Below are 57,671 nucleotides of genomic sequence, written 5' to 3'. Positions count from 1 at the left end.
GCAATTTTTCGAAGTATGTGCAAGAGAAGCGATGTCATCGCAATTCCGACGTGAGAGCACTGAAAAACAAGAACGTAAATTGGGCGGGTCATGTATGTGCGACCCAACTGTGAGTAATCAACTGTTGAATATTGAGTGTGCGGGCGAAAAGGCCCAGGAAGAGCCCCAAATGGCTAATAATGAAATGAATGGCAGCGTCGAGGAAAACCGCGAGGATCAGCGCGAAAACCGCGAGGACGCAATTGTGAAGGCCGAGGATGTAGTGGCCGAGGAAGCACCGGTGGTCGAAGAGAAGGCCGCTGAGGAAAAGACCGAAAAGGCCGAGGTCAAGGAAAAGTCCGAAAAGGCTGAGAAGAAGGCCGAAAAGAACAAAGACGACAACGACGACACCGTCGGCTTCGATGAGCTTGAGCTGCCGGATGACATTGTCAATGCAGTTCGCAAGGTTGGGTTTGAGACTCCGTCCCCAATTCAGGCTGCTACTATCCCGACTCTGATGAGCGGCCGCGACGTCGTCGGCCTGGCTCAGACTGGTACCGGTAAGACCGCGGCGTTTGCGCTGCCGATTCTGGCTCGCATTGATCGCTCCGTCCGCGCACCTCAGGCTCTGGTGCTTGCTCCGACCCGTGAGCTGGCGCTGCAGGTTGCGGACTCCTTCCAGTCGTTTGCTGATCACCTGGGCAAGATTCAGGTCCTGCCAATCTACGGTGGTCAGTCCTATGGAGTGCAGCTGTCGGGTCTGCGCCGAGGTGCGCAGATTATCGTCGGCACGCCTGGTCGTGTCATCGACCACCTGGAGAAGGGCTCGCTGGACATTTCCGACCTGCGTTTCCTGGTGCTGGACGAGGCCGATGAGATGCTGCAGATGGGCTTCCAGGAGGATGTCGAGCGCATTCTTGCCGACACCCCGGATGACAAGCAGGTCGCGCTGTTCTCGGCTACCATGCCGGCTGCGATTCGTCGCCTGTCCAAGCAGTACCTGACGGAGCCGGAAGAGATTACCGTCAAGTCCCAGACTCGCACTGCGGACAACATTCGCCAGCGCTTCCTGATGGTCAGCCACCGCAACAAGCTGGACGCGCTGACCCGCATCCTCGAAGTCGAGGAATTCGAAGCGATGATCATGTTCGTGCGCACCAAGCACGAGACCGAGGAGCTCGCCGAGAAGCTGCGTGCCCGCGGATTCTCCGCTGCTGCCATCAACGGCGACATCCCGCAGACTCTCCGTGAGCGCACGATTGATCAGCTCAAGGACGGCCGCCTGGACATCCTGGTGGCAACCGATGTGGCTGCTCGTGGCCTGGACGTTGACCGCATTTCCCACGTGGTCAACTACGACATTCCGCACGACACCGAGTCCTACGTCCACCGCATCGGTCGTACCGGCCGCGCTGGCCGCTCCGGCGAGGCGCTGCTCTTTGTCACCCCGCGTGAGGGACGCCTGCTGCGCTCGATCGAGCGTGCAACCAAGTCGCAGCTGCACGAGATGAAGCTGCCGACCGTCGATGAGGTCAACGACTCTCGCAAGCAGAAGTTCGCTGATGACTTGACCGAGGCGCTTGCTGATTCGCAGGTTCCGGTCTTCCGTGAGCTCATCGAGGAGTACGCAGAAGAGCACGACACCCCACTGGTTGATATCGCCGCCGCTATCGCTGCGCAGGCACAGTCGGGCGACTTCCTAATGAAGGAGCCGCCGCGTGGCCGTCGTAACGACCGTGACCGTGATCGTTTCGACCGCGACCGCAACCGTGGCCGCGATGGTCGCTCCCGCGGTGAGCGCGGTCAGGGCAAGCGCGCTGACCTGGTCGAATTCGACCGCGAAGGCACCGCAACCTACCGCATCAGCGTCGGTCGTCGCCAGCACGTCCGCCCGGGTGCCATCGTCGGTGCCATCGCCAACGAGGGTGGCCTGTCCTCCAAGGACTTCGGGCACATCGACATCCGTGGCGATCACACTCTGGTTGAACTGCCGGCCAACCTGCCGCAAGAAGTCATCAACAACCTCTCCGATACTCGCATCTCCGGCCAGCTCATTGGGCTGAAGCTTGACGACGGCACCTCGGTCGACGACAGCGATGACTACCGCGGTGGCCGTGGTGGCTACCGTGGCGATCGTCGTGATGGCGGCCGTGGTCGCGGAGGATACCGTGGTGGTCGCGGTCGCGACGACCGTCGTGGTGGTGGCCGTGGCCGTGGCGGCTACCGTGGAAACTTCGATGACGGTGACGATTTCGGTGGCCGTGGTCGCGGTCGCGATGACCGTCGTGGTGGCGGTCGCGGTCGCGGTGGCTACCGTGGTGGCCGTGATGACCGTCGCGGTGGTTACCGAGGCGGACGCCGCTAAACCTGCTAGGTGAGGTGAGCTGGGTGGTCGTCGTCAGGCGACAACCGACGACCGCCCTTGGCGCTGACCTAGAAAATAAAAAACTGCCGGTACGCATGTACTTTCAAACCCGATTAGTCGGGCCGAAACGTACAGACGCACCGGCAGTTTTATTGTGTCTGAGCGTGAGCTCTAGATGAAGAACATCAGGATGCCGGCGACAACCCACAGCAGGGAGAAGATGCCGGAGAACATAGCCAGCTGGCCCTTCTGCTTGTCCCAGTCGAGCTCTTCAGCCTTCTTGCGACGCTCGATGAACTCCGGATCGTCAGCATCCTCGTCTTCGTCAGCGATGCCGAGGCCGGCCATCATCAGACGCTGACGCGGAATGACCAGGAAGAACAACAGTGCCCAGGCGATGATAGCCAGCAGAATTGCGGCGTGCATTGCCCCGGACTTCATGTAGGTCGACACATCGGTGAACATGACACCGAAGCCGAGCAGCGGCACGAGCAGCGACCACATGCCGTAGGTGCGCGAAATGGCGTGCATGGTGCGCGCGGCGCCGACCGTTCCAGCCTCTCCGCCGCGGGCTGCAAGCGCGAGCTTCGGGAACATCGAAATTGCGACAGTCACCGGTCCAAGCAGCAGAATTGCCGCCAGGACGTGAACCATAAGAACTACGTTTTGCACGTATTACCTTTCCACGACTGAATGTAGGCCTCGCGTTCAAGCGAGGAGTGGCCTGGATATTTCTTTATTAAGACCAGTCCTTAACTTAACGTGCTCGCACTATTTTCTCTATTTCGTGCCTTTCCTCGCGCGGATTCCACACGCAGTGGCCATCGCCTTCCAGTCTGCCGACGATACGGGCAGGTCCCATTTAATGGCCACCGCTAAGTAACGATGCGAATAGTCACACGCCTTCGTATCCTCAGGAAGCCATTCGGCCGGGCTGGCATCTCCTTTATCCCGGTTGACCGCGCTTCGCGTGGGTACGAGGTTGGTCTCGATATCGTTGCCAAATTGCCGACGCCGCTCGGCATCCCATGCGTAGGCTCCGAAATCCCACGCCGCTGCCAACGGATAAATGTGGTCGATATCGACCTCATGCGCACCAACCGGGTCACCCGTGTAAGGGTCGGGGATTTCGCGCGGGGAGCCGTCGTCAAGCGAACACGCAGAGCCCCCGAACCACGCCGCCAACACTTTATGGCGTGTATTGCAATCGGCAGAGCCTGCCCAGACGTCGAAGCGCTCGCGTTCGTACCCAGTGACGGTGGGGCGGTCGGCGACGACGCGCACGGTGCGCAGTTGCTTGACGACGGCTTCCGTCTCCGACCCCGCGGGGGAGGAGGTGACGAGAACTCGCGTAAGCGCAAAGGATGAGACAAAGGCGGCAGTCAGGGCGGCGGCCAGGATGGCAAATAAAAAAGGGCGCATACCTAGTTGGGCGCGAAAAATACTTTTTCGGTTCCCTTGTAGGTATGCGCCGGGGCTAGCCTGCGGGGCTAGCGGAGGCCAAGCCTAGATCAAGGCGTTAGACCAGAGCCTGCTTTGCTGCGTGGTCGAACTCTTCCTTGATCTTCTCGTTCGGCTCCTTGGTAAGCAGCGTGACAATAATCATCACGACAGTTGCAGCGGCGAAGCCCGGGACGATCTCGTAGAGAGTGTCGCTGAGCGAGCTCATGCCCCATGCGAAGGAGACAACCGCACCGGTGATCATGCCGGCAGCAGCACCAGGGGTGTTCAGACGCGACCAGTAGAGGGCGGCCAGCAGCACCGGGCCGAATGCTGAGCCGAAGCCAGCCCATGCGAAGCCAACCAGATCCAGAATGGAGCTGTTCGGGTTAGCAGCGATGATTGCGGCGATGATGGCGATCAGCGCAACGGCGACGCGGGAGAGCGTCATGTAGGTCTTCGGACGCAGGGACTTGTTGACCGTTGCCTTAAACAGGTCCTCAATCAGCGCGGAGGAAGATACCAGCAGCTGCGAAGAAATGGTGGACATGATTGCTGCCAGCACTGCAGTCAGAATCAGGCCTGCAATCAGCGGGTGGAACAGGATGCGGGTCATGTCCAGGAAGATGGTTTCGTAGGAAGACGCATCAGTGACCGAAGCATCTGGGTTCGTAGCGAAGAAAACAGTTGCGGTCAGGGCCACGAGGACCGAGCCGAACATGCACAGTGCCTGCCAGCCAACGCCCCAGCGGCGACCCTCAGTTGCGTCCTTTGCACTGCGCAGAGCCATGAAGCGAACGATAATATGCGGCTGGCCAAAGTAGCCCAGACCCCAGCCGAGCAGACCGATAATCGTAATTAGCGGAATACCAGCGAACGGATCGAAGAAGGTCTCAACCGGCTGTCCCTCGCTGCCCGGGTACGGGTTGTTAGCAGCAAAGCTGAAGATGTCCGAGAAGGAGTTGCCGTTGTTAATCAGGTAGATGATGCCGACAGTCGGAACCGTCAGCAGCGCAATGAACATGATGATGCCCTGCACCGCGTCCGTGTAGGAGACAGCAAGGAAGCCGCCGAACAGGGTATATGCGACAGTGATCCCCGCAACCAGCAGCATGCCGACGAGGTAGCTGCCACCGAACGTCGACTCCCAGTAGCGGCCACCTGCGACCATGCCCGAGGAGACGTAGAAGGTGAAGAACAGCAGAATAATCAGGCCTGCGGAAACGCGCAGCACCTTCGACGTATCGTGCAGACGGTTCTCCAGGAACGACGGCACGGTAATCGAGTTACGAGCAATCTTGGTGTAGCTACGCAGGCGCGGTGCGGTGAACTTCCAGTTCAACCATGCGCCTGCGACCAGGCCGATTGCAATCCAGGTCTGATTCAGGCCTGAAAGATAAATCGCGCCGGGCAGACCCATCAGCAGCCAGCCGGACATGTCCGATGCGCCCGCTGACAGTGCTGCGACGAACGGATGCAGACCGCGACCGCCAATCATGTATTCGTCATACTCTGCGGTCTTTTTCCATCCGGTCCAACCGATGTAGACCATCAACAGCAGATAAATGACTAGTGCGATGATGAACCATGTTTGTTGGTCCACAGGGCAACTCCTCATTATTTATTAGGCGTACAGTCGGACTCACGCACTGCCCAGCACGCCGGAAACCGTTTCCTGGCGCATCACTCAATTTCAATTGAGTCCGTCCGCTTGACGACGTTCACAGCGTCGCAGCAACATCGAACCAGAAAGTGGCCGACAGAAACAGCGGAACCTGCGATTCGCAATGAAACACAACTTCAGCTTCCAGGCTGTCTACGTCAGTCAGCGGAGCCTACTGGCACATGCGAACCATGGCAGAACTATTGCACGAGTCACACATTTTTAATTCTTGTAGCTCATACGACGTTTGCATGTGATGCGCTGCATTGCAAGATAAGAAGCGTTGAAAAAGGCTTTAAAAATCGGTTAAGTGCGACAAATTACCTGGGAAAAGGGGTATTTGGGTGGAGGTGAAGTAATTTTTGCAAGATACATAATTCGAACACGCGTGCTAATTTTGTGGTGTGATGGAAAAGCTGCTCCGGGGTGCGTGGCAGAATCTTCATTGAAGAAATATCTGGTGGCGAAGTCGCCGGGTGATTAGACGGTGATGGCTGAGCAAGCAGTGGGGAGGAAGTAATGGGCCAAGTTGCTAAGTCAGCGGTGCCGTTGCTGCTGCACGCGGTCTGGAAGGATGATTCGGGTCTTCACCTATGGGTGGAGCGGCCAGAGGGGCACCGGATTATTGCGGACGTGGATTTGCTGGAAGTCCCGGCGCATCAGCGTCGGCTTTTTGCAGTCCTGGACCGGGGGAGTCGAGCGCAGCTGACGCTAAAACTGCGCACACCGAAGGGGCGGGCAGTAGAGAAAACGGTACCCACATGGGTGTTCCCGCCATGGGCTGCTGTGACAGCACTGGTGCAATTGCAGGAGGAAGTTTCCTCGGCGGCGATGGCGCCGGATCTTAGGTTCTTTGTAGATGTTGTACAGGGATTGGATGCTTTCGCACGCTCTGGGCGGGCATTGGTGGCGCTGACGTGGGAAGACAATGAGTGGTGGCCGACGTGGCGGATGTCGGAGGGGTTGAGTGAGATTGCCTGGCAGAGTCAGGTCATTTCCCGTACACCACCGGTGTTGATTGATAACGGAGGTGCCACGGTGGCTGAGGATTTCATCAATCGCATGTTTCATTGGGTCACCAACGCGCTCCTGGCCGATTTGGATGAACCGGCAGAACAGCGCCAGAGCTTCGTGCGGTCGTTGTTGCAGTCGGATTCCCTGGGGCGCGCGACACCGGGGGTGGCGCAGTCGCTGGCAAAGTGGAGGCTGTCGGCCGATGGTGAGGATGTTCGCCTCCAGCTAATGGTGCAGGAACCCGTTGGTTTTGAAGGCCAGCTGGAAGACTTGCCGGATGTGGATCTTCCGCAGCTGTTGGAGTTGCGGGATCGAGCGGATGACGAAGGCGGCTCAGTAACTCGCCTCAATCCTCGTTCAGCTGCGGTGGAACATGAGACTCTGTGGCCATTGCGGATGTACTACCGCATCGGTGTCGCAGCTCCGGAGCGCCTGAACCCAGAAATGTGTCGCCGGTCCGTGCTGTCGCTACTTCGCCCGCAGCTATTGGCTGCACAAGAGGCATTCCCGACGCTCAAATATGCGAAAGCAGCGGGCCACCCGGGCTTAGATCTGCTGCTGACCTCAGAGCAGCTGATAGAGCTTATGACTGATGGCATCTCGCAGCTGGCAAAGGTCGATATCGATGTGATGCTGCCGCCGAACTGGAAGTCGGTGGAGACCACCCTGCAGTTGCACACTGAAGTCGTCCAGTTAGATCCGACGGGGCCTGCTGGGCGCCGTTCGGAACCGAAACTCGGATTTGACCAACTGGTTGATTACGAGTGGAAGCTGGCCGTGGGGGATGCCGTACTGACGGAAGCGGAAATGCGTGAGCTCGCTGCATCGAGTACGGGGCTAGTGCATCTGCGCGACCACTGGGTGCACGCGAACCCAGAGGTAGCTAGGGAAGCCCTGAAGTTTTTGGTGGAGCAGACCAAGGCCGGGGAGGAAACCGGTAAGGGGCAAGCCACCCTGAAAGAGCTGGTCTTCGACGGTGGCGTGGAGTCGCAAGCTCCAGCAGCAGTGCCAGTCGCCCCCAGGGATCCCTCTTGGCTCAAGGCGTTAGTGTCGAAGTACTCAGACGGTTCCACGGCCCTCGCAGAGTCGGTCGAGGTGCCACCGAGTTTTGTCGGTGAGCTGCGGGAGTATCAACAGCGCGGTGTGGAGTGGCTGGCGGATATGTCCAACCGCGGCTTTGGTGTCATTCTCGCTGACGACATGGGGCTTGGTAAGACTGTGCAAATTCTGGCGCTGTTGGAGTATGAGCGCTGCCGTCGTCAAGCGGATGCGAAGGATCAAGAGCACAAGGCTTCGCTTCTGGTCGTTCCGACAGGTGTGCTGCGCAATTGGGCAGCAGAAGCGGCAAAGTTCACTCCAGAGCTCAAGGTTGGGCTACTGCATGGTTCACACCGCCCTCATGGTGAAGAACTACAGGAATTTATCGGGAAACACGATGTTGTTGTGACGACCTATGGTGTTGCTACCCGCGATGTGAACGAACTGTCCCAAGTGCAGTGGGATCATGTGATTGCTGACGAAGCGCAGGCAATTAAGAACCCCAACGCCCAGGTATCCAGAGCGCTGCGGAGCCTGGGCTCGCGACACAACATCGCCATGACTGGTACTCCGGTGGAAAACGACTTGGGCGAGCTGCGCACCATCATGGATTTCTGTAATCCAGGCATGCTGGGGTCGGCGAATGCATTTCGCAACAAGTTTGCGATTCCCATCGAGCGTGATGGGAATGCGGAAATGCTACTGCAATTGCAGTCGATTACAGCACCTTTTATCCTGCGCCGACTCAAGTCGGATCCAGCTATCGCGCCGGACCTGCCCAAGAAGAATGAGCAGGTGGAGATGGTTCCTCTCACGACGGAGCAGGCTTTCTTGTATCAGGAAGCTGTGAAGGACATCGAGGACAAGCTCAAGCGCTCGAAGCGGAACCGCTCTGGCAACTTCGGGCGAAAGAGCATCATCCTCGGCGGCATCATGAAGTTGAAGCAGATTTGCAATCACCCAGCGCACTACCAGCACGACGGCTCGGGGCTGCTTAATCATGGGCAGCATCGCTCGGGCAAGGTTGCACGGCTGGAAGAGCTCGTCGATGAGATTGTCCAAAACGGTGAACGCGCGCTTGTGTTCACGCAGTTCGTGGAGTTCGGCAAGATGCTCGTCCCTCATTTCAGCAAGCGCCTGGGCGTGGACATTCCGTTTATCCAAGGGGCAATGACTCCGGCGCAGCGCGAGAAAGTAGTGGCAGAGTTTAATGCCCCGGACGGCCCACCAATCATTTTGCTGTCGACTCTCGCGGCAGGTGTTGGCATCAACCTGGTTGCCGCCAACCACGTCATTCACATTGACAGGTGGTGGAATCCAGCAGTTGAAAACCAGGCCACGGACCGCTCTTACCGCATCGGTCAGCGTAAAGACGTACACGTGCACAAGCTGGTCAGTGTGGGAACGCTGGAAGAGCGTATCGACGAGCTGATTTTCGAGAAGGCAGAATTGGCGGATGCGGTTGTGCGCGCTGGTGAAACCAAGCTGACGGAGATGGACTTTCACCGTTTGCGGTCTCTGTGGCAATTGGACAAGGACAAGATTCAGTCACTGCGTGAATCGATGGACGCAGCGGAGTCAAAGTCCGGTGGGACGGTGACCGATGGGGTGAACTCGGAGGCCACGGCATCGGATTCCGCATCCTCGGATGACGATTCGATTCCCAACAATGTGACCCCGTTTAGAGTCCAGAAGAGGTGGTACTGATGGCCGGTGACGGAGACGTGACATGGGGCGACAATGTCATCTTTGCCGAGTTTGGCAAGGGCCCCTCTGGAAAGCGTGGTCGCAAAAGGACGACAGCGCGAAGCGCACCAGCAACCAGCTCGACGATTGAAAAGCTCCTGGCCACCCAGGACTGGGCCGGTGCATTTACCGGACAGCCGCGACGTGGAACCGCAGCGCGAGTGGCGGTCGAGCCACGTACTACTTTTGCCCGGTGGGTGTGGGAGTTCATCATCCGTGGCGCTGATTCGGGTCGTGTTCACAGAGGTGAGAAGTACAGGTTCGACGGCAATGTGCTGGGGCTTCGAATCGCGGATGGTTACATCATCGGTGAAGTGCAGGGCAGCCAGCCGGAACCATTTTCAGTCTTTATTCGGTTCCCACGGCGGGAGCAGAAACAAACTGACGACGTACTGCGGTGGTTGGTGAACAATCCGTCGGCCTTCACAGAGTTTGAGCACGGTGAATTGCCGTATGAGCAGATGGAAATGCTGTTGTGCGATGGTGAAGAGCACATTTACAGCGAATGCACCTGCCCGGACCCGGCACCTGTGTGTAAGCACACCGTTGCAGTTGCCGCTCAACTCGTTGCCGATATCGACCGCGATCCGCTGTCGCTACTGCAGCTGCGCGATTATCCGCAGCGCGAATTGCAACGCCGGCTTCAGGAACTAACACAGCTACGAAACCGGACTGCGCCGAAGCGCCTCGGGCTTGGCGGCGCGGTTCGGGAGGATCCCAATAAAACCGCCCAGAAGTCGGATGAAGCTGGTGGAAATGATGGCGGTGACAACGAGCAGAAAAAGGTTGCCGAGCTTTTCGCTGTCGAAGCCGATTACTGGGGCAATGACTTGGAACGAGTCAGCGTTCCTTCGCTCGAGGTTGTTGACCCACTAACAGTTACCGACCGCAGTTTGCTGCATGAAGCATTGCAGCCAACCTGCGTAATTTCGAGAGAGACCATTCGTGCAGTCGCCGATTTGGAAGATTGTTGGCAACAACTGCAGGAATCGCTGAGCCTGGGACAAAAGGAGCGCTAGTCATGAAATTCATTCACACCTCAGATTGGCAACTGGGAATGACTCGGTGGTTCCTAGAGCTCGACGGCGGTGAAGCCCAAGCTAGGTTCCACGAAAGTCGCCTCAACGCCATCGATCGCATCGGCGAGTTGGCGACCAGCGAAGGCGCTGAGTTCATTGTCGTCGCTGGCGACGTGTTCGATTCCAACACATTGCCGGACAAGGTGTTCTTGCGGGCTCTTGAGCGAATCGCCAAGCTACCCGTGCCGGTGTATCTCCTACCCGGCAACCATGATGCGCTTGATGCTTCTTCCATTTATCGACGTAGTGCTTTCGAATCTTTGGAAGACCGAGGAGTTTACGTAATTCGCGACAGTGCGCCCATTGCCATCCGTGACGGGGTGGAACTCATCGGCGTGCCAGTGCGCGGCAAGTATTCGGCAGACGACATCGTGGCGGAAATAGCCACGGAGCTTGAGCCCGCCGATGGAATCCGAGTGATGGTCGCACACGGCCAAGTAGAAGGCTTTGGTGCTGATGCAGGAGCCACCATTGATCTGACCAGCTTGGAACAAGCTATTGAGCGCGGGGCGTTGCACTATGTTGCGCTGGGGGATTCCCACTCCACGAGCCAACTCGATCATGCTGGCAGAGTTTATTTCTCCGGCGCACACGAAACCACAGCGTACGACGACAAAGAACGGGATTCCGGCAATGCACTCGTCGTCGACATTGTAGAGAGCGGCCCCGAAAAGGGCTCAGTTACCGTGGCCTCCCACCGAGTGGGGCAGTGGGCTTTTCATGCCATTGACATGGATATCACTGGCGCGGAAGACCTCGATGAGTTCTTTGCTGAACTGGACGGTATCGAGGCGAAGACAGACACAGCGGTGAAGTATTCATTGCGAGGAACCGTGACACTGTCGGAGTCGACTACCTTTGAAAATCGACTTGAGCAGTATCAACAGCTTTTCGCTGCACTTTATCGCCGAGAAAGTGGTTCCGATTTGACGGTGGTTCCGTCCGAGGGGGATATCTCTAATCTCAATCTCACCGGTTATCCGCTCATAGCTGCAGAAAAACTAACGGTCTTGAGCAAAGGGCGAACCGAGAGCGGCAGCCCGCTATCAGAATCTGAAACCACCGCAGCAGCCGATGCGCTTCGCTTGCTGGCGCGCCTGGCCGGAGAGAAGGAATAAATCATGCGTTTTCACGACATCGAATTACACAATGTACGTGCGATTGATTCACTCTCAATCACAGGGCTCGCCGAGCGTGGCGTGGTAGTGATTTCCGGTGAAAACGAGTCAGGTAAGACGACAATTGCCAAAGCTATTCACGTTGCGCTGACGACAAAATGGAAGTCCAGGTCAAGCGAAGCGCTTAGTCTGAACAGTCACTCCAGCCAGGAAAAGCCGCAGGTTAAGCTCCGGCTGGAGCTTGACGGCTACGAATTTACGCTGGACAAGGTCTTTGGTAGCACCAAGGACACCGGCACAATCGTCACCGTCCACTCTCCGACAGCCGAGGTTCTTAAAGATGACCAGGCGGAAGAGTGGCTGGCCGCCCGAATGCACAATGCGGACACCAAGAACCTGTGGCAGGTTTTCGTTGCTGAACAGGGACAAGCGCAAAAGACACTCTCCTTGGGCGGGTATGCGCAGGTCACAAGCGCACTGCAGTCGGCATCGGGGCAGCGCGCGGAAACCGCAGAAGAGGTAGGTCTGTTTGAAGCCGTTGAAGCTGAATACGGCAACTATTTCCAAAAAAATGGCAAAGAGCGCAAGCAGCTTACCGACGTAGACAAGGAGCTGGCGGAAGCCCAGCGGGTGCGCGACGAAGCGGCGAAAAAGGTCCGGGAATTCGAAGCGCTCAATGAGGAAGCTGCTCGTAATGAAGAAAGCCAACACACGCAGCGGGCATCGTTGCCAGAAGCCAAAAACGAAGTCGAGCATTGGGCGCAGGCGCTCGAAGAACTCGAAAAGTTCAGGGTTGCCGTGTCCCAGGCACAGGAGGTCTCTGCAGCGGCGAAGCAGCAGCTCGACTTAGCTAAACAGGCTCAGCAAGAGCGCGAAACCTTCATTCAGCAGGCACAAGATGCCAGGGATCAGCATTCCGTCGCAGAGAAGAAAGTTGCTGAACTTAAGGAAGCGTTCGATAAGGAGGTCGCAGCTTTAAAGAAGGCGCAGGAGGATCGCGATGCAGTTGTGACCGCGTACCGCGAAGCTCGAAAAGCAGAAGAGCTGGCTGCAGCTGAAGTCGCATTGGGGGAGAAGCGCGGCTTGGTTGAAGCCTTGTCGAAGCGAGTGAAGAAGCTCGATGCGCTCCGCGCGCAATTGGCAGAGCAAAAGGAGGTAATTGCTCGGAATTCCGTTACCGAGGAGGTAATGGAAAAACTGTTGACCTGCGAACGCGAAGTTGCAACAGCCACCGCTGTGCTGGAGGCGTCGAGCCCGAGTGTGCAGCTCTCGGCTAGTAGTGCGCAGGAGGTCACAGTCGACGGCGAGAAAGTGGGGCTAGCTCCGGAGGCTGAGACAGTTCAACGTGCGGTTACTAAGCCGTTGGCCATCGAAGTTGGCGACGTCACGGTTGCTATCCAGCCCGGAGACGGCTCAGATTCGCAGCAGCGCAAGCTAGAAAAAGCAGAGATATCGCTCAAGGAACAGCTTGAGGCGGCAGGCGCTGATTCCGTCGCGGAAGCACAAGAGGCACACACACGACGTCGTGAAGCGGAAAAAGCAAGATTCCAGGTGGAGACATCCATAACTGCGGTGTCCGACGGTGTGGAGTATCACCAGCTCACCGCAGAGCTGGACGATGCGAAGGAAGAAGCACGAGTACAGGGCGAGCGGTATCGGGCACTTGCGGGCGAGGATGCGCCGACGGAGATTGACTTGGTAGCGGCGAAGGCGCGGTTGGAAGAAGCTGCAGCGGGGCGTAGGGATGCCGAGTCGAAGCGTGACAATGCCGATATGCGCTTGTCGAAGCTGGAAAAGCGTCCTGCACACGCCAACTATACGAAGGCCAGCAGCGAGCTTGAAGGGGCTCGGTCCGTCCTGAAGGTCCGCGAAGATTCGCTCACGACGGCGCGAGAAAAAGCCTCGGATGCCGAGATCTTTGCTGCGGTGGAAAACCGAGGCAAGGACTATGAGGCGGCAGAAGAGCAGCTGGCTACGGCTCTGAAAGAGCTGGCGCAGCGGGATGCCGACGACGTGGAAGCATCGCTCGCGGGCGCTAAGCAGCGACGGGATGCAGTTGAGAATCGCCTGGCTGAGCTGGAAAAGCGCCGGCAAGAGATTCGGGTGCACTTGGACTATTTCGACAGCGCGAATGAGAAGCTGGCAGCTGCTGAGGGGGTAGTGGAGCGAACACAGCGAGATCGGGACTCGATGCGTCGCCGTGCAGCCGCCGCCAAGACTCTTATGAAGGTAATGACACAGGCACGTGCGGCATCGCGGAATGCGCTGGCTGACCCCTTGCTCCGCAAGCTCGAAGAGTACGGCGGCGGTGTGTTCGGTGCGGGAACCCAGTTCACGATGAATGAGGACTTGCAGATTGAGTCACGGTCTAATGCCGATGGCAAGTTCGATGTCGATGAACTATCTGGTGGAGCGCAAGAGCAGCTGGACATTCTGCTGCGCTTGGCCGTTGCCGGTGTCATGGAGGGCGGCCAAGGCGCTCCGGTGATTATTGATGATGCGTTAGGTTATTCAGACGAACACCGTTTGCGGCGGATGAATAATGCTCTTGCCAAAGCGGGGCGCGATATGCAGGTATTAGTCCTGACGTGCGATGAAGCTCGGTTTGATCGTGTGACAGGAGCGGAGTTTATGAAAATTCAGGATTTGGTTTCAAGATAGTAGGCTCTGTACATATGCAAGATGTTCCGTGGTTAAGTGATGAAGAGCAGCGGTTATGGCGCTCAATTCTGAACGCTAAACGGGCCGTTGACAGGTCAATCGACCTTCAGCTGCAAGATTCTCTCGATATTTCCACTGCAGATTTTTCGGTTCTGGTTGCTCTCTCCGAGGCTGAAGACAATGTTGTCCGCATGCGCACCCTGTGTGAGTCCCTGGAATGGGACCGCAGCCGAATGTCGCACCAAATTACTCGCATGGAGCGACGCGGACTAGTAACTAAGGAACGCTGCGCCTGCGATAACCGTGGTATCGATGTCACGCTTACTGAACACGGTCGAACCGTGATTGAGAAGGCGGCGCCGAACCATGTGAAGCTTGTACGTCATGTCGTGTTTGACGTGCTCGGTGAAAATATCGACTATCAGGGGATTTCCGCTGTGCTCGATAAGATTGCAGCGACCGCCAATGCTGCGGTCACCGATTCCGTCGACGGAAAAGCAGAGTAGTCAAAAGTTTTTCTGTGAGTGTTTTCTCATTTGTCTCCGCTTCGAGGCTCTCACCATTAGCCTAGAGCAGTATGAACTCATTTGAATGGCTGAGTGATGATGAACAGCTCTTTTGGCAGTCGATGGTAGCTGCTTTTCGCGAGGTAGAGCGCAATATTGAGCGGAGCCTACGCACTCGCACCGGGCTGACGTTCGCTGACTTTACCCTGCTCATCGCTTTGCATGAGGTGGAGGATGGGATTCTGCATGTTGACAAGATTTGTGATCGACTGAAGTGGAACCACCCCCGCGCGCTGCTGCATACCAACAGATTGGAAAAGCGCGGATTTATTCACACCGAAGATCACGGCGAAGACCCGGACTCGGATTATGTCGTCGTCCTAACAGGTGTTGGTCGACATGTGTTTGCCGAAGCGGCGCCGGACTACGTAGACACCGTTCGCGAGGAAGTTATTTCGCCACTTGCGAATGAAGACCGCGAAGTGATGCTGAGGTGCTTCCAGGCGGTTCTCGAAAGGAAATAAGACTTCCAAGTCCTGCTAGTAAAACAATCACTAGCAGGGCGCTTTTTTCTCTACGTTTCAAGTTGTAAAGTAAGGCGTGCCTAAAGCAAAGGGGTGAGTGCTCACTTCTCTTTGTGCACCCTAAGTACCAAAAACTACGCAGAAATAAACAAGGCAGAAACTGAAACGCATGAGAGTCAATATTTTCGCCAAGGCTAAAACCGCGCCAAAGACCAAAACTCTGGCCGCAATCGGGTGTGCAGCGCTGAGCTTCGTCGCTACAGCATGCGGTGCGGACGCAGAGTCGAACGAGGCTGCCGACAACAAAGGAGAACTCACTGTCACTGATGTCGCAGGTCGCACTGTGACCTTCGACAAGCAGCCAGAACGAGTCGTGCTCGGTGAAGGCCGCGCCATGTTTGTCACCGCGATGCTTGACCACGAAAACCCGGGTGACCACGTTGTCGCCATGGGCAGCGATTTGCATTCGGGCGCGCCGTCGTTTGAAACCAAGCTTTTCGAGACGAACCCCGAGCTGAAAGACATGCCGACCATCGGCAATATCGCCAAGGGCGATGTCACAGTTGAAAACCTCATCTCCCACGACCCAGACGTGGTCGTCATGACCCTTGACCACAAGAAGGCCGCGGAGCAGTCCGGTTTCCTCACCAAGCTCGATCAGGCAGGTCTGAAGTACGTATTCACCGACTTCCGGCAAAAGCCCCTGGAGAATACCGCCAAGTCCGTCGAGCTCCTCGGCCAGATCGTCGATGAGCAGGACAATGCCAAGAAGTTCACCGACTTCTACACAAAGCGCGTCAACGAGATCACCGAACGTGCCGCCAAGCTCGAAGACAAGCCAAAGACCTTCGTCTGGCGAGCAGCCGGCCTCAAGGATTGCTGCTCGACCGTCAACAAGTCCAACCTCGGTGACCTTGTCACAGCAGCCGGCGGTGAGAACCTCGGAGACAGCCTCCTCGACACCGAATCGGGCGACGTGACCGCAGAGAAGGTCCTGTCCGTCCAGCCGGAGAAGATCATCGCCACCGGTGGTTCTTGGGCGCTCGATCCGAAGAAGCCGGAAGTGCTGCCACACGTCGAACTCGGCTACACCGCCACCCCAGAGACCGCACAGCGCACTCTGGAAGGCCTGCTGAAGACTCCGGGTTTTGACACCCTGACCGCGCCGAAGAAGGGGGACCTGTACGCCGCCTTCCACCAGTTCTACGACTCGCCGTACAACGTCTTCGCCCTCGAGCAATTCGCCAAGTGGATTCACCCCGAAGAGTTCGCTGACCTCGACCCAGTCGCTGACTTCGCCAAGTTCCACAAGGACTACCTACCCTTCGAACTCAGCGGCACCTTCTTCGCCGCGCTGGAGCCGACCAAGTAACCCATCTTCCACCATCGAAGAAGGAATCCGATGACTTACACCAATCTGCACGCTCCCGCGTCAGGGCTTGACGACGAACCCCGCGAGCCCACCTCCACCAACGACAGTGGCGGTCAAGAGTCGCAGCCCGCCACCGAACAGCACGAGTGTCCGTCGTCAAGCACGACCTACGACTCTGCGCGACAGTACCGACGACGCTCCGCCCGGAAGATTGCCGTTATTGCGGTGCTGGTGGGGCTGGCCGTGTGCGCGTTTGTAGTAGCGACGATCGTGGGGCCGATGTCACTGAGTGTGGGGGATGTCGTGCGGGGTATCGTGAGCCCGAATGACGTTGATGAAACCACTCGTACGGTGCTGTGGAAGCTGCGCCTTCCTGCATCAGTGATGGCAGTGCTGATTGGTGCAGCGCTGTCGCTTGCCGGTGCACAGATGCAGACAATCCTCGACAACCCACTGGCGGAGCCGTTTACCCTCGGTATTTCGGCTGCAGCGGCGTTCGGTGGGGCGGCATCGATTGTGCTGGGCTGGGTGATTATTCCGCATGCGCAGTTCAACCTGGCGGCCGTGGCCTGGGTATCATCCGTCATCGCGGTGGCGATTGTGGCGGCGGCGTCGGTATGGCGCGGCTCGGGTAAGGAATCGATGATTCTGCTGGGTATTGGTCTGGTGTTTCTATTCCAAGCGCTGTTGGCGCTGTTGCAATACCGCGCGACTACCGAGGCGCTCCAGCAGATTGTGTTCTGGACGATGGGCTCGCTACAGCGCGCGAACTGGGTGGCCAACGGCATTATTGCGGCGGCGCTGCTGATCGCCATTCCGTTCACCATTCGCTATGCGTGGGCGCTGACGGTGTTGCGGCTTGGCGATGCCCGCGCAAAAGCCGTGGGCATCAATGTGGATAGGCTGCGCATTGCGACGCTGATTGTAGCCTCGCTGCTGGCGGCAACCGCAGTGGCCTTTGCCGGCATCATCGGCTTCATCGGACTGGTCGGTCCACACATTGCGCGCATGCTGGTCGGTGAAGAACAGCGCTTCTTTGCCCCGGCATCGATGGCGGCAGGCGCGGCGCTGCTGGCGGCAGCTCATGCGGTATCCATCACGGTGGTGCCGGGTGTGGCAGTGCCGATTGGCATCATTACCGCAATCGTCGGTGTCCCATTTTTTGTTGGCTTGGTTTTCCTGCGTAAGAGGACGGTGTGGAACTAATGGGCGTATTTCTCGATGTCAACGAAGTAGCTGCAGGCTATGGTAAGCGGAAGGTGCTGCGCGGGGCCTCAGTACGCACGCTGAAGCCCGGTACGGTGACGGGTTTGCTCGGGCCAAACGCTGCGGGTAAGTCCACACTGATGACCACTCTGGCGGGGATTCGAAAGCCCATGTCCGGGGAGATTGCACTGACCCGTGACAATGAGCGGGTCATCGGCTCCGAACTGCGCGATGTGGTGGGCTACGTGCCGCAGGATCTGCCGGCTAGCGCCTCGCTGACCGCATTCGAATCGGTACTGGTCTCTGGTCGGCGCGCCGGGCGTCTGCGCGTGCGCGGCTCCGAGATTGAGCACACGGCGGAGGTTCTCCGGAAGGTTGGTATTGAGCACCTTGCCGACCGCTTCGTCGGCGAGCTCTCCGGCGGTCAGCGTCAGCTCGTCGCCGTCGCGCAGATGTTTGTCCGCGATCCCGAGGTCATGCTTCTCGACGAACCCACCTCCGCCCTCGACCTGCGCCACCAGGTGGAACTCCTACAGCTCGTCCGCGCGGAGGTCGCCTCACGGAGCTCCTTGGCGCTCGTCGCAATCCACGATCTCAATCTCGCAGCCCGCTACTGCGATGAGCTTGTCATGCTTCACGACGGCCACGTGGTTGCCCAGGGGAGTCCGGCTGACGTTCTCACACCGGATCTTTTGGCCCGCGTCTATGGAATTCGAGCCCGCGTGCTTAATGATGGAGGCGTTCCTGTGGTGTGTCCTATTGAGGAAGACCAGGTTTCTGAGGCCGCATAGTGCGGATTTGGCTGGGATGCGGGGCATTTCGCTAATCGCCCCAGCCAAGTGGTAACATCTTTTCTCGTTGCACTTGTTGTGCTTGTGCCACACGCCCCCGTAGCTCAGTGGATAGAGCGCCGGTTTCCGGTACCGAAGGTCGGAGGTTCGACTCCTCTCGGGGGCACGTCTTATCCCTTAAGCGGTTAGGTTCGATTAGATTCGCCTGGTTGCTTGAGGGATTTTTGTTTCGGGTGTACCTGGCGGAAGCGGACCAATCCGAGTTACTGACTGCGTTTATGACAAAAATGACCCAAAAAATGGCCTGAAAGTGTCATAAACTCACACAGTTTCACATGTGCAGCCCGTCGGGGGATCCCGGTTAATTGACCGGGCGACGAACCGTACCGTCCGGATAGCGGGCAAAGCGCCCCTCTTCAAAGGGTGCAACCGGATCGTTGGAATCAAACCGCCATGCGCCGAACTCGCCACGCTGGTAGGCATCGAATGCCTCAACGAGCTCTTCGCGGCTATTCGCGACAAACGGGCCATGCTGATACACGGGAGCGCCAATTGGTCGGCCTTGGAGGATGAGCGCGAAGGCCCCCTCGTCACCTGCAGAAATGTCCAGTGCCTCGGTTGAGCGTAGCACTGCGCCCTCTTGCACCAGCGTTTCGCCCTCGATAGTGAGGCTGCCGCGTAGAGAGTAGAGAGTCCGAATTGTCTCGGCATAATTGGTTGGTGGCAACGTTAGCTGTGCGCCCGGCTGCAGGCGCAGCACCCACACGGCTACATCGGAATCTGGTGCAGCGGCCCAGGATTCCGGTGGCGGAGCAAGCGGCTGAGTATCGCCGAATGCGCCCGCGATGACCTTTACGTCGTAGCCGTGGCCATTGTCATCAGTGCCGGTGACATGCGGAGTGTCTTCTGCCCAGAACATCTGGAAGTGCGGCTTTGCCTCCTTGCCTTCGGGCGGCAGGTTCAGCCAAATCTGAAACATGTGGTGAGGATTGGGGCCGTCGTTATGCAGAAGCGGGAACATTTCAGCATGCGCAGTGCCTGCGCCGGTGGTCAGCCACTGCGTGTCGCCGTCGCCGTAACGAGCCTGTGCACCTTCGGAGTCGGTGTGGTCGACGTAACCTTCCTCGACAATCGAGATAGTTTCAAAGCCGCGGTGTGGGTGGGAGGGGAAGCCGGGGACGGTTGTGCCGTGGTACATGGACCAGCCGTCCTTGCCGGAAAAGTCCATGCCGATATTACGGCCGAGTAGAGAGGCATCGGGAGCCATAGTTTGGCCCTTGGCCTGTGGATATAGGTCATAGTGGTGGACGGCAAACAGGAATGGGTCCATACCTGGAAGCTGCGGATTATCGGCTACGGAGAATTTTTGAATGATTGCGCTCATGACAGGCTCCTTTGGCTAGGTTGTTTCATTTTCCATAACGCATTGTTGTCATGTCAATATTCCGAGGTTTGGTTGAAACCGCTGTGGAGCTTCGATTTGAGGTTTAGCCTGGAATCTATGACGGAAACCGAAGTTGCGCTGAAAAGACCCAAAAGCCCTAGTGCAGTATGGGGACAAGCAGTTATCTATGCTGCCATTTTCGGGTTCTTAATCGGAGTCATTGCATGGGCGGGATTGACAACTAAGTGGATTTTTCCCGGTGTGTTGCTACTAATCGCGGTTCAGTTCGTTTTTGATTACCGCAATAGGGAAGGGGTCTTTGACCCGGACTGGGAGGACAATGCCTTCAAATGGGATAAAAGGGCGCGACAAGGTTGGGCTGCAGTCCTTGCGCTGGTTATTGTGCTGGTAGTTGCATCAAATGTGCCGCGGCACCATGTTGGCGCTACCGCTGCGGTGACAATCGTGGCGGTAGCGGTGATGCTATTCGTGTCAGTCAAAAGGTACTGGCCAGGGCGATAACAGGGAGTATTCGCCCCTACCCAGCAATAATCACAATCAAGGTGCGCGGGCCGTGGACACCTTCGACGCGGGAAAGCTCGATATCCGAGGTCGCAGAAGGCCCGGAAATCATAGTGATTGGAGCCGTGGGGTCAACCTCTCGCAGGCGGGAAATGGCCTCCGGAATGCCAGAGACAATCGTTTCTGCTGGGACGACACAAATATGCTTATCCGGCACCAAGGTCAGGGCTCGGCGCCCGGAGGTAGCGGAGCCGTCCAGGAAAATGGTGCCGGTCTCCGCGCAGGTAACCGCAGAGCTGGTGACAATGGCATCGAGTTCGTCCAGTTCGCGGGCGTTGAAACCGGTATCGACGCGGATTTCGGTCGCCCCTTCAGCAGTCTCGCCAGAGCCAAGCCCCGCAACCCAGTCGCGGTCCAAGCCCTCGGGGATACCAATCAGCGAGGCCCCAACATCCGCAATTGCCTTCTTCACAGCCTCATTGATGTCGGTTGCCGAGCTGCCACAGCGGCGCACGTCGGCTTTGTAATCGGCGATGCGCTCGTCGGCAAGCGAAATGATCTCTTTGGCCGTCAGGTCGGAGGAGCGCTCGTAGTCGCGGGGGATGTCGAAATGCGCGCCGGGCTCGCCAGGGATGATGCCCACGTCAGAGGCCAAGTCACGGCCTTCGAAGGCGATTTTCTGAGCATTGCGGATACGCTCGAGGATTTCGCTCTTGGCAATGTTTGCGGATGCTGAGGAGTGGGACATCGCTAGGCCTCCTTGTTGGTCGCGTCAGGCTTGCCGGATGTGTCGGACGAGTCAGATTGATCAGAACTCGACAGCCCATTAATCTTCGTCGGAACCTGATTGGTCGATTCGCGGGTCAGCTGCGCCGAGAAATCCTTCGAACCCCACAGTGAGCGGAACGGCTTCTTCGGCGGAACCGGCGTATCTCGCACATCCGACCACCCGCTGAGGAAGAGCGGCAGGGCGTGAATCTCGCCGTCCTTCAAACCGAGTACGCGGGCGAGGGAGGCCATCTTTGCGCTCATGTTCCAGAGCTTCTGATTGCCCATGATGAACCCGAGCGTGGCAAACAGCTTGCCCTCCACCGGCGGGCGGTGCTCCGTGACCTTACGGTGACGCAGCTCCAGCAGTGCCGCAGGGATGTCAATTCGCACCGGGCAGACCTCAAAGCAAGCCCCGCACAGCGAGGACGCATAGGGCAGCGAAGCATTCGGATCATCGTAGGAATCCATCCCAGTGAGCTGCGGGGACAAAATCGCACCAATCGGGCCCGGGTAGACCGAACCGTAAGCGTGACCGCCCACGTGCTCATAAACAGGGCAGATATTCAGGCATGCCGAGCAGCGAATGCACTTCAGCGCTTCACGCCCAATCGGATCTGCAAGAGTGGCCGAGCGCCCATTGTCCAGCAAAACAATGTGGAAATTCTTCGGGCCGTCGCCGTCGGTCGTTCCCGTCCACAGAGAGGTGTAGGGATTCATACGCTCGCCTGTCGACGACCGTGGCAGTAGCTGCAAGAAGACTTCCAGATCCTGGAAGGTGGGAAGCAGCTTCTCAATACCCATCACCGAAATCAGTGTTTCCGGCAGTGTGAGGCACATACGGCCGTTGCCCTCTGACTCGACGACGGCTACCGTGCCGGTTTCGGCCACACCGAAGTTGGCGCCGGAAATCGCAACCTTGGCCTCCATAAACTGCTCGCGCAGGAACTTGCGGGATGCCTCGGCGAGATCGGCCGGATTGGCTTTCAGGTCCGGGGCGACTCCGGGGATTCCATTGAGGAAGATCTCGCGGATGTCTTCGCGATTGCGGTGGATAGCAGGAACCAGGATGTGGCTCGGCATGTCGTCGGCAAGCTGAACGATGAGTTCCGCCAAGTCGGTTTCGCGGGCGGTGATGCCGGCGTCGGCAAGCGCTTCGTTCAAGCCGATTTCCTGTGTGGCCATCGACTTAATCTTGACGACCTTTTCTTCGCCGGTCTCTTTCACCAAGTCCGTGATGATGCGGTTTGCCTCGGCGGCATCGCGCGCCCAGTGGACGTGACCACCGGCGTTCGTAACCGACTCTTCGAACTGCTCCAACAGCTCCGGCAGACGCGCCATAACATCGCGCTTGATGTGGCTGCCCGCGAGCCGCAGCTGCTCCCAGTCATTCTTCTCGGCTACGACATGCGCGCGCTTCTGACGAATCGAACGCGTGGCATGACCGACATTTTCGCGCATGCGAGTGTTCTTGAGCTCCTCGTGCGCTGCGGCCGTGAACCCGCGCGTACCGCGCAGATGCCCGACGTTGTGCGGCGCGCGGGGAGGAAGGGCTGGCATGCCGACGTTAATTGCGACCATTACTGTTCACCTCGCAGGGAAGCTTCTTGGCGGTTGTGCACATCAAACGGGGTCTCCTTGGTGGAGGCCAGAATCTCGGCCATATGGATGGCGTGCACGCCAGAGTCCTGGCGACGCAGCGCGCCACCGATATTGAGCAAGCAGGAAGCATCGCCAGCGGTGACGAACTCCGCTTCCGTAGTGCGGATATTGGCTGTCTTGTCGGCAACCATTGCAGCGGAAGTCTCCGCATTTTTCACCGCGAAGGTGCCGCCGAAACCGCAGCACTCCGCCGCGCCGGGCAGCTCGCGCAGATCGATTCCATCGACTGCGCTGAGCAGTCGCCACGGACGGTCACCCACCTTGAGCACCCGCAAGCTGTGGCAGGTGGAGTGGTAGGTCACTGAGTGGGGGAAGTAAGCACCGACGTCAGTCACACCAGCGACATCGGTGATGAACTCGGAGAGATCCAGCGTCTTGTTCGCGCAGGCCTGTGCCGCGTGGACTTGGGCACGGGTACCGTAGCGGCCCGCAATCATCGGATGCTGGTGGCGAACGGCGCCGGCGCAGGAACCGGACGGGGCGACAACGTAATCAATCGAGGAATCTGCAAAAGCATCAGCGTAGGTGTCCAGCTGAGGAAGGACTTCCTTCTGGTACCCGGTGTTGACGTGCATTTGGCCGCAGCAGGTTTGTTGTGGTGGAAAGACCACATCGCATCCTAGGCGCGTGAGAACTCTGGCGGTCGCACTCACTGCATCTGGAAACATCATGTCCCCGATGCAGGTCGCGAAAAGTGCTACTTTCACGGTCGCTCCAAAATGGGTTGAGGGGTAAGGCAATAATTTCCTACCTGAATGCTACGCCTAGACCCGGATTAAATCTGTTCTCAACCTGAATTCGGCTGGATCGTGAAAGCGGTGTAGGACAGCCGGAGGCGGTGGCCTGCAGATACCCCTCAAATCAATCTTTTGGTGGCTGATGTTTCCACGACCGCGATTGACCTAATAGGATAGGCAATCGTGAATCCTGCTGATCTTGCTGTACTAGTCCGAAAAGTCACCGTCGAGGTTTTGACTGCCCACGATGCCGATGTCTCTATCGTGCCGGAAAACCCGACCGTCGAGCGTCCGCGTAACCCTGAGCACGGCGACTACGCAACCAATATCGCCATGCAGCTGGGCAAGCGCGTCGGCATGGTGCCGCGTGACTTGGCAACTGAAATTGCCACAGCGCTCGGCGCTTCTGAGGGCATCGATGAAGCAACCATCGCAGGCCCGGGCTTTATTAACATCCGCCTGGCCTCCGATGCCCAGGGCAAGATCGTCGAGGACGTCCTGGCAGCGGGGGAGAAGTGGGGTCATGCCGACTTCAACTCCAACCTCGACGTGAACCTGGAGTTCGTCTCCGCAAATCCGACCGGGCCGATCCACCTGGGCGGTACTCGCTGGGCAGCAGTCGGTGACGCTCTCGGTCGTGTCCTGTCCGCCACCGGTGCCAAGGTCACCCGCGAGTACTACTTCAATGACCACGGTCGCCAGATTGACCGCTTCTCCGACTCCTTGGTTGCCGCCGCTCGCAACGAGCCGACTCCGGAAGATGGCTACGGCGGAGAGTACATCCGGGACATCGCCGCTGCTGTGCTGGAGAAGATCCCGCAGGCACTCGAGGGCTCTGAGGAAGAGGTCCAGGAGCACTTCCGCGCCATCGGCGTGGACATGATGTTCGAGCACATCAAGAAGTCTCTGCACGAGTTCGGCACCGATTTCGACGTTTACTTCCACGAAAACTCGCTGTTCGAGTCCGGTCAGGTGGAAGCAGCTGTCAATTCCCTGAAGGAAAACGGCAAGCTCTACGAAGCTGACGGCGCATGGTGGCTGAAGTCCACCGATTACGGTGACGACAAGGACCGCGTGGTCATCAAGTCCGACGGCGACGCAGCCTACATCGCAGGTGACATCGCCTACGTTAAGAACAAGTTCGACCGCGGCCACAACCTGTGCATTTACATGCTGGGTGCCGATCACCACGGCTACATCGCACGTCTGCGTGCCGCCGCTGCAGCGCTCGGCTACAACGCCGATGGCGTCGAGGTGCTCATCGGTCAGATGGTCAACTTGCTTCGCGACGGCAAGGCTGTCCGGATGTCCAAGCGTGCGGGCACAGTGGTCACCTTGGACGACCTGGTTGAGGCAATCGGCGTCGATGCTGCTCGCTACTCGCTAATCCGTTCCTCCGTGGACTCCAGCCTGGATATTGACCTGGGGCTGTGGGCTTCGCAGTCCAGCGACAACCCGGTCTACTACGTCCAGTACGGTCACGCTCGTCTGTGCTCAATCGGTCGCCGTGCCGAAGAGGCCGGTGTGACCAGCGAAGGCGCTGACTTCTCCCTGCTGGTAGAGGACCGCGAAGGTGAGCTCATCCGCACTATCGGTGAGTTCCCGGCCATCATCAAGTCTGCTGCTGACCTGCGGGAACCACACCGCATTGCCCGTTACGCTGAGCAGCTTGCCGGTGTCTTCCACCGCTTCTACGACACCTGCCAGATCCTGCCAAAGGCAGACGAAGAGGTATCCGAGCTACACCGTGCTCGTCTCGGCCTGGCTGAGGCTACCCGCCAGACGCTGGCCAATGCTCTGCAGCTGCTCGGTGTTACTGCACCTGAGCGCATGTAGTCGAACGCGCCCGTAAAACTACACCCCGTTGCTCCGCCCGGGTAACGGAGAAAGAGAGCTGTTTCGTGCCTATCGACGGCAATGGTTTCGAACTGGGTGGCTACACCCGACCCGACTCCACCCAATTTAATGAACTACCAGCGCATGTCTGGCCAACTACCGCCCGTCGTCGGGGCGCTGACGAAGAGAATCCCGGCTCGGTGGAAATTGGTGGCGTGAGCCTGGTCGACATTGCCAAGGAGTTTGGCACTCCGGTTTTTGTCGTCGATGAGCAGGACTTCCGCTCTCGCTGCCGCTCGATGGCCAAGGCCTTCCGCGGCGCGGAGAATGTCCACTACGCATCCAAGGCTTTCCTGTCGAAGACCATTGCCCGCTGGGTAATGGAGGAGGGGCTGCATCTCGATGTCGCCTCGGGCAACGAGATGGCTATCGCTCTGGCGGCGGGTTTCCCAGCCAAGGACATGACCTTCCACGGCAACAACAAGTCCACCGCTGAGCTGCGTGATGCTATCTCCGCTGGCGTGGGCAAGATTGTGCTTGACTCCCGTTCGGAGCTGCGTCGCCTGTCCCAGGTGGCGGCTGAAGCAGGCGTGGTGCAGGACGTGCTCGTTCGCGTGAAGCCCGGTGTGGAAGCGCACACCCACGAGTTCATTGCTACTGCGCATGAAGATCAGAAGTTCGGCTTTTCCCTCGCGTCCGGTTCGGCGCTGGAAGCTGCCAACCTCGTAGAAGAGGACGACAATCTGCGCCTGGTTGGTCTGCACTGCCACATCGGCTCCCAGATTGTCGATTCCGACGGTTTCATTCTCGCCGCCGAGCGCGTGTTCTCACTGGTGGAAAAGCTGGTCGAACGCCACGGCACTGAAATCTCGGAACACTTCAACACCCTCGACCTCGGTGGCGGTTTCGGAATCGCCTACACCGCAGGCGAGCAGCCCCTCGACGTTGCTCCGCTTGCCGACGAGATCCTCACTGCCGTAGACAAGCTTGCGCAGCGTATCGGCATTGCGACTCCGACAGTGGCTGTTGAACCAGGTCGTGCCATCGTTGGCCCGTCCATGGTCACGGTGTACGAAGTGGGCACTTTGAAGGATGTGACCATCGATGACGGCATGACCCGTCGTTACGTATCGGTCGATGGCGGCATGAGCGACAATATTCGTCCGGCGCTTTACGGCTCGAACTATGATGGTCGCGTTGTTAATCGCGAGGTGTCCGGTTCCAGGATTCCCACCCGCGTCGTCGGAAAGCACTGTGAATCGGGAGACATTCTGATTAACGATGCGAACTACCCGAACGACATTGTCGAGGGTGATCTGTTCGCGCTCGCTGCTACTGGGGCATACTGTTACGCAATGGCCAGCCGCTACAACATGCTGACGCGACCACCAGTAGTGTCGGTATGCGATGGTCAAGTGACCCAAATATTAAGACGAGAAACCGTACAAGACTTACTAAGCCTGGAGTGTGAAACGCCACGATGACTGCCGCAACGAATAATCCTGGAAAGGGCGAGGGCCACAAAGTTGGTGTCGCTATTTTAGGTCTTGGCACAGTCGGTACTGAGGTTTACCGCCTGCTCAACGAGAAGGCTGAGGACTTCGAGCGCCGCATCGGCGGACCGGTCGAGGTCGTTGGTATTGCTGTGAGCGACAAGACCAAGCCGCGTCCGAATGTGGATCAGGATCTTCTTACCGACGATGCTTTTTCGCTGGTTCAGCGCGATGACGTTGACCTGGTAGTCGAGGTCATCGGCGGCATTGATTACCCACGTCGCGTTGTGCTGGAGGCACTGCGTGCCGGCAAGTCGGTCGTGACCGCCAACAAGGCACTCGTCGCCGCTCACGGCGAGGAGCTCTCTGAGGCTGCCGATTCCTCGGGTGTCGACCTTTTCTTCGAGGCAGCTGTGGCTGCAGCTATCCCGGTCGTCGGGCCGCTGCGCCGTTCGCTGGCCGGTGACACTGTCAATAAGGTCATGGGTATTGTCAACGGCACTACCAACTTCATCCTTGATGCGATGGACTCCACTGGTGCGGACTACGACGAGATGCTGGCAGAGGCCACCCGCCTGGGTTACGCCGAGGCCGACCCGACTGCAGACGTCGAGGGCCACGATGCCGCTTCCAAGGCAGCTATTCTGGCCAGCCTGGCATTCCACACCCGCGTGACTGCTGATGATGTTCACTGCGAGGGTATTACCGAGATCACCGCTGACGACATCGCAGCCGCCAAGAGCGCAGACTGCACCATTAAGCTGCTGGCTACCTGTGAGCGGGTTACGGACGAAAATGGCAAGGAGTCCATTTCCGCCCGCGTGTACCCAGCGCTGATTCCACGTCGTCACCCGCTGGCAACTGTGCGTGAGTCTTTCAACGCTGTCTTCATTGAGGCCGAGGCCGCTGGTCGCCTGATGTTCTACGGCAACGGCGCTGGTGGTAATCCGACCGCCTCCGCAGTGCTCGGTGACCTCGTTGCAGCTGCTCGCAACATTGTCCACGGTGGTCGCGCACCGGGAGATTCCACCTACGCTAACCTGCCGATTCTCGACTTCGGTGACGTTCGCACCCGCTACCACATCGACCTGCACGTCGACGATCGCGTCGGAGTGCTTGCCGATGTCGCTCGTACCTTCTCTGATCACAACATCTCCCTGCGCACCGTCCGCCAGGAAGAGGGCGCCAACGGCGCTCGCCTGGTCATCGTGACCCACAAGGCACTGGAGAAGGATTTGGAAGCAACGGTCGATGAATTGCGCGCCAACGACGCGGTTTTGGCCGTCAACAACGTCATTCGTATCGAAGGAATGGATATCTAAATGGCACAGGAGCTTTTCCCGGGTCAGAAGGTCACCGTCACGGTTGCAGGTTCGTCAGCGAACTTGGGCCCGGGCTTCGACACCCTGGGGTTGGCAGTTGCGCTCTACGACATCGTCGAGGTCGAGGTCATCGAGTCCGGTGTCGTCGTTGAAATTCACGGCGAGGGCGAAGTCGACCTGCCGCGCAACGAATCTAATCTGGTTTTGCGCGCGATTCGCGCGGGCCTTCGCGCCGCAGGAGTCGAGGCACCGGGGCTGAAGGTTATTTGCCACAACACCATTCCGCAGTCGCGCGGTCTAGGCTCTTCCGCAGCCGCCGCCGTTGCTGGTGTCGCTGCCGCTAACGGTCTGGCGGGCTTCCCGCTTACCGATGACCAGGTAATCCAAGAATCCTCGGTATTCGAAGGCCACCCGGATAACGCTGGCGCATCCGTTCTCGGCGGGGCAGTGGTCAGCTGGACTGACAAGCCTGTCGATGGTCGCACCGCACCTCAGTACCGAGCAGTGAGCATTCCGGTGCATGAGTCCATTCAGGCGACCGCACTCGTACCGGCATTCCACGCCTCCACGAATGCAGTCCGTCAGGTGCTGCCGAGCGATGTTTCGCATGTCGACGCTCGTTTCAATGTCTCCCGTACTGCGGTTATGACCGCAGCGCTGCAGTCCCACCCGGAACTGCTGTGGGAGGGAACGCGAGATCGCCTGCACCAGCCGTACCGCTCCGACGTGCTGCCGGTGACCGCAGAGTGGGTCAACCGCCTGCGCAACCGTGGCTACGCGGCATTCCTCTCGGGTGCTGGTCCGACCTGTATGGTTCTGGGAACTACTGCAGTAGATGAGAAGATCTTGGACGATGCCCGCGAGGCTGGCATCAAGGTCATGGAGCTGGGAATCGGTGAGCCGGTTAAGGTCGTGGTCGACGGCTAAGCCGCAGCTGCGGCCAGGTGCCGGGCCAGTGGCTTAGCCTGCTACCTACTTTTCGCCCGGCCCCTTCAGTTTCACGATGCTGTACTGACCTGCGCTCAAGTGCGAGCGCAGGTCTTTCTTGTCGAACTTGCCCACTGAGGTCTTATCGATTGAGTCCACGAAGGCCCAGTACTCCGGCAGCATCCACTTTGGCAGCTTTGGCCGCAGTTCATCGCGGAGCATTTCAGCGGTCTCCTTGCTCTGTTCAACTTCCGGCATCAGCACCGTAATGGCCAGTGGGCGCTCACCCCACTTTTTATCTGGCATGCCGATAATCGCGCACTCGAGTACCTGTGGGCTTTCCATTACGAAGTTTTCCAGCTGAGCGGAGTAGATCCACTCACCACCGGAACGAATGACATCGCGAGCACGGTCATGAATAGTCAGGTAGCCGTCGTGAGTAATCGAGCCGACATCGCCAGTGCGGAGCCACCCGTCCTCGGTGAACTGTTCGCTAGCCTCGTCGACCTCCGCACCGCGGAAGAAGTGCGCGGTGCCTCCATCTTGAGCCTCCGGAGAGCTGTAGTAGCCTCCGGTGACCGTGTTGCCGCGCACCTGCAGCTCACCCTGGTTGCGGTCATGCAGGTCGAGCACGCGGTCGTTGTCATCAACAATGCGGAACTGCATGATGTCCGGGAAACGTCCTTGGCTGACACGGTAGCGTTCGCGGGCCTCACCGGAGGCGCCGTACGGAGGTCGTGCCACGGTACCGATAGGCGAAGTCTCGGTCATGCCCCAGAAGTGGATGACGTCGACACCGTAGCGCTCTTCCCAGAGCCGAATCAGTGCAGGCGGGACAGGGGAACCGCCCGAGAAAATCTCCTGCAGGCTCATGCGCTTCGGAGGATTGCTGAGGTAGTGCGCCATGAGGTTAATCCACAGCGTCGGCACGCCCTGAGCTACGCGCGGCATTGAGGTTTCGATGATTTCTGCCAGACGTGGTGCGGACAGGTCCGCGCCGGGGAAGATTAGCGACGCCCCGCACATGAAGGAGGCCAGCGGCACGCCCCAGGACAGGACGTGATAAATGGGCACACAGCAAAGCCACGGGTTTCCATGCGAAATGGCAAAGGAGTCAGTGGTGCGCATATTCAGGCTGTGCAAGTACAGCGAACGGTGGCTGTAGACGACACCTTTAGGTGCGCCCTCGGTGCCCGTCGAATAGCACATGGCTGCACCGGAGTTTTCGTCGAGCTCAGGCCAGTCGAAGCGGCTGGGGCGTCCGTCGATGAGTGATTCGTAGGAGTACCACGGGATGCCAGCCGGCAGTTGCTCAGCCACATCCGACAAATCACCGATACCGATAATGATGACAGCGCGGACGCGCGGGCAGTGCGGAAGAACCTCGGCGAGCAGTTCGATCTCGGTCGGGTCCGCGATGATGACCTGGTCATCGGCGTGATTGATAATGTGCACAATCTGATCCGGCATGAGCTGCTTGTTCAGCGGCTGGAATACCGCGCCCATGGAGGCGACGCCGAGGAAGACCTCGAAGTGTTCGGCGCAGTTGTACATCAGGGTAGCGATGCGCTGATCCCCGTCGATGCCGAGCTCATCGCGAAGTGCATGTGCCAGCGCACTAGCGCGTGCGGCGATGGCGGCAAAAGTGGTGGTCTCGGGGCCGTCACTGTTCCAGGAGGTCACCGGAGTCCGACCGTGAATGGTGCGACCGTATTCCACAATCTGAGCGATATTGAGAGGAATATGAGGCATCGTACTGCGCATGAGCTCTACAGTACCGACTCACAGCCCCGCGACCTAGCGAAACGCAGGTGAGAACTAGTGTTGCTACCTGACTATTTGGTGACTATCCTTGGGCAATAGGTCGTTTTCAATACGCGGCTAGATACGTACTTCTTCATGTACTCCGCATGCCGTTGACCTTCGCAGTTGTTCACACAACGCGATGGCGCAACGTGACATTGAAAACACATAAATCAGTAGTGCGACTACATAGTCTTGCGGTGCTGTGGACCTAAAATTTCCTAACCATCTTCAGCCCGGACGCTCGGGTTTGAGATGCGGAAATAATGTAGGCAAGATGCCTCGGTTTAGTTTCAACGTCGAGGTCTTTTGCCTGGCTTTTTCGATAGTTTCCCGTCAGCTGCGGCTACTTTTCCGCACGTGGTAAAGGTTCGACGACGGAGCACACGCGGTGGCGGGCAGTAAGAGCGAAAAAGTGTCAATGACATAGCCCCCTGTAGAGAGTGACTGCAGGGAAGGTCGATGAAAGGACATCCGTGACCGATACGGACACCACTGCCACGGCAGGCGGCCCAGAGAATCTTGCGGCCCTCCGAATGGCAGAACTGCGTGAAATCGCTTCCAGCAAGGGCATTCGCGGCATCTCCGCCATGCGCAAGCATGAGCTGATTGAGGCCATTAAGAATGGTGCCCCGGCTGCTGGTTCCGCTCCAGCTCGGAAATCTCGCGCGAAGAAGGCTGCGGCTGGGGCTGCGGATACCGGCTCCAAGGCGAAGGATGCCAAGGAATCGCCGTCGGAAAGCGCGGATAAGGGTTCCAGTAAGAGCGCCGACAAGAGCGACAAGGGCAACGACAAGCGAGACGACGCCAACGCGGATGGTCGCGAGGAGATGTCCCGTTCTCAGCAGCGTCGAAATCGTCGTAACCGTGCTCGTCAGCGCGAGCAGGAGAATCAGGACGATCGCAGCAACGATAGCCGCGACGATTCCGATAACGGCAACGACCGCGGTGATCGCAACGACAATCGCAACGATCGTAATGATCGTAATGACCGCGGTGATCGCAACGACCGTAATAACCGCAACGATCGCAACAACCACGATCGAGACAACGACGATGAAGGCCGCGGCAACCGCAACAACCGCCGCGGTCGCAACAACAATCGCAATAACGACCGCAATAACCATGACGATGACGGTCGTGGCAACCGTAACCGCCGCAACCGTCGCAATCGCCGCGACCGTCGCGGACGCGATAACAACGGTGGGGGACACGGCGGTCAGGACGAGATCCGCGAGGATGACGTTCTCCAGCCGGTGGCTGGCATCGTCGATGTGCTAGATAACAAGACCGCATTCGTGCGCACGTCCGGATACCTGCCGGGCTCTAACGATGTGCTGGTGTCCGCGCAAATGGTTCGTAAATACGGTCTGCGCAAGGGCGACGCCGTCACTGGTCAGGTCCGCATGCCGCGTGAGAATGGCTCGGGCCAGGTCACTCATGGCAACGGCCGTAATCGCCGCAAGTACAACCCGCTGGTCAAGGTCGAAACTGTAAACGGCATCGATCCGGAGCAGGCAAAGCAGCGGCCGAACTTCGCTAAGCTCACCCCGCTGTACCCGAACCGTCGCCTGCGTCTGGAGACCGAGCAGAAGATCCTCACCACTCGCGTCATCGACCTGATTATGCCGATTGGTAAGGGTCAGCGTGCGCTCATCGTTTCGCCGCCGAAGGCCGGTAAGACCACGATCCTGCAGAACATCGCGAACGCTATCGCGACGAACAACCCCGAGTGCTACATGATGGTCGTGCTTGTCGACGAGCGCCCGGAGGAAGTCACCGACATGCAGCGCAGTGTCCGTGGCGAGGTTATTGCTTCTACCTTCGACCGCCCGCCGTCAGATCACACGGCAGTGGCCGAGTTGGCTATTGAGCGTGCAAAGCGTCTGGTGGAACAGGGGCAGGACGTCGTCGTACTGCTGGACTCCATTACCCGCCTTGGCCGTGCGTACAACAACTCTTCGCCGGCATCGGGACGAATCCTCTCCGGTGGTGTGGACTCCAACGCTCTGTACCCACCGAAGCGCTTCTTGGGTGCTGCCCGAAACATCGAGGAAGGCGGCAGCCTCACCATCATCGCCACCGCGATGGTGGAGACCGGCTCCGCAGGCGATACCGTCATCTTCGAGGAGTTCAAGGGCACCGGTAACGCCGAGCTGAAGCTCGACCGTAAAATCTCCGAGCGCCGCGTGTTCCCGGCAGTGGATGTCAACCCGTCGGGTACTCGTAAGGATGAGCTGCTGCTCAGCACGGAGGAGGCTCGCATTATGCACAAGCTGCGCCGCATCCTCTCCGCGCTGGAGTCGCAGGCTGCTATTGACCTGTTGATTAAGCAGCTGAAGAAGACCCGGAACAATAAGGAATTCCTGATGCAGGTGGCTTCTTCTGCACCAATGGCCGCCGACGTTGATGTGGACGACATGCTTTAGCTGGGGTTAGCCACGCGGAGTGGTGCCACAGTGCCAGCGGTGCGACAGCGCCACTCCGACCGAAACCACAGCACCTACTAGCATTTCACCCATCACAATCTGAAGGAATATTCAATGGCTAATCAGGTTTCCGCAGTTGACGACATCCTCTCCGAATACCACGGCCTTGAGGCGCAGCTGGCAGACCCCGAGCTGCACAACGACCCGAAGGCTGCCCGTAAGGTCGGCAAGCGCTTCAATGAGTTGCAGCCGGTCATTCAGACTCACAAGAAGTTGACTGAGGTCCAGGATGACCTGGAGGCAGCTCGCGAGATGGCATACGAGGACTCCGAATTCGCAGCTGAGGCTGAGCGTCTCGCTGTCGAGGCAGAGGAGCTCGAGGAAAAGCTCGCCGACCTGCTGGCTCCGCGCGATCCGCACGACAGCGATGACATCGTTATGGAGCTCAAGTCCGGTGCCGGCGGTGAGGAGGCAGCGCTCTTCGCAGGTGAGCTCGCTCGTATGTACCAGCGCTATGCAGAAAAGCACGGCTTTACCACCGAGATTCTCGGGCTGTCCGAGTCTGATCTCGGCGGCGTGAAGGACATGACTATGTCCATCCGAGCTAAGACTCCGTCCCGTGACGGTGCGTGGAGCGTGTTCAAGTTTGAAGGTGGCGTTCACCGCGTGCAGCGCGTGCCGGTTACCGAATCTCAGGGCCGTATTCAGACGTCCGCCGCTGGTGTGCTGGTCTACCCGGAGCCCGACGAGGTCGAAGACATTCAGATTGATGAAAAGGATCTGCGTGTCGACGTCTACCGTTCCTCCGGTAAGGGCGGTCAGGGTGTTAACACGACTGACTCCGCCGTTCGCCTGACGCACCTGCCGACTGGTCTCGTTGTTACCTGTCAGAAGGAACGTTCTCAGATTCAGAACAAGGCCCGCGCTATGCAGGTCCTTGCTGCTCGACTGCAGCAGATGAAGGAAGAGGAGATCGCCGAGGCTGCCTCTGACCAGCGTAAGTCTCAGGTGCGCAACATGGATCGCTCCGAGCGCATCCGCACTTACAACTTCCCGGAGAACCGCGTTTCCGATCACCGCATCGGTTACAAGGCTCACAACCTGGACTCGGTGCTGGGCGGCGACATGGATGACCTGCTCAAGGCCCTCCACGACGCGGAGCGCGCTGAGCGTCTTGAAGCCGAGTAGCCCCACGCCCGCAGAAAATAGCTCGCCGACGTTACCGGATTCCGTCCGTACTCTCGGCGAGCTGTTTCGCTATGCGCGTCGCACGCTTGACGACGCGGCGCTGGCTTCTCCGGATGCCGACGCGCGGGCGCTGTTTGCAGCTGCTATCAATGCGGGACCGGCAGACATCATCTTCCGCGGAGACGAACCGTACACCGATGAGGACGGTCGCAAGTATCTGGCCGAGGTACTGGCCCGCAGAGTGGCTCGTGAGCCACTGCAGCACATCCTCGGTACGGCGCCGATGATGAGCCTGGAACTACAGGTTGGGCCCGGTGTTTTTGTACCCCGGCCGGAGACGGAACTGCTCGCGCAGTGGGCAATCGATCGAGCCTGTGAACTGGTCGCAAGTGGCGTCGTCAAGCCGAAAATCGTTGACTTGTGTACTGGATCCGGTGCGTTGGCGTTGGCGATCGCCGATGCCGTACCCGAAGCGGACGTGGTGGCTGTGGAGCTCTCTGAGCGGGCACGAGCGTGGGCTGCGAAGAATATCGAGACGTACGGCGATGGGCGTGTGCGTCTGATTGCTGGCGATGTCACGGATGTTCAGCTGATTGATGATGGCGCTGAGCTCGCAGAATGGGTAGGCGAGACCGACATTGTTGTGTCCAACCCTCCATATGTGCCCGAAGACACCGAGGTTGCCCCCGAGGTGAGAGCTGATCCGCACTCTGCGGTCTTCGGTGGCGACGATGGGCTAGATGTCATTCGACCTATGATGAACCTAGTGGATGCGCTGGTGCGGCCGGGTGGAGTCATCGGCATCGAGCACGATGACTCTTCAGGAGACGATGTCAGTTCACTGCTAAAGGACACCTGGGATTACGCTGATGTAGAGGTCCACCGTGACTTTGCGGACCGTGACCGTTTTACGGTGGGACGCAAAAATTGATCTTAAAAGCAAACTTTGAAGCAGGAGCACAAATCTGATGAGCAGGATTATGGACTGCAGCACAGATGAAAACCGCGAACGCGCAATTGCAGCAGCAGTAGATGCAGTGAAGGCAGGACGGCTGGTCGTTATGCCTACCGATACCGTCTATGGTCTTGGCTGCGATGCCTTTGATAACCAGGCCGTTGCCTCCTTGCTGCGTGCCAAGCACCGCGGCCCGGATATGCCGGTACCGGTGCTCGTGGGTTCCTGGAACACGATTGAGGGGCTCGTCCGCGAATACTCGCCAGCTGCTCGCACGCTGGTGGAGGCTTTCTGGCCGGGCGGACTGTCGCTGGTTGTGAACCAGGCGCCGAGCTTGCCGTGGAACCTTGGTGATACCGCGGGTACGGTCATGCTGCGCATGCCGCTGCACCCAATTGCTATCGAGATTCTGCGCCGCACCGGTCCGATGGCCGTGTCCAGTGCGAACATCTCCGGCCAGGCACCGGCCACCAATGCCGTGCGTGCCAAGCAGATGTTGGGTGGGGAAGCGGCTGTCTACGTCGACGGCGGCGAAGCCACGATTGGCACCCCATCGACGATTGTCGATATCTCGACTCCAGTGCCGCGGATTCTGCGCGAAGGCGCTGTGTCAGCAGCGGCGGTTGCCGAGGTTTTGAGTACTACGCCCGAGCGACTGCTGGGGCAGTAGTCTTGTCTACCTAAGGCTTTTCCTGTTTAGTATCTGCAGCGATTGTGTGGGTGAGTAGTACCTAGTGGCGGACATGAGCTTATTGGCAGCCCAGTCGGGTGGGGCAGGTGTGCCCATCCGCGAGCTCGCCATGCTCGTTTTAGTTTCCGCTGCTGTCAGTTATTTGCTCACTGGAGTAGTGCGTTTTGTGCTGGTTCGCTCGGGCTGGTTGGATGCGCCCCGCACGCGCGATGTCCACGATATTCCGAAGCCCAGGCTCGGAGGCGTGGCGATGTACTCTGGGGTGGTCGCAGCTATCGCCCTTGCCTCGGTTATGCCGGCCCTCAACCGTGGTTTTCCACCTATGACTCCAGATATGAGGGCAGTTGTGGCGGCCGCGTCGCTCTTGCTAATCGTCGGTATTTGGGATGACCTCTTTGACTTAGATGCCCTTACGAAGTTGGTGGGGCAGGTCGCGGCGGCACTTTTGATGTCATTTATGGGCGTCAATTGGTATCTGCTCTATATCCCTTTCAGTGGCGGCGCCACTCTCATTCTCGATCCAATCATGTCCACAGTCTTGACTGTCCTATTTACTGTGGCATTGATTAACGCCTTCAATTTTGTTGACGGAATTGATGGTCTCGCAGCTGGACTCGGCATGATTGCCGCAGCTGCAATCCTTGTCTATTCGATGGTCATGCTTCACGACCAAGGCGGAACCGTGTCTGCCTATCCACCCGCGATGATCTCCGCGTGCCTCCTCGGCGCTTGCCTGGGCTTCTTGCCGCACAACTTCGAGCCCGCACGCATTTTTATGGGCGATTCCGGTGCCATGATGATCGGCTTGCTGCTCGCAGCGGCATCGGTGTCGGCGTCGGGACGCATCGCGCCCTCCATGTACGGCACCGCTGACGTCATCGCTCTAATCTCGCCGGTTGTGGTCGTCATCGCAGCAATTAGCGTGCCAATGCTCGACTTGTTGCTTGCTGTTGTTCGCCGCGTCAGTCAGGGCAAGTCACCCTTCTCGCCCGACAAAATGCATATTCACCACCGCCTCCTGTCGATGGGACACAGTCATCGCCGCGTGGTGCTAGTGCTTTACCTATGGGTGTCGGTCGTCGCGTACGCCGCCGTTGCCACCACCATTTTCCCCTTTGAATTCGTCGCTCTCACCTTCGGGGTCCTGCTTATCATCGCGGTTGTCTTCACCCTCCGTCGTCGCAATGCGCTTGCCGACGACCGTTCAAGGGGAGCGCGTCCCAGAAGTGGAAGTGGGGTCCGGCAGGTTATAAGACGTCGACGTGGACGCAGAAGGTACAATCTTCGACCGTGACTGAAAAAACAACTCCGGAGCCCGAGTCTAAATACGATGATTCGCGGCGACCGCTGCTGGCTGCTGCTCGCTCGGGCGCAATCGCGCTCGCTGTGATTACCGTGCTTTCGCTGCTGGTCTGGGGTGGCAAAAACGGTATGCCCGGTGTCTGGGGCGTACTCCTTGGAGCGGGCATTAGCGGAAGCTTCGTATTGCTTACCGTTCTAGGCATCCTCTTTACTGCTCGAACTTCGCCGTCCGTTACGCTTGCCGTTGTACTGGGTGGTTGGTTGTTGAAGATTGTCGTACTAATCGGTGTCCTGGTTGTTATTAGAAATCTTGAGTTTTATGACAACATGACTTTCTTCGTCACTGTTGTACTCACTCTGATGGTGACACTCGGTGCAGAAGTGTGGGGAATGTCGCAATCTAACCTCACTTATGTGCAACCAATGAAGGACGAATAGCTCGTTAATAACTTGTTGACCTGCTGAGAGGCTGCAATATGCTTCTAAAACCGCAGGTAATAAGCATATTGTCCAGTTTGTGCAGAAGATGCCACAAATAGAGGCCGAAACCCACAGAGGGGGTCGGCCTCTTTGTTGGATTCGGGGTCGGAAACGCGGGGGTGTACCGGGTGGGGAAAATGAGTCAGAACTGTTATCCTGAGTTTCGGGTAAGACGGCCTGTAGCGAAATAACTATCATTTCCACAGGTACGGTCCCCGTGAGCGCCGTGCTGATGAGCGAATGGAATCCGCGGCGCGACACGTTAAATGACGTCCTTCGCACCGCTTGACAATAGTTCTAGCGGCCCAATCACGGGAGAGAACGCTGAGCGTTACAACACTTGCCGAGATGCGGGGTGAGTTTCACTCACCCAACTTGCAGGAGGAGTATTTCCCGGGTGAACAATTTGGCGACTTCATTTTAGGTGGTAGTGGCGACTGGTACGCCATGGACCGCCTGATGATTGTTCGTCTTTTGATGGCCGTGATCGTCGCCGTGTTCTTCGTCGTCGCAATGCGTCGTCCGAAGCTCGTGCCGACTGGTCTGCAGAACGTTGCGGAGTTGATGCTGGACTTCGTCCGCATCCACATCGCGGAGGAGATTCTGGGTAAGAAGGAGGGGCGTCGTTTCCTTCCGGTTCTGGCCACCATCTTCTTCCTTGTTATCTCGATGAATATTGCGGCTATTATTCCTGGCCTCAATATTTCGCCGAACGCCCGAATCGGTATGCCACTGGTTCTGGCCCTGTTCGCATACGTTGCCTTCATTTACGCGGGCTCGAAGAAGATGGGCTTCTTCAAGTTTGTGAAGTCGGCAGTCGTTATTCCGAACTTGCCACCGGTACTCCACCTCATCGTGGTGCCGATCGAGATTTTCTCCAACTTCGTTCTCCGCCCAGTTACGCTGACCATCCGTCTGATGGCCAACATGCTGGCGGGCCACATGGTTCTAGTCCTGCTTTTCGGTGCCACGAACTTCTTCTTCTGGCAGCTGAATGGTTGGACCGCCCTGTCCGGGTTGACCCTTGTCGCTGCGGTAGCATTCACGCTGTTCGAGATGCTGGTGATTTTCCTGCAGGCATACATCTTTGCCCTGCTGAGCGCCGTCTACATCGAACTGTCGCTGCACGCAGACGAGCACTAACCCATAACTAATGAGGCCGCAACTTCGGCAACAAGGCCTCGCAAATTTAATAGCAAGACCCACTTGACCCACAAAAGCCCCGGGCCTACTTAGAACAATCTTTAATCCGGGGCCATCCTTTAAGAAAGGGAACGGTTCATAATGAACGACGTCATCCTCTCCGCCCAGGACGCTGTCCAGGCTGTCGACACCAACGCTGGCCTGAAGACCATCGGTTACGGTCTGTCCACCCTGGGCCCGGGCCTCGGTATCGGTATCGTCGCCGGCAAGACCGTTGAGGGTATGGCACGCCAGCCTGAGATGGCCGGCCAGCTGCGTACCACCATGTTCCTGGGCATTGCCTTCACTGAGGCTCTCGCCCTAATCGGCCTGGTCGCAGGCTTCGTTTTTGTTTAAGTCCGGACCTCAGGCGGAGAACACGTAAACCATGACAGATTTCACCTTTTTGCTAGCTGCGGGTGACCTCCCGATGGGAGAGTCCATCAACCCGCTGCTGCCAAAGACCTATGACATCGTCTGGTCCGTTGTCCCGCTGGTAGTTATCCTGGTTCTCTTCTGGAAGCTCGTTCTTCCGAAGTTCCAGGAGGTCCTGACCGAGCGGGAGGACCGGATTGAGGGCGGCATTGAACGCGCTGAAGCTGCACAGGCTGAAGCCAAGGCCGCTCTGGAAAAGTACAACAGTCAGCTCGCAGAGGCCCGTACTGAAGCAGCAAAGATTCGCGACGAAGCCCGTGCACAGGGTCAGCGTATCATTGCAGACGCTACGACCAAGGCTAATGACGAGAGCGCACGAATCATCGAGTCCGGTGAGAAGCAGCTCGCTGCCCAGCGTGAGCAGGTAGTCGCAGAGCTGCGCAAGGAAATGGGCCAGAACTCCATCAATCTCGCTGAGCGCCTTCTGGGCGAGCAGCTTTCCGACGACGTTCGTAACTCGTCGACGATTGACAACTTCTTGTCCAACCTTGACACCGTGGCCCCGGCCGGAAAGTAGGCGACATGCACGCAGCAAGCCGCGAATCCCTGGCAGCCCTTAGCCAGCGACTGGACGCCGCTATCGGTGGCGACAATGTCGCTGTTGCTCAGGCTGCTCAGACTGGTTCCGAGCTTTTCGACATCGTCGAGGTCCTGGACTCCGACCGCGGCCTGCGTGTCGCTGTCGCCGACACCTCGGCGACTGCGGAACAGCGTTCCGGCCTTGTCCGGAGCCTGTTCGCGGGCAAGGTATCTGAGACGACTCTTAACCTCGTCGTGGATGCTGCCGCGCAGGTATGGTCCACCCCGCGTGAAATGCGTGAGGGTTTGGTAGAGCTGGGCCGTCGAGCCCTCCTTCGCTCTGCCGAAGGCCAGGGACAGCTTGAGACTGTTGAGTCTGAGCTGTTCCAACTGGGACACATCCTGGCTGAGCAGTCGCAGCTTGAACAGCTGCTGGCCGACAAGGCCGCAACCCCCGAAGCCAAGCGTGGGCTCCTCGCCTCTGTGCTGTACGGCAAGGTCACTTCCGTGACCGAAACCCTGGCACTGCAGGCTGTTGGCCGCCCATCCAAGCGCCCCGCGGACGACATTGACTCCCTGTCCCGGCTAGCCGCCGGCCTGCGGAACCACGTCGTCGCTCGCGTGACCAGTGCCACGGCCGTCTCTGACGAGCAAGAGCGAGCACTGGCGGACAAGCTCGGCCGAGTCTACGGCAAGGCGATGTCCATCCACACCGTGATCGACAAGTCGATTCTCGGTGGACTGGTCATCCGGGTTGGCGACGAGGTCATCGACGGTAGCCTTTCAACAAAGCTTGAGAAGCTGCGCGTCGGCCTCGGCTGACGGATGGTTTAGACGATTAATCACTGGAAGAATATTACCGAGAGCAGGAAGAACATGGCGGAGCTGACGATCTCCTCCGACGAGATCCGTAGCGCGATTGCGAACTACACCTCGAGCTACTCCCCGGAGGCCTCCCGTGAGGAGGTTGGCGTTGTTATCAGTGCAGCTGATGGTATCGCCCAGGTTTCGGGAATGCCGTCGGTCATGACGAATGAGCTTCTGGAGTTCCCGGGCGGCGTTATTGGCGTCGCTCAGAACCTCGACACCGACAAGGTCGGCGTTGTGGTGCTGGGTAACTTCGAGTCGCTTAAAGAGGGTGACGAGGTAAAGCGGACGGGTGACGTCCTTTCGATTCCGGTCGGGGACAAGTTCCTCGGTCGCGTAATTAACCCCCTGGGCCAGCCGATTGACGGCCTGGGCGACATTGAGGCTGAAGAGGACCGCGTCCTCGAGCTGCAGGCACCGACCGTGCTGCAGCGTCAGCCGGTTGAAGAGCCGATGGCTACTGGTATTAAGGCCATCGACGCAATGACCCCAATTGGTCGTGGTCAGCGTCAGCTGATCATTGGTGACCGTAAGACCGGTAAGACCGCGGTCTGCCTGGACACCATTTTGAACCAGAAGGCTAACTGGGAGTCCGGTGACCCGAGCAAGCAGGTGCGATGCATCTACGTTGCTATCGGTCAGAAGGGCTCCACCATTGCTGGTGTGCGCCAGACCCTCGAGGAGCAGGGCGCACTCGAGTACACCACCATCGTTGCTGCCCCGGCGTCGGATGCCGCAGGCTTCAAGTGGCTTGCACCATTCGCAGGCGCCGCACTGGGTCAGCACTGGATGTACCAGGGCAAGCACGTCCTGGTCATCTACGATGATCTGACTAAGCAGGCAGAGGCATACCGTGCCATCTCGCTGCTGCTGCGTCGCCCGCCGGGACGCGAAGCTTACCCGGGTGACGTCTTCTACCTCCACTCCCGTCTGCTGGAGCGTGCTGCGAAGCTCTCCGACGACATGGGTGCAGGCTCGCTGACCGCACTGCCGATCATCGAGACCAAGGCAAACGACGTGTCGGCCTTCATTCCGACCAACGTCATTTCCATTACCGATGGCCAGGTCTTCCTCGAGTCCGACCTGTTCAACCAGGGTGTCCGCCCGGCTATTAACGTCGGTGTGTCGGTTTCCCGTGTTGGTGGTGCCGCACAGACCAAGGGCATGAAGAAGGTTTCCGGTAACCTGCGTCTGGACCTCGCGTCCTACCGCGACCTGGAAGCATTCGCAATGTTCGCATCCGACCTGGACGATGCCTCCAAGCGTCAGCTGGAGCGCGGTCAGCGTCTGGTTGAGCTGCTGAAGCAGAAGGAAAACCACCCGCAGCCGGTCGAGTACCAGATGACCTCCATCTACCTCGCTGGTGAGGGCGAATTCGACGATGTCCCGGTTGAGGACGTCCGTCGCTTCGAGGCCGAGCTGCTTGAGCACCTGCAGGACACTCAGCCTGCAGTCTTCGAGCAGATTGACGGCGGCGTCGCCTTCTCTGACGAGTCCAAGGCTGCTCTGAAGTCCGCTACCGCTAACTTCAAGAAGTCCTTCCAGACTTCTGAGGGCGCACCGCTGGCTTCCGAGGCTCCGGTCGAGGCACTCGACGAGGGCGAGCTCAAGAAGCAGCAGATTACGGTCTCCCGCAAGACTGCCCAGAACTAGGCAGGTTGAGCTACTCAATGACCGTTTTCGCAATTGAAGGGAGGGAATAGGACATGGCGAATCTTCGTGAACTTCGAGCCCGAATCAAGTCGGTGAACTCGACCAAGAAGATCACCAAGGCCCAGGAGCTTATCGCAACCTCGCGCATTACTAAGGCGCAGCGTCGCGTAGCAGACTCCCAGCCGTACGCCGACGAAATCGAGAAGGTCATCGGACGTCTCGCATCGGCTTCGTCGTTGGATCACCCGATGCTCGTAAAGCGTGAGGGTAACCAGCGTGTTGCTGTCCTGGTTGTGACCAGTGACCGCGGCATGTGTGGCGGCTACAACCACAACGTCCTGAAGAAGGCTGCAGAACTGCGTACCGCTCTGGAAGAGCAGGGGCATGAGGTCGTTCTCTACGTGACTGGCCGTAAGGGCACCGACTACTACGACTTCCGTGGTGTCGAGCTCGCCGGTACGTGGGAGGGCTTCTCCCAGGATCCGGACTACGCCGCAACCCACGACGTGCGTCGTCACCTCATTGATGGTTTCAACGCTACGGCCGAGGGCACTGCCAAGTACCGCGAAGGCCTGCGTGGCACCAACGGCGAGGCCGTTCAGGGCTTCGACCAGGTCCACGTTGTCTACACGGAATTCGTGTCCATGCTTTCTCAGATTCCGCGTGCACACCAGATGCTCCCGATTGAGCCTGTGTACGAGGATGTCGAGATTGCTCAGGGCGAGGACATGCTGTCCGATGGATCAGATGACCTCAAGCCGGACTATGAATTCGAGCCTGATGCAGACACCCTGTTGGCAGAGCTTCTGCCGCAGTACGTGTCCCGCACTCTGTTCGCAGTGATGCTCGAGGCCGCTGCCTCTGAGTCCGCTGCCCGTCGTAACGCTATGAAGTCCGCGACGGACAACGCTACCGAGCTGGTCAAGGACCTCTCGCGTGTTGCTAACCAGGCACGTCAGGCACAGATTACCCAGGAAATCACAGAAATCGTCGGTGGCGCCGGTGCGCTCGACGACAGCGGAGAAAGTGACTAGATATGAGCACAGCTCTAAGTGAGCAGAACACCACCACGGCTGTGGGCCGTGTTGTGCGTGTCATCGGTGCCGTCGTCGACGTGGAGTTCCCGCGTAACGAACTGCCGGCACTTTACAACGCGCTGACCGTGGAAGTTACCCTTCCTTCGGTCGCCAAGACCATTGTCCTCGAGACTGCACAGCACCTCGGTGACAACATGGTTCGTACCATTGCTATGGCTCCGACCGACGGCCTGGTCCGCGGTGCAGAGGTCAAGGACACCGGAAAGCCGATTTCGGTTCCGGTTGGTGACGTCGTCAAGGGTCACGTCTTTAACGCAATGGGCGACTGCCTGGATGAGCCGGGCCTGGGTCGCGATGGTGAGCAGTGGGGCATCCACCGTGAGCCGCCGGCCTTCGACCAGCTCGAGGGCAAGACCGAGATTCTGGAAACCGGTATTAAGGTCATCGACCTGCTGACCCCGTACGTTAAGGGCGGCAAGATTGGTCTGTTCGGTGGTGCCGGTGTCGGTAAGACCGTTCTGATTCAGGAGATGATTACTCGTATTGCACGCGAGTTCTCCGGTACTTCGGTCTTCGCCGGTGTTGGTGAGCGTACCCGTGAGGGCACCGACCTCTTCCTGGAAATGGAAGAGATGGGCGTTCTCCAGGACACCGCCCTTGTCTTCGGCCAGATGGACGAGCCGCCGGGAGTCCGTATGCGTGTCGCGCTGTCGGGTCTGACCATGGCAGAGTACTTCCGCGATGTTCAGCACCAGGACGTGCTGCTCTTCATTGACAACATCTTCCGTTTCACCCAGGCCGGTTCTGAGGTTTCGACCCTGCTGGGTCGTATGCCTTCCGCCGTGGGTTACCAGCCGACCCTGGCTGACGAGATGGGTGTTCTGCAGGAGCGCATTACGTCCACCAAGGGCCGTTCGATTACCTCTCTGCAGGCCGTCTACGTGCCTGCCGATGACTACACCGACCCGGCTCCGGCAACGACCTTCGCCCACCTCGATGCAACCACCGAGCTCGACCGCTCGATTGCATCGAAGGGTATTTACCCGGCAGTGAACCCGCTGACTTCGACTTCTCGTATCCTCGAGCCGTCGATCGTCGGTGAGGAGCACTACCGAGTTGCTCAGCAGGTTATTAACATCCTGCAGAAGAACAAGGAACTCCAGGACATCATCGCCATCCTCGGTATGGACGAGCTGTCTGAGGAGGACAAGGTGACCGTGCAGCGTGCACGTCGTATCCAGCGATTCTTGGGTCAGAACTTCTTCGTTGCTGAGAAGTTCACGGGTCTGCCTGGTTCGTACGTCCCGCTGAAGGACACCATTGTTGCCTTCGACCGCATCTGCAAGGGCGACTTCGACAACTACCCGGAGATGGCCTTCGACGGCCTGGGTGGCCTCGACGATGTCGAGAAGAAGTACGCTGAAATGCAGAAGAAGTAAGGGGCATCCTCATGGCTGAAATCACCGCTGAACTGGTTGCCGTTGAGCGACCGCTCTGGAAGGGCAAGGCCACTTTGGTCTCTGCCCAGACCACCGAGGGTGAGATCGGCGTGCTGCCCGGACACCAGCCGTTGCTTGGCCAGCTGGTCAACAACGGCACGGTGACCATCAAGACCGCAGACGGCAAGGTTCTTGTCGCTTCGGTACAGGGTGGGTTCATTTCCGTGTCTACCTCGAAGGTTTCGATCCTCGCGGATAAGGCAGTCTGGGCTGACGAGGTTAACCTCTCCGAGGCCGAGTCCAACCTGACTTCGGATGACCCTGCAGTAAAGGCTCAGGCTGAGTCGGAGGTCCGCGCGGCTCGTCGCGCTTCCATCAACTAGTCTTTTCGCCTGAACATCCGGTCGCACGACCGTATTCTTCCTGCTTCTTTAAACGGGGCGGGGAGCTCGCAAGAGAAATCTTGCCAGCTTCCCGCCCCGTTTTTCTTAGTTATTTTTCATGTCAGTGCAACAATCGGGTAGGGTTTGTAAAAAGCCTCTAAAGCGCTTTTGAACCAAGGTTCGTCGTCTATTCACCCGGATGCGAGGCTGGCAGATAGTGTTTTCAAGCGTAACCATGATGTCAATCATGTTCATGATTATCGGTGCGATGTTGATCGTCGGCGGGGTCCTTGCCCTGTGGCGTTTCGCCAGCCTGCATGCAAAAGGTACTCCTGTTATTGCTCGTCGCCTTCCTGCAGGTGATGGCAGTCATTGGCGCCATGGTGTCATTGTTTATTCAGAGTCGACGTTGAAGATGTACAAGCTACGTTCGCTGCGTCCTGGCTGTGATGCCGAATTTGCCCGTCACGATGTCACTATTGTGGATCGCCGAGATCCGACTGACATCGAGGCGGGTTTTTTCGCGCCCGGGCTTCGGGTAGTCAGGATTAAAACGGGGAAAAATACCGAATGGGAGTTTGCCGTGGACTCGTCCTCGGACACTGCCCTGGTGGCGTGGGTGGAGTCGAAGCCGTCGTCACGCCAGACTCGTGAGTTTCCTACAGATATTGAGCGACGTTTCCGTTCGGCTTATAACCGTGGCCGGGGAAGTCAGTACTAGTCTCTTACGAGAGGCTATTGCTAAGGCTCTAGTGGGTATTGTTTTCTCCCGCGCGGCAGTCACGTTAGGGTAGGGGAATGCGCCTTGTGATTGCTGAATGCACCGTTGACTATGTCGGTCGCTTGAATGCCCATCTGCCTCATGCCCCGCGCTTGCTGTTGGTGAAAGCCGATGGGTCTGTTTCTGTGCATGCCGACGACCGTGCATATAAGCCTCTAAACTGGATGACACCGCCGTGCACGCTGACGGAGAAGGATATTCTCGACGAGTCGGGTGAAGACACTGGTGAAAAGCTCTGGGTCGTTGAGAATAAGAAGGGCGAGCAGCTTCGTATCACTATCGGCAAGGTGCTGGCTGATAGCACGTACGAACTGGGAGAGGACCCTGGCCTGGAGAAGGACGGGGTAGAAGCGCATCTACAGGAGCTGCTTGCAGATCAGTTCACAACGTTCGGCGAGGGCTACACCCTGATTAGGCGCGAATACCCAACCCCGATCGGACCGGTGGATCTGCTTGGCCGCGATGAAAACGGCGCCACCGTTGCAGTCGAGGTTAAGCGTCGGGGCGGTATCGACGGTGTTGAGCAGCTAACCCGTTACTTGGAGATGCTGAACCGCGATGAGCTGCTGGCACCGGTGGAAGGGATTTTTGCTGCCCAGGAGATTAAGCCACAGGCCAAGACTCTGGCAGAGGATCGTGGGATTCGCTGTGTGACCGTGGATTACGACGCCCTGCGTGGCCTGGAGTCCAATGAATTGCGGTTGTTCTAGCCATGCCTAGGCGAAACCACAAGCGGCGCGGTAATCAACGAGGCAACCAACGCGGCGGGCGTAATAACCACGGCCAGAATCGCGGCAGCCTGCCCGCATTTGGCAGTTCTTTCCAAAACACCCGCACTGAATCTGGGCCTGCCGGTTGGCAGGACGTGGACTTTGCGGTGCGTAACATCAGCGCTGGACAGTCGAAAAAGGTTTATCGCTGTCCAGGGTGCGACCAGGAAATCATGCCCGGGACCTCGCACATCGTAGCTTGGCCGCAGGATTATGGTGCAGGCGCCGATGACCGGCGTCATTGGCACACTAACTGCTGGCGCAACAGAGCTCACCGCACTATCACGCGCCGCTGGGGATAGATCTACTTAGCCGGCTCAACGAGCTCCAGCAGGACGCCACCGGCATCCTTCGGGTGGATGAAGTTGATGCGCGAACCTGCGGTACCGATCTTCGGCTCCGGGTACAGCACCCGGGTGCCCTGCTCCTTCAGGTGCGCCATCAGCGCCTCCAGATCAGTGACGCGAACTGCGTACTGCTGGATTCCTGGACCCTTCTTGTCCAGGTACTTTGCAATCGTGGACTGGTCGTTCAGTGGCGCGAGAATCTGAACCAGAGTGCCACCTTCAACCTTGTCGGCCGGGCCGACCATGGCCTCGTGGACGCCCTGCTCTTCATTGACTTCATCGTGGTAGTTGATGAAACCAAGGTTTGCGCGGTACCACTCAATAGCGGCATCAAAATCCGGGACTGCGACGCCGACGTGATCGACAGCGACTACGTACTTATGGGGAACGGGAATCTGTGTCTCACTCATAGTTTCCAGGGTACTCGCTATTATCGGCGGCATGATTGTCGCATTTTCTGTTGCCCCCACTTTCTCCGATCCCGAGCAGGGAATGGCGGAGGCGGTTGCTGAAGCCGTGCGTGTTGTGCGCGAATCCGGCCTGCCCAACGAGACCAATGCCATGTTCACCCTAGTTGAAGGCGAATGGGATGAGGTGATGGATGTCATTAAGCGAGCTACGGAAGCAGTCAGCCGTGTCAGTCCGCGTACTTCTCTGGTCATCAAAGCGGACATTCGCAACGGATATACCGGGCAGCTGCGTGCGAAAGTGGATGCGGTCGAGGATGCGCTGAAAGCCACCGACTAGTCTCTTGTTCGGATTGGACACGTAGGCTCTACATAGGTCTTTACATAGGCTTTACGACGACACTGGAGAGGAACCCCTTTGACGATGCCAGCTGGACATGGTCACGCACATGGCCATTCTCATGGTCACTCGCATGGAGCACACGGTCACCGCGAGTGCTCGACTCCGCCGCCACCACCCGGCACGGTTGATTTGGAGCAGCTCCACCAGCGCGCCGAAGCCGAACGTAAGCGCCGAGAGGAGATCGAGCGGGCAACCAGTGATCAGGGAAATGGGCTTCCTCCTGTAGTTGAGATTGTCCCGCAGACCCTTGAGGCAGAAGTCGTTCTGCGCTCGGAGCAGGTCCCGGTTATTGTCTTGATCGGCATGGCTGGAGCAGCTGATTCGTTGCGTCTTCGGGCTGAGCTAGAAGGCATGGCCCGTGAGGCTAATTTGAACTGGATCCTGGCGTGGGCAGATGCTGAGGAGCATCCGCAGCTGGCCCAGGCATTCGGTGTGCAGGCAGTGCCGACAGTCACGGCTGTGGCTATGGGCAGTCCCATTGGCATGTTTGTCGGCGAGAAAACCAGGGATTGGCTGGAGCAGTGGCTGGCGCAGGTTATGAAGGCCACTCGGGGTCGTCTCAAGGGGTTGCCGGCGGGAACTCGTATGGCTGGGGAGGGCAGCGGGCCGGAGGCTCCGGAGCCGACTGACTTCTTCGGCAATCCCGTACCCACCGATGACCCGCGTTTGGAGCAGGCTGAAGAGTTGCTCGAGGAGGGCGATTTCGACGGAGCGTTGGAGCTGTATGACGCTATGCTGCAGTCCGAGCCCGCAAATCAGGGGCTGAAGCGCGCTCACGCGAATGTGTCCTTCTTCGCCCGCGCTGCCAAAATCGATCGCAGCGCAGATCCAATTGCAAAGGCCGACGCTGCGCCGAAGGACGTCGCGCTCGCCCTCGATGCCGCGGATGTCACGATGCTTGTCGACGATCCAGCGAAGGCGCTCGATCGTTTGTTGAAGTTGCTCCCGCAGGTGTTTGGCGATGACCGTGAGGCCATCAAGTCGCGTCTACTAGAGCTGCTTGTGCTATTCGATACCGCAGATCCAGTGGCATTGGATGCACGCCGGAGGATGGCTAGCGCACTGTACTAGGAGTACTGGACTAGGGGCACTGTACTAGGAGCCTGGAAAGCGCTCAGGCTCCTAGCTTGAAGCGTCGGTGTATGGCCAGTCATCCGGAGCCATGAAGTAGTAGACGCTGCCCATTACAGCGGCCATAAACGCCATTAGCAACAGGAAAAGTGTTGCTTTCATTGCCACATGACGCTCCGCATACCAGGCGTAAAAGGCGTCCAATTTTGCTGCCAACCAGATGTTCAGGCGACGTGTCGGCGGATGCACCAACGAGAGAATTCCCAGTGCAACAAAGATGCAGAGCCATCCGGGAGCAGGAGTTGGCAAAATGATAATGCCAACAATGAGCAATACGAAGCCTGCGACGAGAAGAACCGGGGAGAGTACCGGCCCATACCAGGTGTTGCGCATATGGGCATGGCGAATCTGCATGCGGTCCATCAAGCGATGTACCTTTTCCTTCATTGCGATTCACTTCCTCCGATTTTCGGTGCCGTGCGCTATTTCTAGCAGCGGTCTCGGACGAGGCATCGTTGAAGCATTAAGCATCAAATGTGCAGCTCAACTGCCTGGGTGCACCGTTGGACATTGATTCTTTTAATCATGTCTATATTTAATCCATTGTTGCACAAAAGCTGCGCCCCAGTGCAACGAGATTTTTCGGAAGGTGGTAATCTTCCAACAGTTCTCAGTGGTTTACAGCAGTTACCACTGCATCTCATCCACCTGTTCACCTCAGACAGTTCATACTGCGCTAGGTGCCTTTGGTCTTCAGTTTTCTGCAGCCAGGAGTTTTGCATGCGACTTCGCCCCAAAGCCCTTCGCGCTACTTCCGCCTCGGTCATTGTTGCGCTTTCGGCCTCGACTCTGTTGGCGGGGTGCACCATCGATGTCCCAAGCACCACCGGGTCCAAGGCCACCACTGCTACCACAAAACCTAATGCTCCAGATAACGGTTGGGATGCTTCCGAGGAAGTCACCTGGTCTGATGCACAGGACGTCCTCGATACTGCGGCTAAGAGTTTCTCCGACAACTATGGCATTGATTTAGGTGTCTATTTGCGTGTCATTGACGGTCCATACAAAGGGCTCACGGCGTCGGTAGGCGAGGATACGAAGGAGTACTCCGCATCGACCATCAAGGCTCCGTTAGTGGTTACTGCGCTGAAGAAATTCGGCGATGACCTAGACAAGACGGTGACGGTCGATTGGGACAATGGTGTTGGCGGAAGCGTGATTGGCCCTGGCCAATACACGCTCGACGGGCTGTTGCAGTACGTGATGCGGTATTCGGACAACACCGCGGCGAATGGGTTGATTGACGCTGTCGGTGGTTTCGACGAGGTCAACAAAACCATCAAGGAAGCCGGTGTTGATGACAAGCGCTACCACCTGGGCAACAAGTTCAACATCCCCAATCCCAGCGGTGATCGGTCCTGGTTTACTCCCTCTCAAGCTGCGCTGTTCATGGCACGTCTCCAGGAAGTGGCCGATGGCACCTCAAAGCACAACTTCATTACCAAGGACACGGCACAAACTGCATTGACCTACCTCACTTACGGTGGTTCGCAGAAGTTTGTGATGTACGTCGGCTCCGCAGTCCAGAAGACCGGTGACACTGCCGAGGGCGTTAATGACCACGGTATTTTGTACACCGCAGCCGGCCCCATCGCTTACGCCATTACGACGCGCTTTGATGAGGTGCCGCTCAATGAGCTTACCGACGGCCTGCTCGGCCAGCTGGGTTCCCAAATAGCCCAGCTTCTGCCGGATTACAATCGCCTTGGTAAGGATGGCAAGCCACTGACTGCTAAGCAGGCTGCGACGTGGAGCGCGGATGAGGATGGCGACGGCATTCCTGATCGTATCGGAACCGACAGCATGGATGGATCCGGGTACATCGATGATTCAGATTCTGCGAATTACAACGAATCTTTGGAACCTGACTGGTTCAATCCGTTCCGTGGATAGGACCTGGATACGCTCCCCAAAACAAAATTGCCCGTGAGTCAGGTTTTCAGGCTGAAACTCAGATCACTGAAAACCGTGCAGCACGGGCAATTCCTATGTGATTGTCTTTTGTTTGGCTGGATTCGGGACTAGCCCTGCCACTTCAGCCAAACGGCGGTGTTGGCCGGCAGCACCAAATCAATCGAGTGAGCCTGGCCGTTCCAACCGTGCTCGACCGCGGTCACAGTACCGTTTTCACCGTAGCCGGAGCCCTCGTAACGCGATGCGTTTGTGTTCAGAATCTCCGTCCATTGGCCACCGCGCGGTACGCCAATCTTGTAGATTTCCTGCGTGGTTCCCGACAGGTTATAGACGCAGGCGACGACCGAGTCATCGGTGCCGTAACGGACAAAGGACACAACATTGTTTGTGGAATCATCCGCGTTAATCCACTGGAAGCCCTCTGGGCGGTCATCCTGGGTGTAGAACGCTGGGTTTTCCTTGTAGATGGCGTTGATGTCCTTAACCAGCAGCTGAATGCCGCGGTGGAATTCGCCGCTCCAACCTTCGAGGTTGTCCCAAGCCACGGACTCATCGTGGTTCCACTCGTGGTTCTGGCCAAGATCCTGACCCTGGAATAGAAGCTGCTTGCCCGGGTGCGCCCACATGAAGGTCAGGAAAGTACGTAGGCCTGCGGCCTTATCCCAATCGCCGCCCGGCATGCGCTCCCACAGCGAGCCCTTGCCGTGCACGACCTCGTCGTGGCTAATCGGCAGAATGAACTCTTCCGAGTAGGCGTAGACCATAGCGAAGGTGAGCTCATGGTGGTGGTAGGAGCGGTAAATCGGCTCCTTGCTGAAGTACTCCAGCGTGTCATTCATCCAGCCCATGTTCCACTTCATAGAGAAGCCCAAGCCACCGTGCTCGGTAGGTGCGGTCACACCCGGCCAAGAAGTAGATTCTTCGGCCACGGTGAGGAAGCCCGGGTTGTGCTTGTGTACCGTGGCGTTGAATTCCTGCAGGAACTGAACAGCATCGAGGTTTTCACGGCCACCGTACTGGTTCGGCAGCCACTCGCCTTCATTGCGGGAGTAGTCCAGGTACAGCATGGAAGCCACTGCGTCGACGCGCAGACCGTCGATGTGGAACTCTTCTGCCCAGTACAGTGCGTTGGCGTAGAGGAAGTTGCGTACCTCGTTGCGGCCGAAGTCGAAAACGTAGGTGCCCCAGTCGCGCTGCTCGCCGCGGCGCCAGTCCGGGTGCTCGTAGCAAGCCGTGCCATCGAAGCGGGCAAGTGCGAACTCGTCCTTCGGGAAGTGCCCCGGAACCCAGTCCATGATGACACCGATGCCAGCGGCGTGGAAGGCATCAACTAGACCGCGGAACTGATCTGGGGTGCCGAAGCGGCTGGTCGGAGCGTAGTAGCCGGAAACCTGATAACCCCAGGAACCGGTGAACGGGTGCTCACATACTGGCATGAACTCCACATGGGTGTAGCCCATGTCGACCACGTAACGCACCAGCTTCTCCGCCATAACCTCGTAGCTCAGGCCCTGCTTCCAGGAACCCAAGTGGACCTCGTAGATAGAGATGGGCTCTTCGGTCCAGTCTGTGTTGGCGCGCTTTTCCATCCACGCTTGGTCGCTCCAGGCGTAGTCGGAGGTCGCAACAATCGACCCGGTAGCCGGTGGGAGCTCAGCAGCACGCGCCATCGGGTCGGCCTTATCGCGACGCTGTCCCTCCGGTGTCGTGATGGCGAACTTGTAGACTTCGCCCTCACCCACACCCGGGATGAACAGCTCCCAGATACCTGCGCCACCCATAGAGCGCATTGGGTACTGCGCGCCGTTCCACATACAGAAGTCACCGACCACGGCGACGCCGCGTGCGTTCGGAGCCCAGACCGTAAACGAGGTGCCTTCGACCGTACCCAGCTCTGTGTCGTAACTGCGAAGGTGAGCACCGAGAACCTTCCACAGTTCCTCATGACGTCCCTCGCCGATTAGGTGTAGGTCACCAGCGCCGATAGTGGGGAGGAAACGGTAGCCGTCGGCACGCTCTACGGTCTCGCCGGAGTCCCACGTAATGCGCAGACGGTAGTCGAAGTCATCGCCGCCGGGGACGAGGGCGGTGAAGAAACCGTCGCCCAGGTTCTCCGCTTCAAACTCGCCGCGCGTGCTGACGACAGTAACTGCCTGAGCGCCGAAGACCCTCGTGCGAATAACCGTGTCACCGTCCACGACGTGTGCGCCGTAGATGCTGTGCGGATCGTGATGGGTGCAGTAGCGCAGGCGATCCATATCGCCGGAATCAATTGCGAGGCGGGGATCTGTGTGGGCTCCCATGGAAGGTCCTTCCGAAGCGTTTCTAGGTAGGTGAATGTGAAGTTGTTGAGTTAAGTTTTAAAGAAATAGAGGGAGGTAGGGGACAGTGGGCTGCTAACTCACCCGCCAGCCTAACGACGAATCGTTGCGACAGTGGTCAGGTCAGCGGCCCACTAACCCCGAAAGTTCCCAGCAAGCGTTCTAGCCCTCGTAGTCGGGGACGTCGCGCCAAGCCAACTTGTGGCGGAGCTTGACATCGATTTCCGGCAGCTTGATGATGTGCGCAACGTTTTCCCACGGTGCCAGGCGGACGTAGTTGTCCTTGCCCCAGTTGAACTGGTTGCCGGTAATCAGGTCAGTGACATCCATGCGGTCGTGGTTGCGGAGCCCGATGCAATCCATGTCGAGGTGCACGGTAGCTTCCTGGGCATTCCACGGATCGAGGTTGAGAACAACGAGGATGGCATCGCCGGTGACCGGATCGAGCTTCGAGTAAGCCAGCAGGTTGTCATTGTCGATGTCGTGGAAGTGCAAGTTGCGCAGCTGCTGCAGAGCAGGGTGCTCCCGACGAATCTTGTTCAGCGTGGCAATGAACGGCTCCAGCGAGTTGCCGGTGGCCAGTGCCTGGTCGTAATCGCGGCTGCGGAGCTGGTACTTCTCGCTGTCGAGGTACTCCTCGGAGCCCTCCTTGACCGGAACGTTTTCAAACAGCTCGAAGCCGGAGTACATGCCCCACAGCGGAGACAGGGTTGAAGCCAGCGCGGCGCGGATGGCGAAGGCGCCACGGCCGCCCTTGACCAGGAAGTCATGCAGAATATCGGGGGTATTGACCCATAGGGATGGGCGAGCGATGTCCGCATGGCGGGTAATCTCCTCGCCGAATTCGGTCAGCTCTTCCTTCGTAGTCTTCCACGGGAAGTAGATGTAGGACTGAGTGAAGCCAGCCTTGGCCAGGCCGTAGAGGCGGGCCGGGGCGGTGAAGGCCTCGGCGAGGAAGATGACCTCCGGGTTGGTTTCGTGAACGGTTTCAATCAGCCATTCCCAGAAGTTGCCCGGCTTGGTGTGGGGGTTATCCACGCGGAAGACCTTGACTCCACGCTTGACCCAAAACTTCACTACACGCAGAACCTCTGCGTACAGGCCCTTGGCATCGTTGTCGAAATTCAGCGGGTAGATGTCCTGGTACTTCTTCGGCGGATTCTCGGCGTAGGCAATGGTGCCGTCCGGCAGCACGGTGAACCACTCCGGGTGAGCCTTAGCCCAGGGGTGGTCCGGTGCACACTGGAGCGCTAGGTCGATAGCGACCTCGAGGTCGCGCTCCTTAGCAGCCTTGATGAATTCCTTGAAGTCCTTTTCGTCACCGAGGCTCGGGTGGATGGCGTCGTGGCCACCTTCTGCGGAGCCGATAGCCCACGGAGATCCGACATCGCCCGGTTCCGGGGTCAGGGTGTTGTTGCGACCCTTGCGATTGATTTCACCGATTGGGTGAATCGGGGGCAGATAGACCGTGTCGAAGCCCATGCGCTGAGCGCGATCAAGCTGTGCAACCGCAGTCTTGAATGTGCCGTGCAGCAGCTCGCCATTTTCGCCGTAACCACCGTTGGAACGGGGGAAGAACTCATACCAAGAGGAGTACAGGGCTTCGCGGCGGTCAACCTTGATCTTGCGGGTCTTTCCGCGGGTCAAAAGGTCGCGCACCGGGTGCGCCTGCAAAATGGCGCGGGTTTCGTCGGAAAGCGCGGCTGCAATGCGGGCGCGAAGATCGCCGTCGCCGCGCAGACCTGCGGCGATGGAGCGTAGGTGGTTGCGGTGGATAGCAGCGGCACCAGCGGCGGCGCGGTCGAAGAGAGCGGCGCCAATTTCTAGATCATTAGCGAGTTCAGCTTCGCTCTGACCCGCCTCGAACTTCTTGGTGATAGCGTTGCGCCACGTTGCCATCGGGTCGGACCAGGCATCAATGCGAATGGTCCACAGCCCGGGAACGTCTGGGACGAAGGTGGCGTTGACCTGATTTGGATCATGGTCAGAAAAGTGCATTGGAATGCGCTGTGAGCGGGAAGCAAAAGCTGATTCCTTCGGTCCCTTGACGTTGAGCGTGGCGTTCATCGCGTCATGGCCTTCTCGCCAAATGACGGCAAAGGTTGGGACGACTTCACCCACTACGGCCTTCGATGGAGTTGCACCACCGTTGATTTGAGGACGGATGTCATCAATACCGATTCGACCAGTCATAAAAGACGTTCTCCTAATTGTCGGCGAGCTAGGTGAAAATCGAAGCAAAACCATCTCGAGTGAACTCGATTTGCTCTCTACCGAGGATAGATGAGAATGTCCAAGCGCACATTTGGGCAAAGTTAGGGCACCATGGATGTGTGGCTGAATTGGAAGAAGACTTTAACGAAGATTTGCTACTCGACTTTCGCGACGTAAACCTCATCCGTGGTGGCCGTACGCTGGTCGGGCCGGTCGATTGGCAAGTAGAACTTGACGAGCGCTGGGTCATCATGGGGCCGAACGGTGCAGGCAAAACTTCTTTGATGCGCATTGCTGCAGCGGAGGAATTCCCGTCTTCAGGGGTGGCCCATGTGATGGGCGAGCAGATTGGGCGCACCGACATGCGTGATTTGCGCACCATGATTGGTTTGACATCATCGTCGATTGCTCACCGCATTCCCAATGACGAAAAGGTCGCGGACCTTGTTATTTCCGCCAGTTACTCCGTCCTGGGGCGCTGGCGTGAGACCTATGAAGAGATGGATTTCGAACAGCTCTCCGAGATTCTCGAGCGCATGGGCGCTGAGCATCTTGCAGACCGCACCTGGGGCACTCTCAGCGAGGGAGAGCGCAAGCGCGTACTCATCGCACGAGCCATGATGGTCAACCCCGAATTGCTGCTTCTCGACGAGCCGGGAGCCGGGCTCGACCTGGGCGGTCGCGAGGACCTGGTCGGTTACTTAGGCGAACTCGCACTCGACCCGGATGCGCCGGCGATGGTGATGATTACGCACCACCCGGAAGAAATTCCGTACGGCTTCACCCATGCGATGCTCCTCGACGAAGGCAATGTCATCGCACAGGGGCTTATTGACGACGTCCTGACCAGCGAGAACCTGACCAGGGCTTTCCACCAGGAAATCGTCGTCGATCGCATCGATGATCGCTACTTTGCGCGCCGGGCACGGCCTGCTGGAAAGCACCGGAAGAAGTAGACGCTCATGGCGGTTCCGACACCTGAAACCCCGAATACGCCCGCGTCGCCGAAACTGGCAGCGACCGTGTTGCTGCTCCGCGACACCCACTGCGGGCTCGAGGTCTACGTTCAAGAACGCGTATCCTCAATGCGCTTTGCGGCCAACATGACCGTGTTTCCTGGCGGTGGAGTAGACCGGCGTGATTTCCCAGCTGTCGCGAATGAGGTCATGGCCGTGACCGGACCGTCGGAAGCCGACCCCGAGTCGCGGATCGCGCAGGCTTTTAACGTCGGTCGCGCGCGGGCGCACGCGCTCACCTGCGCGGCCGTGCGTGAGACCTTTGAGGAAACAGGCACTCTGCTGGTTCGCGATGCTGGCGGTGAGATTGTCGCAGATGGCCACCGCTTCCACCGTCAGCGACGACAGTTGGAAGCCCACGAGTTGTCGTTGACGGATTTCCTTAGCAATGAAAATCTGGCGCTCGATGCCGAACTCGTCAGTCCTTGGGCTAACTGGGTGACACCCGAATCCAACCCCATTCGCTACGACACCTATTTCTTCCTCGCCGCGCTTCCCGACGGTCAAAGGGCCGACGGTGACACCTCTGAGGCATCATCTTCAGGCTGGTTCCGCCCGACTACGATTTTGGATGGATGGCGCCGTGGGCTACTTGGCCTCATGCCTCCGACCTGGGCGCAACTGACTCGCTTGGACGGTGTCAGTACTGTGGCGGAGGCTCTCGAGGCGGCCAGAAACACTCCGGTGCGACGCACCAGTAGTGACTTCCTCGGGGAACCTTTTATGGATGAGTACTTTGCCGTTGCCACCCACATGGGGCATTTGCGCAAAGGTATGAACCGTTAGCCGACTACTCAACCCCCGTTAACCGGCTGATCCCTAGTTGGAAGGAGATAACGAGTGTCCCTGTC

Annotated in this window: 49 protein-coding genes and 1 tRNA gene (1 of these 50 only partly in view); 38 read left to right on the top strand and 12 right to left on the bottom strand. The window is 58.3% G+C overall.

The annotated features are described in order from the left end of the window. Positions 1–169 precede the first annotated feature (169 nt). The gene (locus ADM64_RS10570) at positions 170–2,344 is read left to right on the top strand and encodes a DEAD/DEAH box helicase (protein WP_049194125.1); all 2,175 of its coding nucleotides are present in this window, start codon (positions 170–172) and stop codon (positions 2,342–2,344) included. 171 nt (positions 2,345–2,515) lie between these two features. Here ADM64_RS10570 and ADM64_RS10565 read toward each other — a convergent pair whose 3' ends face one another. The 3 genes from ADM64_RS10565 to putP form a co-directional block, all read right to left on the bottom strand. Continuing rightward, positions 2,516–3,016: a hypothetical protein gene (locus ADM64_RS10565; protein ID WP_049172012.1), complete on the bottom strand. Its 501-nt coding sequence runs from the start codon at positions 3,014–3,016 to the stop codon at positions 2,516–2,518. 108 nt (positions 3,017–3,124) lie between these two features. After that, complete coding sequence (locus ADM64_RS10560; protein WP_049194123.1) at positions 3,125–3,766, bottom strand: HNH endonuclease family protein; 642 nt, start codon at positions 3,764–3,766, stop codon at positions 3,125–3,127. A 97-nt stretch (positions 3,767–3,863) separates the two neighbouring features. Beyond that, positions 3,864–5,387: a sodium/proline symporter PutP gene (putP, locus tag ADM64_RS10555; RefSeq protein ID WP_053093008.1), complete on the bottom strand. Its 1,524-nt coding sequence runs from the start codon at positions 5,385–5,387 to the stop codon at positions 3,864–3,866. 579 nt (positions 5,388–5,966) lie between these two features. On the opposite strand from putP, the gene ADM64_RS10550 reads away from it, so the two are divergent. The 10 genes from ADM64_RS10550 (at position 5,967) to ADM64_RS10505 (ending at position 18,668) form a co-directional block, all read left to right on the top strand. Further along, positions 5,967–9,206: a DEAD/DEAH box helicase gene (locus ADM64_RS10550; protein ID WP_049194119.1), complete on the top strand. Its 3,240-nt coding sequence runs from the start codon at positions 5,967–5,969 to the stop codon at positions 9,204–9,206. Beyond that, positions 9,206–10,264: a hypothetical protein gene (locus tag ADM64_RS10545; protein ID WP_049194118.1), complete on the top strand. Its 1,059-nt coding sequence runs from the start codon at positions 9,206–9,208 to the stop codon at positions 10,262–10,264. Before ADM64_RS10550 ends, ADM64_RS10545 begins: the two co-directional genes overlap by 1 nt. A 2-nt stretch (positions 10,265–10,266) precedes the next feature. Continuing rightward, on the top strand, positions 10,267–11,442 hold the full coding sequence (locus ADM64_RS10540) for a metallophosphoesterase family protein (protein WP_049190081.1): 1,176 nt from the start codon (positions 10,267–10,269) through the stop codon (positions 11,440–11,442). Positions 11,443–11,445: 3 nt separating this feature from the next. Beyond that, positions 11,446–14,103, top strand: coding sequence for an ATP-binding protein (locus ADM64_RS10535; RefSeq protein WP_049194117.1), 2,658 nt, complete (start codon positions 11,446–11,448; stop codon positions 14,101–14,103). A gap of 14 nt (positions 14,104–14,117) precedes the next feature. Next, positions 14,118–14,609, top strand: coding sequence for a MarR family winged helix-turn-helix transcriptional regulator (locus ADM64_RS10530; protein ID WP_049194116.1), 492 nt, complete (start codon positions 14,118–14,120; stop codon positions 14,607–14,609). Positions 14,610–14,680: 71 nt separating this feature from the next. Next, entirely contained in the window at positions 14,681–15,133 is a 453-nt protein-coding gene (locus ADM64_RS10525; RefSeq protein WP_016422437.1) for a MarR family winged helix-turn-helix transcriptional regulator, read from the top strand. 169 nt (positions 15,134–15,302) lie between these two features. Further along, positions 15,303–16,505, top strand: a complete 1,203-nt coding sequence (locus ADM64_RS10520) for an ABC transporter substrate-binding protein (RefSeq protein ID WP_049194114.1) — start codon at positions 15,303–15,305, stop codon at positions 16,503–16,505. A 30-nt stretch (positions 16,506–16,535) separates the two neighbouring features. After that, positions 16,536–17,711 carry a FecCD family ABC transporter permease gene (locus tag ADM64_RS10515; protein ID WP_049194113.1) on the top strand — a complete coding sequence of 392 codons (1,176 nt, stop codon included), beginning with the start codon at positions 16,536–16,538 and terminating at the stop codon, positions 17,709–17,711. Continuing rightward, complete coding sequence (locus ADM64_RS10510; RefSeq protein ID WP_049194111.1) at positions 17,711–18,502, top strand: ABC transporter ATP-binding protein; 792 nt, start codon at positions 17,711–17,713, stop codon at positions 18,500–18,502. The genes ADM64_RS10515 and ADM64_RS10510 overlap by 1 nt, the downstream gene beginning before the upstream one ends. Before the next feature lie 93 nt (positions 18,503–18,595). After that, positions 18,596–18,668, top strand: a tRNA-Arg gene (locus ADM64_RS10505). Between the two features lie 195 nt (positions 18,669–18,863). Here the strand turns inward: ADM64_RS10505 and ADM64_RS10500 are convergent. Next, positions 18,864–19,886 carry a pirin family protein gene (locus ADM64_RS10500; protein WP_049194109.1) on the bottom strand — a complete coding sequence of 341 codons (1,023 nt, stop codon included), beginning with the start codon at positions 19,884–19,886 and terminating at the stop codon, positions 18,864–18,866. A gap of 117 nt (positions 19,887–20,003) precedes the next feature. Between ADM64_RS10500 and ADM64_RS10495 the strand changes: the two genes are divergently transcribed. Continuing rightward, positions 20,004–20,408, top strand: coding sequence for a hypothetical protein (locus ADM64_RS10495; protein ID WP_016422442.1), 405 nt, complete (start codon positions 20,004–20,006; stop codon positions 20,406–20,408). 16 nt (positions 20,409–20,424) lie between these two features. Here ADM64_RS10495 and ADM64_RS10490 read toward each other — a convergent pair whose 3' ends face one another. Genes ADM64_RS10490 through ADM64_RS10480 form a run of 3 tightly spaced genes read right to left on the bottom strand, consistent with a single transcriptional unit; the run spans position 20,425 to position 23,545 of the window. Then, entirely contained in the window at positions 20,425–21,156 is a 732-nt protein-coding gene (locus tag ADM64_RS10490) for a LutC/YkgG family protein (protein WP_080985639.1), read from the bottom strand. Between the two features lie 2 nt (positions 21,157–21,158). Further along, complete coding sequence (locus ADM64_RS10485; protein ID WP_049194108.1) at positions 21,159–22,757, bottom strand: LutB/LldF family L-lactate oxidation iron-sulfur protein; 1,599 nt, start codon at positions 22,755–22,757, stop codon at positions 21,159–21,161. Then, the gene (locus tag ADM64_RS10480) at positions 22,757–23,545 is read right to left on the bottom strand and encodes a (Fe-S)-binding protein (protein WP_049194105.1); all 789 of its coding nucleotides are present in this window, start codon (positions 23,543–23,545) and stop codon (positions 22,757–22,759) included. Before ADM64_RS10480 ends, ADM64_RS10485 begins: the two co-directional genes overlap by 1 nt. 213 nt (positions 23,546–23,758) lie before the next feature. On the opposite strand from ADM64_RS10480, the gene argS reads away from it, so the two are divergent. The 4 genes from argS (at position 23,759) to thrB (ending at position 29,153) form a co-directional block, all read left to right on the top strand. Further along, complete coding sequence (gene argS, locus ADM64_RS10475; protein ID WP_049194104.1) at positions 23,759–25,411, top strand: arginine--tRNA ligase; 1,653 nt, start codon at positions 23,759–23,761, stop codon at positions 25,409–25,411. 65 nt (positions 25,412–25,476) lie between these two features. Continuing rightward, on the top strand, positions 25,477–26,895 hold the full coding sequence (lysA, locus tag ADM64_RS10470) for a diaminopimelate decarboxylase (protein WP_049194100.1): 1,419 nt from the start codon (positions 25,477–25,479) through the stop codon (positions 26,893–26,895). Continuing rightward, entirely contained in the window at positions 26,892–28,226 is a 1,335-nt protein-coding gene (locus ADM64_RS10465) for a homoserine dehydrogenase (protein WP_016422448.1), read from the top strand. The genes lysA and ADM64_RS10465 overlap by 4 nt, the downstream gene beginning before the upstream one ends. Then, positions 28,227–29,153 carry a homoserine kinase gene (thrB, locus tag ADM64_RS10460; protein WP_049190091.1) on the top strand — a complete coding sequence of 309 codons (927 nt, stop codon included), beginning with the start codon at positions 28,227–28,229 and terminating at the stop codon, positions 29,151–29,153. Between the two features lie 45 nt (positions 29,154–29,198). On the opposite strand, the gene ADM64_RS10455 is transcribed toward thrB, so the two are convergent. Further along, a complete protein-coding gene (locus tag ADM64_RS10455) occupies positions 29,199–30,917 on the bottom strand; it encodes a long-chain fatty-acid--CoA ligase (protein ID WP_049194099.1) in 1,719 nt (572 codons plus the stop codon). Positions 30,918–31,432: 515 nt separating this feature from the next. On the opposite strand from ADM64_RS10455, the gene rho reads away from it, so the two are divergent. The 16 genes from rho (at position 31,433) to nucS (ending at position 47,007) form a co-directional block, all read left to right on the top strand. Next, positions 31,433–33,385, top strand: coding sequence for a transcription termination factor Rho (gene rho, locus ADM64_RS10450; RefSeq protein WP_049172046.1), 1,953 nt, complete (start codon positions 31,433–31,435; stop codon positions 33,383–33,385). A 114-nt stretch (positions 33,386–33,499) separates the two neighbouring features. Next, a complete protein-coding gene (gene prfA, locus ADM64_RS10445) occupies positions 33,500–34,573 on the top strand; it encodes a peptide chain release factor 1 (RefSeq protein WP_016422451.1) in 1,074 nt (357 codons plus the stop codon). Beyond that, positions 34,560–35,504 carry a peptide chain release factor N(5)-glutamine methyltransferase gene (prmC, locus tag ADM64_RS10440; RefSeq protein ID WP_049194098.1) on the top strand — a complete coding sequence of 315 codons (945 nt, stop codon included), beginning with the start codon at positions 34,560–34,562 and terminating at the stop codon, positions 35,502–35,504. Before prfA ends, prmC begins: the two co-directional genes overlap by 14 nt. 37 nt (positions 35,505–35,541) lie before the next feature. Then, positions 35,542–36,198: an L-threonylcarbamoyladenylate synthase gene (locus ADM64_RS10435; RefSeq protein WP_005509411.1), complete on the top strand. Its 657-nt coding sequence runs from the start codon at positions 35,542–35,544 to the stop codon at positions 36,196–36,198. A gap of 82 nt (positions 36,199–36,280) precedes the next feature. Beyond that, positions 36,281–37,513 carry a glycosyltransferase family 4 protein gene (locus tag ADM64_RS10430; protein ID WP_241486365.1) on the top strand — a complete coding sequence of 411 codons (1,233 nt, stop codon included), beginning with the start codon at positions 36,281–36,283 and terminating at the stop codon, positions 37,511–37,513. Next, positions 37,510–37,959 carry a hypothetical protein gene (locus ADM64_RS10425; RefSeq protein ID WP_005509564.1) on the top strand — a complete coding sequence of 150 codons (450 nt, stop codon included), beginning with the start codon at positions 37,510–37,512 and terminating at the stop codon, positions 37,957–37,959. The genes ADM64_RS10430 and ADM64_RS10425 overlap by 4 nt, the downstream gene beginning before the upstream one ends. Before the next feature lie 390 nt (positions 37,960–38,349). Next, the gene (gene atpB / locus ADM64_RS10420; protein WP_016422455.1) at positions 38,350–39,144 is read left to right on the top strand and encodes a F0F1 ATP synthase subunit A; all 795 of its coding nucleotides are present in this window, start codon (positions 38,350–38,352) and stop codon (positions 39,142–39,144) included. A 141-nt stretch (positions 39,145–39,285) separates the two neighbouring features. Then, on the top strand, positions 39,286–39,540 hold the full coding sequence (locus ADM64_RS10415; protein WP_005509463.1) for an ATP synthase F0 subunit C: 255 nt from the start codon (positions 39,286–39,288) through the stop codon (positions 39,538–39,540). A gap of 31 nt (positions 39,541–39,571) precedes the next feature. After that, positions 39,572–40,135 (top strand): F0F1 ATP synthase subunit B, encoded by a 564-nt coding sequence (locus tag ADM64_RS10410; protein WP_005509352.1) that lies wholly within the window; start codon positions 39,572–39,574, stop codon positions 40,133–40,135. A gap of 5 nt (positions 40,136–40,140) precedes the next feature. Continuing rightward, positions 40,141–40,959 carry a F0F1 ATP synthase subunit delta gene (locus tag ADM64_RS10405; protein WP_048735245.1) on the top strand — a complete coding sequence of 273 codons (819 nt, stop codon included), beginning with the start codon at positions 40,141–40,143 and terminating at the stop codon, positions 40,957–40,959. Positions 40,960–41,013: 54 nt separating this feature from the next. Continuing rightward, a complete protein-coding gene (gene atpA, locus ADM64_RS10400; RefSeq protein ID WP_005509387.1) occupies positions 41,014–42,657 on the top strand; it encodes a F0F1 ATP synthase subunit alpha in 1,644 nt (547 codons plus the stop codon). Positions 42,658–42,710: 53 nt separating this feature from the next. Then, positions 42,711–43,691, top strand: coding sequence for a F0F1 ATP synthase subunit gamma (locus ADM64_RS10395; protein WP_005509705.1), 981 nt, complete (start codon positions 42,711–42,713; stop codon positions 43,689–43,691). Between the two features lie 2 nt (positions 43,692–43,693). Beyond that, positions 43,694–45,133, top strand: a complete 1,440-nt coding sequence (atpD, locus tag ADM64_RS10390) for a F0F1 ATP synthase subunit beta (RefSeq protein WP_005509621.1) — start codon at positions 43,694–43,696, stop codon at positions 45,131–45,133. 11 nt (positions 45,134–45,144) lie between these two features. Next, the gene (locus ADM64_RS10385; protein WP_049194097.1) at positions 45,145–45,516 is read left to right on the top strand and encodes a F0F1 ATP synthase subunit epsilon; all 372 of its coding nucleotides are present in this window, start codon (positions 45,145–45,147) and stop codon (positions 45,514–45,516) included. A gap of 217 nt (positions 45,517–45,733) precedes the next feature. Then, positions 45,734–46,237, top strand: coding sequence for a DUF2550 domain-containing protein (locus ADM64_RS10380; protein WP_016422460.1), 504 nt, complete (start codon positions 45,734–45,736; stop codon positions 46,235–46,237). Between the two features lie 77 nt (positions 46,238–46,314). Then, complete coding sequence (gene nucS, locus ADM64_RS10375) at positions 46,315–47,007, top strand: endonuclease NucS (RefSeq protein WP_005509457.1); 693 nt, start codon at positions 46,315–46,317, stop codon at positions 47,005–47,007. Between the two features lie 364 nt (positions 47,008–47,371). Here the strand turns inward: nucS and mce are convergent, their stop codons facing one another. Continuing rightward, on the bottom strand, positions 47,372–47,824 hold the full coding sequence (mce, locus tag ADM64_RS10365; RefSeq protein WP_005509354.1) for a methylmalonyl-CoA epimerase: 453 nt from the start codon (positions 47,822–47,824) through the stop codon (positions 47,372–47,374). A gap of 31 nt (positions 47,825–47,855) precedes the next feature. Here mce and ADM64_RS10360 point away from each other — a divergent pair, with 31 nt between their 5' ends. Together ADM64_RS10360 and ADM64_RS10355 are read left to right on the top strand one after the other, a co-directional pair. Then, the gene (locus ADM64_RS10360) at positions 47,856–48,161 is read left to right on the top strand and encodes a thiamine-binding protein (protein ID WP_049172056.1); all 306 of its coding nucleotides are present in this window, start codon (positions 47,856–47,858) and stop codon (positions 48,159–48,161) included. A gap of 84 nt (positions 48,162–48,245) precedes the next feature. After that, a complete protein-coding gene (locus tag ADM64_RS10355) occupies positions 48,246–49,295 on the top strand; it encodes a co-chaperone YbbN (RefSeq protein ID WP_049172058.1) in 1,050 nt (349 codons plus the stop codon). 51 nt (positions 49,296–49,346) lie between these two features. Here the strand turns inward: ADM64_RS10355 and ADM64_RS10350 are convergent, their stop codons facing one another. Next, entirely contained in the window at positions 49,347–49,742 is a 396-nt protein-coding gene (locus ADM64_RS10350; RefSeq protein WP_016422463.1) for a TIGR02611 family protein, read from the bottom strand. Positions 49,743–50,075: 333 nt separating this feature from the next. Between ADM64_RS10350 and ADM64_RS10345 the strand changes: the two genes are divergently transcribed. After that, on the top strand, positions 50,076–51,248 hold the full coding sequence (locus ADM64_RS10345) for a serine hydrolase (protein WP_049190092.1): 1,173 nt from the start codon (positions 50,076–50,078) through the stop codon (positions 51,246–51,248). A 128-nt stretch (positions 51,249–51,376) separates the two neighbouring features. On the opposite strand, the gene glgB is transcribed toward ADM64_RS10345, so the two are convergent. After that, on the bottom strand, positions 51,377–53,572 hold the full coding sequence (glgB, locus tag ADM64_RS10340) for a 1,4-alpha-glucan branching protein GlgB (protein WP_049172061.1): 2,196 nt from the start codon (positions 53,570–53,572) through the stop codon (positions 51,377–51,379). A gap of 180 nt (positions 53,573–53,752) precedes the next feature. Beyond that, positions 53,753–55,783 carry an alpha-1,4-glucan--maltose-1-phosphate maltosyltransferase gene (locus ADM64_RS10335; protein ID WP_049194095.1) on the bottom strand — a complete coding sequence of 677 codons (2,031 nt, stop codon included), beginning with the start codon at positions 55,781–55,783 and terminating at the stop codon, positions 53,753–53,755. 140 nt (positions 55,784–55,923) lie between these two features. Here ADM64_RS10335 and ADM64_RS10330 point away from each other — a divergent pair, with 140 nt between their 5' ends. The 3 genes in view from ADM64_RS10330 to ADM64_RS10320 are tightly spaced (at most 54 nt apart) and all read left to right on the top strand, a layout consistent with a single transcriptional unit that may run on beyond the window. Next, positions 55,924–56,760 carry an ABC transporter ATP-binding protein gene (locus tag ADM64_RS10330; RefSeq protein ID WP_049194094.1) on the top strand — a complete coding sequence of 279 codons (837 nt, stop codon included), beginning with the start codon at positions 55,924–55,926 and terminating at the stop codon, positions 56,758–56,760. 6 nt (positions 56,761–56,766) lie between these two features. Next, positions 56,767–57,606, top strand: coding sequence for an NUDIX hydrolase (locus ADM64_RS10325; RefSeq protein ID WP_049194093.1), 840 nt, complete (start codon positions 56,767–56,769; stop codon positions 57,604–57,606). A gap of 54 nt (positions 57,607–57,660) precedes the next feature. Beyond that, positions 57,661–57,671, top strand: the 5' end (the start) of a protein-coding gene (locus tag ADM64_RS10320) for a THUMP-like domain-containing protein (protein ID WP_049194092.1). 1,174 nt of this gene lie beyond the right edge of the window; 11 of the gene's 1,185 nt are visible here — the first part of the coding sequence; it begins with the start codon at positions 57,661–57,663; its stop codon lies beyond the right edge, outside the window.

The organism is Corynebacterium sp. 401_CJEI (assembly GCF_001076435.1).
In the GTDB taxonomy this organism is placed as follows: Bacteria; Actinomycetota; Actinomycetes; order Mycobacteriales; family Mycobacteriaceae; genus Corynebacterium; species Corynebacterium jeikeium_D.
The sequence above is the reverse complement of the archived record's forward strand: the minus strand, read 5'-3'. Positions and strand labels throughout refer to the sequence as shown.

Bases quoted from the DNA above. Each gene is read 5' to 3' on its own strand.
- ADM64_RS10550 (WP_049194119.1), top strand. From the start codon at position 5,967: ATGGGCCAAGTTGCTAAGTCAGCGGTGCCGTTGCTGCTGCACGCGGTC.
- ADM64_RS10345 (WP_049190092.1), top strand. From the start codon at position 50,076: ATGCGACTTCGCCCCAAAGCCCTTCGCGCTACTTCCGCCTCGGTCATT.
- ADM64_RS10350 (WP_016422463.1), bottom strand. From the start codon at position 49,742: ATGAAGGAAAAGGTACATCGCTTGATGGACCGCATGCAGATTCGCCAT.
- atpA (WP_005509387.1), top strand. From the start codon at position 41,014: ATGGCGGAGCTGACGATCTCCTCCGACGAGATCCGTAGCGCGATTGCG.
- nucS (WP_005509457.1), top strand. From the start codon at position 46,315: ATGCGCCTTGTGATTGCTGAATGCACCGTTGACTATGTCGGTCGCTTG.
- atpD (WP_005509621.1), top strand. From the start codon at position 43,694: ATGAGCACAGCTCTAAGTGAGCAGAACACCACCACGGCTGTGGGCCGT.
- thrB (WP_049190091.1), top strand. From the start codon at position 28,227: ATGGCACAGGAGCTTTTCCCGGGTCAGAAGGTCACCGTCACGGTTGCA.
- ADM64_RS10415 (WP_005509463.1), top strand. From the start codon at position 39,286: ATGAACGACGTCATCCTCTCCGCCCAGGACGCTGTCCAGGCTGTCGAC.
- ADM64_RS10510 (WP_049194111.1), top strand. From the start codon at position 17,711: ATGGGCGTATTTCTCGATGTCAACGAAGTAGCTGCAGGCTATGGTAAG.
- ADM64_RS10560 (WP_049194123.1), bottom strand. From the start codon at position 3,766: ATGCGCCCTTTTTTATTTGCCATCCTGGCCGCCGCCCTGACTGCCGCC.
- ADM64_RS10490 (WP_080985639.1), bottom strand. From the start codon at position 21,156: ATGTCCCACTCCTCAGCATCCGCAAACATTGCCAAGAGCGAAATCCTC.
- ADM64_RS10525 (WP_016422437.1), top strand. From the start codon at position 14,681: ATGAACTCATTTGAATGGCTGAGTGATGATGAACAGCTCTTTTGGCAG.
- ADM64_RS10395 (WP_005509705.1), top strand. From the start codon at position 42,711: ATGGCGAATCTTCGTGAACTTCGAGCCCGAATCAAGTCGGTGAACTCG.
- ADM64_RS10530 (WP_049194116.1), top strand. From the start codon at position 14,118: ATGCAAGATGTTCCGTGGTTAAGTGATGAAGAGCAGCGGTTATGGCGC.
- ADM64_RS10465 (WP_016422448.1), top strand. From the start codon at position 26,892: ATGACTGCCGCAACGAATAATCCTGGAAAGGGCGAGGGCCACAAAGTT.
- atpB (WP_016422455.1), top strand. From the start codon at position 38,350: ATGCGGGGTGAGTTTCACTCACCCAACTTGCAGGAGGAGTATTTCCCG.
- ADM64_RS10455 (WP_049194099.1), bottom strand. From the start codon at position 30,917: ATGCGCAGTACGATGCCTCATATTCCTCTCAATATCGCTCAGATTGTG.
- ADM64_RS10515 (WP_049194113.1), top strand. From the start codon at position 16,536: ATGACTTACACCAATCTGCACGCTCCCGCGTCAGGGCTTGACGACGAA.
- mce (WP_005509354.1), bottom strand. From the start codon at position 47,824: ATGAGTGAGACACAGATTCCCGTTCCCCATAAGTACGTAGTCGCTGTC.
- ADM64_RS10540 (WP_049190081.1), top strand. From the start codon at position 10,267: ATGAAATTCATTCACACCTCAGATTGGCAACTGGGAATGACTCGGTGG.
- ADM64_RS10485 (WP_049194108.1), bottom strand. From the start codon at position 22,757: ATGGTCGCAATTAACGTCGGCATGCCAGCCCTTCCTCCCCGCGCGCCG.
- ADM64_RS10545 (WP_049194118.1), top strand. From the start codon at position 9,206: ATGGCCGGTGACGGAGACGTGACATGGGGCGACAATGTCATCTTTGCC.
- ADM64_RS10570 (WP_049194125.1), top strand. From the start codon at position 170: ATGGCTAATAATGAAATGAATGGCAGCGTCGAGGAAAACCGCGAGGAT.
- prfA (WP_016422451.1), top strand. From the start codon at position 33,500: ATGGCTAATCAGGTTTCCGCAGTTGACGACATCCTCTCCGAATACCAC.
- ADM64_RS10495 (WP_016422442.1), top strand. From the start codon at position 20,004: ATGACGGAAACCGAAGTTGCGCTGAAAAGACCCAAAAGCCCTAGTGCA.
- ADM64_RS10385 (WP_049194097.1), top strand. From the start codon at position 45,145: ATGGCTGAAATCACCGCTGAACTGGTTGCCGTTGAGCGACCGCTCTGG.
- ADM64_RS10520 (WP_049194114.1), top strand. From the start codon at position 15,303: ATGAGAGTCAATATTTTCGCCAAGGCTAAAACCGCGCCAAAGACCAAA.
- ADM64_RS10405 (WP_048735245.1), top strand. From the start codon at position 40,141: ATGCACGCAGCAAGCCGCGAATCCCTGGCAGCCCTTAGCCAGCGACTG.
- ADM64_RS10335 (WP_049194095.1), bottom strand. From the start codon at position 55,783: ATGACTGGTCGAATCGGTATTGATGACATCCGTCCTCAAATCAACGGT.
- ADM64_RS10500 (WP_049194109.1), bottom strand. From the start codon at position 19,886: ATGAGCGCAATCATTCAAAAATTCTCCGTAGCCGATAATCCGCAGCTT.
- ADM64_RS10410 (WP_005509352.1), top strand. From the start codon at position 39,572: ATGACAGATTTCACCTTTTTGCTAGCTGCGGGTGACCTCCCGATGGGA.
- ADM64_RS10325 (WP_049194093.1), top strand. From the start codon at position 56,767: ATGGCGGTTCCGACACCTGAAACCCCGAATACGCCCGCGTCGCCGAAA.
- ADM64_RS10355 (WP_049172058.1), top strand. From the start codon at position 48,246: ATGCCAGCTGGACATGGTCACGCACATGGCCATTCTCATGGTCACTCG.
- glgB (WP_049172061.1), bottom strand. From the start codon at position 53,572: ATGGGAGCCCACACAGATCCCCGCCTCGCAATTGATTCCGGCGATATG.
- ADM64_RS10435 (WP_005509411.1), top strand. From the start codon at position 35,542: ATGAGCAGGATTATGGACTGCAGCACAGATGAAAACCGCGAACGCGCA.
- ADM64_RS10360 (WP_049172056.1), top strand. From the start codon at position 47,856: ATGATTGTCGCATTTTCTGTTGCCCCCACTTTCTCCGATCCCGAGCAG.
- ADM64_RS10535 (WP_049194117.1), top strand. From the start codon at position 11,446: ATGCGTTTTCACGACATCGAATTACACAATGTACGTGCGATTGATTCA.